Source organism: Burkholderia sp. MR1-5-21, assembly GCF_053427715.1.
The window spans coordinates 345,212-401,152 of record NZ_JBSAXD010000003.1 but is presented as its reverse complement, the minus strand read 5'-3'; the positions used below and the strand labels follow the sequence as shown (position 1 = coordinate 401,152).

Genomic DNA, 55,941 nt, shown 5'->3' with positions numbered 1-55,941 from the left:
CCATGGGCGCCGGGCACGTCGAGATCCAGCAGAATCCGGTACCAGGCCGGAGCGCGACGAAACGTGTCGATGGCGCTGCCTGCACTGTGGCAAATCGTTACCGCAAGACTGTCGTCGATGTCGGCAAGCGCGCCTTCTATCGCATTCGCGACAATCGGATGTTCGTCGATGATCAGCACCGGCCCGCCATTCCGCCCTCGTTCCACCGCTCCGCTCCTGTGTGCGCCTTCCAGCAGAACTTGGACCGTGACACGACGACCATCTCGAAACAATAGCGCGCGATCCAACTTGCTCGAGCACGCTCGCTCGCGCGGCAGACCGCTGCGGCGACAATGGCGATTCGTGAGGAACAACGGCGATTTTCTGCTGCACGCAGGCGCCGGATATCGCGGCGGACAAAAAGATCGGAGCACACGATGCGCCCCAAAACAAAAAAGCGCCCATAAGGCGCTTTGCTGTTGGCTGAACAGGCCACTGCGGCCGACCGTCAACGTCGAAGCCGTCTGACGACGGCGACCGGAATGCCATGCTCCGGATCAAAAAACGTCCGCCGCCGCCCGCTACTGCTTCCCCCGGCCGGAACGACGGAACGTCGCTCTTATCCGCAAGTCGGCCCGCATGCGATTGGTATCGGACGATGGTTGGCCCCGCCGTGCATGCAGACACTTCCGCGGCCGGCACGCAATGCACGTGCCGGCAACGCTAACCCCGCGCTTTGTTTCTGCTACCCCGTAGAACTTACCGCTTTTAGATTCTTTTCAATTTTTCAACTTATGGGATGAAGAATAGATATTGCCGGATCGGGATGTCAATCGTTTTAAACGCCATTTTCTGACGATTCGAGGGTTTTCCTTACGGATGCGCACCGCCGCGCGGACCGCCGTCGCCGCGCCCGGATCGTCAGTCAAACGGGGGAGGATCGAGGGAACGATCAGCGCCCGATCAGTTCGCGTCGACCCGGTATCCTTGCTGGCGCAACAGTTCGAGCACGCCGCGCGGGCCGCCCAGATGCAGCGCGCCGATCGCGACGAACAGCGGCCGGTTCGGTGCGGCCATTGCCGTCATCCGTGCAACGAAGCGCCGGTTGCGCTCGTACAGGATCTTGCTGTCGATCGACGCCGACAGCACCTTCGAACGCGCGAGCCGCTCGCTCTTCGCGACCGCCCACGCGGCCAGCGCATCGGCGTCGCCGATCCGCCACAGCCGGTGCAGCGCCTTGATGTCGTCGGCGTTCTGCTCGGGCGTCTGCACCATGTCCTGCGCAAGCATCTCGCGCTGCTCGGCGAGCGTGAGCCCCGTGAACGCGCGCATCTGCTCGGCGAGCGTCTCGAGCCCGACGACCTTGCCGCCCTGCTTCCTCAGGTACACGTTCTGCAATTGCGCCTCGGTGCCGTACTCGGTCTGCAGGCCGGCCGCCAGCGAATCGTAGGTCTCGACGACGAGCGCGGCGAGCCACGGCCGCATCTTGCGGATCTCCGACAGTGCGGCCGGATTGCCGCGCAGCCGGCCCGCGAGCCGCTGCCACAGCGGCTCGGGCAACAAACGCGGCAGGCATGCGTAATTGCAGACGCCGTATTTCGACACGTCGTCCTGCGATTCGAGCAGGTCGTCCGGCGACAGTTCGAGCGCGAGCGTCGGCGAGGCGGCGAGCGCCGCGAGGATGCGCGGCCGGAACGGCTGCGCACTCGGATAGTCGGCCGGGTCGCCGGTGTGCAACGTGCCCAGCAGGTAGATCGTCGCCCGGCCCTTGGTCGCGACATAGAACGGCATGCGCGCGGACTGCGCGCGCACCACGCCGCTCGCGACCGTGCCGTTCGACGCGGCAGGCGGCGTATGGAAGCCCGGCAGGCTCATGCCGGGCGGTGGCACCTGCGACGGGTGGAGCGGCGCCGTCGCCGGCGCGCGCCCCTCGGCCCGCGCGAGGTCGACGGAGACGGACAGGCTGGCCGCCGCGCACGCCCCGGCCAGCGCGGCGCCGGTCACGGTGCGCACGCTCCAGCGGCGTGCGTTGCGGTACGCGCGACGCACGCGCGTACCGCCGATGCGCACACGGCGCGCAGTCGCATCGCGCGCCGCCAGGCCTTCAGGCATTCGCCTCCCCTACCTCCTCGGCGCGATGGCAGGCCACGTATCGTCCGTCGACGTCGCGGAGCTTCGGCTCCTCGGCGCGGCAGCGCTCGACCGCATACGGGCAGCGCTGATGGAACGCGCAGCCCGACGGCGGATTGAGCGGCGACGGCAGTTCGCCCTGCAGCTTGATCTGCACGCGGCGGTCTTCCTCGAAGATCGCCGGCGTCGCGGACATCAGCGCACGCGTGTACGGATGGCGCGGACGCGCGTAGATCGTCGCCTTGTCGCCGAGCTCGGCGACGCTGCCGAAGTACATCACCATCACGTCGTCGGCGACGTGCTCGACCACGGCAAGGTTGTGCGAGATGAACACGTAGCTCGTCTTGAACTGCTCCTGCAGGTCCATGAACAGGTTCAGGATCTGCGCCTGGATCGACACGTCGAGCGCGGACACGGGCTCGTCGGCGACGACGATCCGCGGATCGAGGATCATCGCGCGCGCGATCGCGACGCGCTGCCGCTGGCCGCCCGAGAACATGTGCGGATAGCGCTTCGCATGCTCGGGCCGCAGGCCGACCGTGCGCATGATCTGCGCGATGCGCTGCGCGCGCTCCTGCGCGGTGAGGTTCGTGTTGATCTCGAGCGGCTCGGCGAGCGTCTGCTCGACGGTCTTGCGCGGATTGAGCGACGCGAACGGGTTCTGGAACACCATCTGCACGCGGCGGCGCAGCTCGGCGACCGTCTGGCGGTCCGCGCCCGCGACGTCCTTGCCGTCGATCGTCAGGTGGCCGGACGTCGGCGTCTCGATCATCGTCAGCTGCCGCGCGAGCGTCGACTTCCCGCAGCCCGATTCGCCGACGACGGCCAGCGTCTTGCCGCGCTTCAGCGTGAACGACACGCCGTTGAGCGCCTTCACCGTGCCTTGGCCGAACATGCCGCGCTTCACCGTGTAGTGCTTCGCGAGCCCGTCGGCGACCAGCACCGCGTCCTCGTCGTGCGGCGCGCGAGGCGTTTCGTGGACAGCATTCATCGTGCGCCTCCCGTCAGGTCAGGTTTCGAAAGATTGAGCGGCTTGATGCAGCGCACGCGCATCGCGTCGTTGCCCGGCACCAGCGTGTCGAGCGCCGGGCGCGCCTTGCGGCAGTCGTCGACGACGTACTTGCAGCGCGGCGCGAACAGGCACCCGGACGGGCGATCATCGCGGCCCGGCACCATGCCCGGCAATGCGGCAAGCCGCCGCGCCCCCTTATTGTGCTCGGGAATCGCCGCGAGCAATGCTTCGGTGTACGGATGATGCGGCTGCGCGAAGATGTCCGGCACGCGGTTGGTCTCGATGATCTCGCCCGCGTACATCACGGCAACGCGCTGCGCGACTTCCGACACCACGGCGAGATCGTGCGAGATCAGCACGAGCGCCATCCCGCGCTCCTTCTGCAGCTTCACGAGCAGGTCCATGATCTGCGCCTGGATCGTCACGTCGAGCGCGGTGGTCGGCTCGTCGGCGATCAGCAGCTTCGGGTTGCACGCGACGGCCATCGCGATCATCACGCGCTGGTTCATCCCGCCCGACATCTGGTGCGGGAACGAATCGATGCGGCTCTTCGGGTCGGGGATGCCGACCTGGTCGAGCAGCTCGAGCGCGCGGCGGTTGAGTGCGTCGCCGCGCAGCCCTTCGTGCAGCTTCAGCACTTCCTTGATCTGGTAGCCGACCGTGTAGCTCGGGTTCAGGCTCGTCAGCGCGTCCTGGAACACCATCGCGATGTCCTTGCCGACGATCTTGCGGCGTTCCTTCGGCGACGCCTTCAGCAGGTCCACGCCGTTGAACGTCACTTCGTCGGCCGTCACCTTGCCCGGCGCGTCGATCAGGCCCATCAGCGCCATCATCGTCACGCTCTTGCCCGAGCCCGATTCGCCGACCACGCCGACCACCTCGCCCGGCGCGATCGACAGGTTGATCCGGTCGACGGCGGGCAGGCCGTTGAAGTTCACCGCGAGATTGCGGATGGTCAATAAGTCTTTCATGTCACGCCATCCGTTTCAGTTTGGGATCGAGCGCATCGCGCAGCCCGTCGCCGAGCAGGTTGATCGCGAGCACCGAGATCAGGATCGACAGGCCCGGCATCGTCACGATCCACCATGCGTTGTCGATGTAGTCGCGCGCCGACGCGAGCATCGCGCCCCACTCGGCGGTCGGCGGCTGCACGCCGAGGCCGAGGAAGCCGAGCGCGGCCGCGTCGAGAATCGCCGACGAGAAGCCGAGCGTCGCCTGCACGATCAGCGGCGCCGTGCAGTTCGGCAGCACCTGCGAGAACATCAGGCGCAGCGTGCCGGCGCCCGCGACGCGCGACGCCGTCACGTACTCCTTCTGCAGCTCGCCGAGCGCGGACGCACGCGTGAGGCGCACGTAGGCCGGCAGCGCGACGATCGCGATCGCGAACATCGTGTTGGTGAGGCCCGGGCCGATGATCGCGACGACGGCGACCGCGAGCAGCAGCGACGGCAGCGCGAGCAGCACGTCCATCACGCGCATCACCGGCGTGTCGGCCCATTTCTGGAAGAACGCGGCGACGAGGCCGAGGACGATGCCCGGGATCAGCGCGAGCACGACCGACACGAAGCCGATCCAGAACGACATCCGCGCGCCGTACATCAGTCGCGAAAGAATGTCGCGGCCCGCTTCGTCGGTGCCGAGGATGAACTTCCAGTTGCCGCCGTCGAGCCATGCGGGCGGGATCTTCACGTAGTCGCGGTATTGCTCGATCGGGCTGTGCGGCGCGAGCAGCGGCGCGAACACGGCGACGACGATCAGCACGAGCACGACGATGCCCGCGCCGACCGCGCCGCGGTTGCGCGAGAAGTTGCTCCAGAATTCGCGCAGCGCGAGCGCGCGTCCGCTTACCGGCGCGGTTTCGCGCGGCAGGGTGTTTTGAACGTTGCTCATGGTTACCTCGTGTGGCGGATGCGCGGGTTCAGCACGCCGTACATCAGGTCGACGACCAGGTTCACGACGATCACGAGCGTCGCGATCAGCAGGATGCCGCCCTGGACGACCGGGTAGTCGCGACGGCTGATCGCATCGATCAGCCACTTGCCGACGCCAGGCCACGAAAACAGCGTCTCGGTCAGCACCGCGCCGGCGAGCAGCGTGCCGACCTGCAGGCCGATCACGGTGACGACCGGGATCAGCGCGTTGCGCAGCGCATGCACGACGACGACGCGCACCGGCGACAGTCCCTTCGCGCGCGCGGTGCGGATGTAGTCCTCGCGCAGCACTTCGAGCATCGACGAGCGGGTCATCCGCGCGATCACCGCGAGCGGGATCGTGCCGAGCACGATCGCGGGCAGGATCAGGTGGCTGACCGCCGACCTGAACGAGCCTTCGTCGGGCGCGAGCAGCGCGTCGATCAGCATGAAGCCCGTCGGGTGCGGGAAGTCGTATTCGACCGCGATGCGCCCCGACACGGGCGTCCAGCCGAGGGTCGACGAGAACACCATGATGAGGATCAGGCCCCACCAGAAGATCGGCATCGAGTAGCCGGTGAGCGCGGTGCCCATCACGCCGTGGTCGACGATCGAGCCGCGCCGCAGCGCCGCGACGACGCCGGCCGGCAAGCCGACGGCGAGCGCGAAGACGAGCGCGCACAGCGACAGTTCGACGGTCGCCGGGAAGCGCGCGAAGAATTCGCCCGCGACGCTCGTGTTGGTCACGATCGACGTGCCGAGGTCGCCATGAAGCGCGCGGCCGATGTAGTGGAAATATTGCACGGGCAGCGGCTGGTCGAGCCCGAGGCGTTTCATCGCCTCAGCGTGCATGACGGGATCGACGCCGCGCTCGCCCATCATCACTTCGATGGGGTCGCCCGGTATCAGGTGAATCAGCGCGAATGCGAGGATGGTGATGCCGATAAAGGTCGGGATCACCATGCCCACGCGGCGCAACACGAATCGGAGCATGATGCGTCTCGTATTTTCTCGTGGGAAATATGCGACCGGCGACGCGGAGCTCGTGGCCCCGCGCCGCCGGATGGGTTCAGGCTGGTCATGTGGGGTCTGTCCAGACCCTGACAGCTTACGCCTGCCGTGTTACTTCACGCCAACTCCGTCGAAGCGCGCATAGCCGAGCGGCTCGATGCGCATGTCGACGACGTTCTTCCGCACCGGCTGGTAGACCGTCGAGTTCGCGATCGGCGAGAACGGCAGCTGCTGCGCGAAGATCTGCTGCGCCTGCAGGTAGACCTTCGTGCGCGCGTCCTGGCCCGTCGTCGTGCGGCCCTTCTGGACCAGCTCGTCGAACGGCTTGTAGCACCACTTCGAGAAGTTGTTGCCCTTCACCGCGTCGCAGCCGAGCAGCGTGCCGAGCCAGTTGTCGGGGTCGCCGTTGTCGCCCGTCCAGCCGATCAGCATCGAGTCCTGCTCGCCGGCGTGCGCGCGCTTCATGTACTCGCCCCACTCGTACGTGACGATCTTCGCCTTCACGCCGATCTTCGCCCAGTCGGCCTGGATCATCTCGGCCATCAGGCGTGCGTTCGGGTTGTACGCACGCTGCACGGGCATCGCCCACAGCGTGATCTCGAAGCCGTTCGCGAGGCCCGCCTTCGCGAGCAGCGCCTTCGCCTTGGCCGTGTCGTAGGCCGGCATCTTCAGGTTCTTGTCGTACGACCATTGCGACGGCGGCATCGGTGCGGACGCGGCCTGGCCGGCGCCCTGGTACACGGACTCGAGGATCGCCTTCTTGTTGATCGCCATGTCGAGCGCCTGACGCACCTCGAGCTTCTCGAGCGGCTTGTGCTCGACGTTGTACGCGAGGTAGCCGAGGTTGAAGCCCGGCTGCGACGGCATCGCGATGTCGGCTTCCGCCTTGAGCGTCGCGATGTCCGCCGGACGCGGATAGCTCATCACCTGGCACTCGTTGCGCTTGATCTTCTGCACGCGCACGCCAGGGTCGGGCGTGATCGAGAAGATCAGCTTCGAGATCTTCACTTCGCCCTTCTTCCAGTAGTCAGGATTCCCGTCGAAACGGATCGTCGCGTCCTTCGTGTAGCTGCGGAAGATGAACGGACCCGTGCCGATCGGCTTCTGGTTGATGTCGGCGGCCTTGCCGGCCTTCATCAGCTGGTCCGCGTATTCGCCCGACAGGATCGACGCGTATTCCATCGCCATGTTCTGGATGAACGGCGCGTTCGGCTCCGACAGCGTGAATTTCACGGTGTACGGATCGACCTTCTCGACCTTCGTGATCAGCTTGTCGAGGCCCATGTCGGTGAAGTACGGGAACGACACCGGGTAGGCCTTGCGGAACGGCTGGTTCGGATCCAGCATGCGCTGGAACGTGAACACGACGTCGTCCGCGTTGAATTCGCGCGTCGGCTTGAAGAAGTCGGTCGTGTGGAACTTGACGCCGTGGCGCAGGTGGAACGTGTAGACCTTGCCGTCGGGCGAGACGTCCCACGATTCGGCGAGCCCCGGCTCGACCTTCGTGCCGCCGCGCTCGAATTCGACGAGACGGTTATAGACAGTGAACGTGGCGGCGGTGAAATCGACGCCAGTCGTGTATTGCGCGGAATCGAAACCCGCCGGGCTGCCTTCTGAGCAGTAGACGAGCGTTTTGTTCGGGACCTGTGCGAATGCAGATCCCGCGATGCCGAACGATGCCGCTGCCACGCCTGCCATGGCGGTAACACGCAGGGTGTGCAACAGACGGTTGTATTCCATGTTTCCTCCAGTCTCCAGATCGGAACCGGTCCCCGCTGGGGCCCGGCGTACGCGGATATTACTTGAGCCGGTGATTCTGCAACAAGCTGGAGAAAAAACTCTTCTAGACGCGCAGGCGCGGGTTTTTGCGGATGTTTTTCGCGCGCAAAAAGTGCCGTGGCACGCAGCGGCGACGGTTCCGCCGATCCGGCGAATGTTTCGGACGGCAACTAAACGGTTACTCCGCTGCGGCGAACGGACGCGCGCGTCAGCCACATCAGCCGCTTCAGCCGCGCGCGTCGAGGTCCGCGCTGCGCGCCGGCACGAACGCGACCGCGACGATCGACATCGCGAGCCCCGCCATCACGTAGTACGTCGGCGCGAGCGGCGAGCCGGTCTCCTTGATCAGCCACGTGACGATGAACTGCCCGAAACCGCCGAACAGCATCACCGCGACGTTGTATGCGATCGACAGTCCGGTCGAGCGCACGTTGGCCGGAAACAGTTCGGCGATCATCGCGCCGAACGGCCCGTAGTAGCCCGCGAGCGTCACCGACAGCACGGCCTGCACGGTGATCAGGCGCGCGATGCTCGGCGCCGCGTCGAGCCACGCGAACAGCGGATACATCAGCGCGAGCGTCAGCACGAGCGACCACAGCGACAGCCCCTTGCGGCCGATGCGGTCCGACCACGCGCCCGTGACCGGCGACAGCACGGTGAGCAGCAGGTTGCCGACAATCACCGCGTAGAACGACTGCGCGTATGGCAGCTTCAGCTGCTTCACCGCGAAGGTCGGCAGGTAGCCGAGCAGCACATAGATCGTCACCGTGAGCGCGATCACCGAGCCGAGCCCGCACAGCACCTCGCGCGAATGGCGCGTGAACACCTCGCCGAGCGTCGCGCGGCGCGCGCTCTGCTGCGCATGCAGGAATGCTTCGGAATCGGCGAGATGGCGGCGGATGTAGAAACCGATCGGGCCGATCACCAGCCCGATGATGAACGGCACGCGCCAACCCCACGCGCGCAGCGCTTCCGGCGTGAGGCCGCGCGTGACGGCCGCGCCGACGAGCGCGCCGATCAGCAGCGCCGCGGCCTGGCTCGCCATCTGCCAGCTGCCGTAGAAGCCGCGCTTCGAGAACGGCGCGGCTTCGATCAGCAACGCGGTCGCGCTGCCGAATTCGCCGCCCGCGGAGAAGCCCTGCAGCAGCCGGCCGAACACGATCATCAGTGGGCCGCCGATGCCGATCGCCGCATACGGCGGCGCGGCCGCGAGCAGGAAGATGCCGGCCGTCATCAGCAGGATCACGAGCGACAGCGCGGCCTTGCGGCCCGCGCGATCCGCGTACAGCCCGAGCACGATGCCGCCGATCGGCCGCATGAAGAACGCGACGCCGAACGTCGCGGTGGTGAGCAGCAGCGACGCGTATTCGCTCCCCGTCGGGAAGAACAGCTCGGCGATCACGACGACCATGAAGCTGAAGACCGTGAAGTCGTACCATTCGAGCGCGTTGCCGATGACCGCCGCCACCACGGCGCGCCGGTTCAGCGCGCGATCCGGCCTGACCGTCTTCGTTGAACCCGCAATCGTCGCCATGCGTGTCTCGTCCTCGTGAAGTCGCCGTATCGGTGTGCGCGGCGGGGCTGCAACCGTGCGCCCGGTTTGGAGCGAGTGTAGAAAGGTGCGGAACCGTTTTCAAGCATTAAAAAACGCCCGCCATTGTCCGATGGCGGGCGTTGCTCGATTTTCGCGGAATTGCGGCACCGCACGATGCCGCGCGGGCGTCACGCCTTCTTCGTGAATGCGCTGCACCAGCCCTTCGCCGATACCTGCTTGCCGGGGAACGCGCCGCACGGGCCCGATGCCGAGCCTGCCTTGCCCTGGTACAGCATGCAGGCGGCGCAATCCTGGCCCGCTGCATACTTCGCATACTTCGCCTTGTCGACCTTCGTCGCGTCCGCCTTGTAGCCGAGCGCCTGCGCAGTCGGGTCGGTCTCGGACAGCATCGGCAGATCGGCGGCGAGCGCTTCGCGCGACAGCGCCATTGCGGATACGACGCCGACGCTCGTGATCAGGAAACTCCGACGGGATGTTTTCATAGGGACTCGCTCCAGTGTTATAGGTCTGAAAGCTGCTCTAGCGACAGCCGACTGACAGCATAACGCTCATGCACGCAAATGTGCGCCCCGAAATCCCGGAGATAAGGGATTTCGCACGGCTGCCGCCATCGTCCGTCAACCGCGCCGCCATCTCCGCTCCATAACCGCCAACGTTCACCCGGCCGACGCGCTCCACGGGCGCGAACCCGGGTTGCGCCGGCGCTTGTCGCGCCCCCAATGCCGGCGATAACGCATGTCACATGACCGGTTCACACGGCTGCCACACTGCGGTCACCCGCGCGCCGTTACCCGAGTGCCGTCACCCGTACGCCGTCATCTCGCCGACGCGCTGCGCGAGCGCGAGCGCCGCGGTGAGCCCCGGCGACTCGATGCCGAACAGGTTCACGAGCCCGCGCACGCCATGCTGCGCCGCCCCCTGCACGATGAAATCGGCGGGCGGCTCGCCGGGCCCCGCGATCTTCGGACGGATGCCCGCATACGCCGGCTGCAGCGCATCGTCCGGCATGGCCGGCCAGTACGCGCGGATCGACGTGCAGAACGCGTCCGCGCGGGCGGGATCGACGTCGTAGCGCAGTGCGTCGACCCATTCGACGTCCGGGCCGAAGCGCGCCTGCCCGGCGAGGTCCAGCGTCAGGTGGATACCGAGGCCGGCCCGGTCGGGCATCGGGTAGATCAGGTGCGAGAACGGCGAGCGGCCGGACAGGCTGAAATAATGGCCGCGCGCGAGATAGAGCGGCGGCACCCAGCGCGGATCGAGGCCGCGCGTGCGACGTGCGAGCGCCTGCGCGCCGAGGCCCGCGCTGTTGATCACGCAGCCCGCCTCGAACTCGGTCGGCGCTTCGCCGCCCGTGCGCACGACGAAGCGCGCGCCGCGCAGCACGTCGATCGATTCGACCGGCGATTTCAGTGCGCAGACGGCGCCGTTGCGCTCCGCGTCGCCGAGCAGCGCGAGCATCAGCTGATGGCTGTCGACGATCCCCGTGCTCGGCGAGAACAGCGCCTCGACGCACTCGAGCTCGGGCTCGAGCGTCTGCGCCTCGCCGCGCGTGAGCGGCATCAGGTCGAGCACGCCGTTTTCCTCGGCGCGCGCGGCGATCGCCTTCAACTGTTTCACCTGCGCCGCCGACGTCGCGACGAGCAGCTTGCCGATGCGCCGATGCGGCACATGATGCGTCTCGCAGAATTCGTACAGCATGTCGCGGCCGTGCACGCACGACGTCGCCTTCAGCGAGCCGCGCGGATAGTAGAGCCCCGCGTGGATCACCTCGCTGTTGCGCGAGCTCGTGCCGGTGCCGATCGCGTCGGCCGCCTCGAGCACGAGCGTCTCGCGGCCGCGTGCGGCGAGTTCGCGGGCGATCGCGAGGCCGACGACACCCGCGCCGATCACCACACAATCCATCTGCTCCATGGCTTTTCGCGTCGTTAGCGCGTCGAGGGAGAGAAGACGATTGTACGTCCCGGTTCGCCCGCATGCCGGACACATGTGTAGCCGGATGTTTCACACGGGTCCCGCCTCAGCGCCACACGACTCTCCCTCGTATCCCGCAGTGTCAGAACCCGATCGGCCGGCGCTTCGTCGACCCTTCGTCCGCCCGGATGTCGCGCGGCTCGATCGCATCGCGCCCGTCGAGGCGCGCGGCGCCGAACGCGTGCAGCAGCGCACGCCGCATCGTGCGCGGCGGCGTCGCGGCGAGCACGTCGAGCGCGTCGTCGCCGAGCGTGTCCGGAAAGCGCCGGCCCCACGCGTGCGACGTGCGGATCTCGTCGTAGATCGTCTGCGCAATGCGGCGCGCGCCGGCCGCGTCGGGCGGCGCGATCTCGTAGACGTTCATCCGGTTCAGCAGCGGCTCCGGAATCGCCTGCGCGTCGTTCGCGGTCGCGACCCAGATCACGTTGCCCGCATCGATCGGCACCTCGGCGAATTCGTCGACGAACGCGCGCGCGGTGTCGTGCTCGAGCAGCGCATACAGCGCGCCGAGCGGATCGTATTGCGCGTCGCTGCCGGCCTTGTCGATCTCGTCGACCGTGATCACCGGGTTCGCATAGCTGCCGTTCACGAGCGCGTCGAACACCTTGCCGGGCTTCGCGTTCTTCCACTGCGACGACGCGCCCGACAGGATCCAGCCCGCGGTCAGCGAGCTCATCGGCACGTAGTGATACGACGTGCCCAGCAACTGCGCGAGCGCCTTCGCGAAATGCGTCTTGCCGATGCCCGGCGGCCCGAGCAGCAGGATCGGCATCAGCTCGAGCCGGTCGTCGGTCTCGAGGCACAGCGCGACCTGCTTGCGCACGTCGTCGAGCGGCTCGGTGAAATTCGGCAGCGCCGCGCCGAGCGCGTCGAACGACGGCATCCGGTTCGGCTTCACGCAAAAGCGCAGATTGCCGGCCTTGAGCATCCTCTCGTAAGTGGCGCGCAGTGCGTCGCTCGCGCCTTCGTTCAGGTCGCTCAGCGCGGTCTCGACCTGTTCGAGGTCGTACACCGTGCTGAAGGACGCCACCGCCAGTTCCTGCTTCACCATCGCCGTCGTCATACCAACCTCGCTACCGCTTGCGTGCCGCACCATCAGACCCTTTCGATTTCAGTGTAGCGGGACGCCACTCGAGTGCAAGCAAGCAGCCGCACGCGTGTGCTGCTGACAGTGCACGCTCGCTGCAGGCTCGCACGGTCGCGCGTATCGAGAAGGCGCGCATGCGCGCGCAGCACGCGCGCCATTTCCGCTTCTTCGATGCGCCCGTCGCGCTGTTCTTCACGCTCAGGCGGACCCGGACGCGATCGAGAACCGCCTCGTCACCGAGCGTGCGAGCGTCGCGGAGTTCGCGCGTTTTTTTGCTTGAAAACGCGCGACCCGCACTTACCTTTCTAGCAGGACCGCGTCGCGCAGCGAACCTGTCGTGCCGCATCCGGTCACATCGATGACGATGTGGATCGACGCCAAGCGGGCGTAAGATGTGCGTCCGTTCCCCCGCTACCCGCGATTCCGGAGAGGCTTCATGCTGAAACACGGCCTGGCCGTCATGCTGGCGAGCGTCATGCTTGCCGCCCATGCGCAGAGCCCCGCGCCGGCTGTCGTCGCATGGGAAATCCAGGTGGTGCGCGACGGTCAGACGATCGACACGTTCCAGCAGAACACCACCGTGGGTCAGACCCGCACCGACACCCATCGCTACCCGTCCGACGTCTCCGTCGGCTGCGGCGACAAGGCGCGCGTCGTGCCGACCGAGCGCTCGCGCGCGGTGACCGTCGCGCCCCTCGCCGTCGACGCGAATGCGATCTCGCTCGCGCTCGACGTGCAGGAAACGCTCGACGATCCGAACGCGAAGCCGAGCGATCCGTGCGTGCCCGCATCGCCGCGACAGGTCGTCGCGAGCCATCCGGGGCTGTCGGTCGGCAGCGAAGCATGGACCGACTGGACGCTCATCGACCAGCATCCGCACCTCGTCTACCGGGTGCGCGCGCACGTCGCGAAGGACTGACCGACATGCAAGCGTCAGACGCCCTGTCACTCCCGTTCGCCGAGCCGCATGCCGCGCCCGACGAACTCACAGCGGTGAGCTGGAACCTGCACAAGGGCCGCTCGCCGCTCGGCTTCACCGCATGGAACGCGATGCGCAACTGGATGCAGTCGACGCACGCGGACGTGTATTTCCTGCAGGAAGCGATGGCGCGGCGGATGCCGCGGCCCGTGCTCGCGCCCGGCTTCGGCGCGCAGATGGACGACGCGTACGACGACGTCTGGCATTGCCAGGCGACCGAGATCGCGCATGCGCTCGACTGGCAGATCGCGCTCGGCCCGAACGTGTTCAAGCCGTCGTGGCGGCACGGCAACGCGATCCTGTCGCCGCACCCGCTCGACCTCGGCGGCCGCTGGGACATCTCCGCGCACCGCTTCGAGCGGCGCGGCCTGCTCGTCGCGCGCGCGACGCTCGCCGGGTCGCGCCCCGTCACGCTGCTGTGCGCGCACCTCGCGCTCACGCGCGCGGCGCGGCTGCGCCAGATGCACTGGATCGCGCACTGGATCGTGCGCAACGCGAAGGACGGCCCGCTCGTGCTGGCCGGCGACTTCAACGACTGGCGCAACGACTCCGTCGCGCTGTTCGCCGAGATCGGCCTGTCCGAGGTCGCGACGCTGCTCGGCGAATCGGGGCGCACGTTCCCCGCGTTCTCGCCGGCGCTCGCGCTCGACAAGATGTTCGTGCGCGGGATGACGCCGCTCGAATGGAGCGCGCCGTCCGGCGAGACCGCATGGCTGTCGGATCACCTGCCGTACATCGCGCGCCTGCGTCTCGATCCGCAATGACGGCGGGCAGCGGCGCGGCCGATCGCTGAAAGCCATTCGAAAGAGAATGTTGCGCCAAATCCGCGCATCTGCCGGGGTCAAGGGCGCGATTGGCGCAGGCAAGGTAAAATAGCGAGTTCCTCAATCGTCTGTCATCGAGAAGGCGCGTGTTCGGCGCGCCGGCCGGCCGATCCCCGGATCGGGCCGACGCCCTCGTTTTTCGCCCGTTCGTGGGCCCGTTACACGCGTCGCTATGCGCGTCCGTTTTCAAAGCCATGAGCAAATACGACACCGCCACCGTCCAATCCGTCCACCACTGGACCGATACGCTTTTCAGCTTCACCTGCACCCGTGAGCCGAGCCTGCGCTTCAACAACGGCGAATTCACGATGGTCGGCCTCGAGGTCGACGGCAAGCCGCTCGCGCGCGCATACAGCATCGTCAGCCCGAATTACGAAGAGCATCTCGAGTTCTTCAGCATCAAGGTGCAGAACGGCCCGCTGACGTCGCGCCTGCAGCACCTGAAGGTCGGCGATACCGTGCTGATCGGCAAGAAGCCGACCGGCACGCTCGTCGCCGACAACCTGCTGCCCGGCAAGACGCTGTGGATGCTGTCGACGGGCACGGGCCTCGCGCCGTTCATGTCGATCATCCGCGATCCGGACATCTACGAACGCTTCGACAAGGTCATCCTGACGCACACGTGCCGCCTGAAGGGCGAGCTCGCGTACATGGACTACATCAAGCACGACCTGCCGGGCCACGAATACCTCGGTGACATCATCAAGGAAAAGCTCGTGTACTACCCGACGGTCACGCGCGAGGAGTTCGAGAACGAAGGCCGGATCACCGACCTGATCGCGACGGGCAAGCTGTTCAGCGATCTCGACGTCCCGCCGTTCTCGCCGGAACACGACCGCGTGATGCTGTGCGGCAGCACCGCGATGCTGAAGGACACGACCGACCTGCTGAAGCAGGCCGGCCTCGTCGAAGGCAAGAACAGCGCACCGGGCCACTACGTGATCGAGCGCGCGTTCGTCGACTGATCAGTCCCCAGAAGTTGCGCAGCGTCAAAAGCCGGAGCGAAAGCTCCGGTTTTTTTTTGTGCGGGCTTGGCGAGTTCGTAACAATCTACGATTCTGTCATCTCAATTCGTTACATTTCGATACGTCGCTTCCGGCGGCTCCCGTGTAGGTGTTTTTCCTACAACGGATTCAATCCGATTATTCACATTTACCCTTAAATGTCCGCCCGACATGACCTTTTGCGATTTTTTGAGATATGATTCGCGGCGCGCGGCTGCATTTCGGGAGCGCGTGAAGGGTCGGAATCAGTTGTTACAAGATGTAAATTTTGTTACCTCGGCACATCGCGATTCTCTTGCGGCAACCCTCGCCGGAGCGGTATCCGGCATGCGCCGCCGATCGGTGTCTGAATCGCTTTCTGACAGCAGGGAGAGTCATGGATACGTCGCTTAGCGCGCCCGCGTGCGCCCACGCCCCGTTCCCGTCGCAGCCGCGCACGCCGGCCGCCACCGCGCCCCTTGTCACGACCACCGCGAGCCGCGACGCGCTCGCCAAGCGCATCGCCACGCTGTCCGCCGAGCTGTTCGCCGCCGACGAAGCGGCACGCCGCCATCTGGCCAGCGAACTGCACGACGGCCTCGGCGCCGAACTCACCGCCGCGCGCTTCGCGCTCGCGAATATCGAAACCTGGCTGCCGGCCGACGCGCCCGAAGGCTGCCGGCGCGCACTCGACCTCGCGCAGCGCGCGCTCGACACCGCGACGGACGCGAACCGGCGCCTGATCGCCGAACGCGACACGCCGGCGCTCGACGGCGGTCTCGTGCACGCGCTGTCGGCGTGGATCGACAGCTATGCGGAACGCACGGGCCTGTACACGAGCTTCGTCTGCGCGGCCGACGCACGGCTGCCGCAGCTCGCGGGCCCGGGCGCGCTCGCGATCTTCCGCGTCGCGCAGGAAGCGCTGTCGAACGTCGCGAAGCACGCGCGTGCGTCATCGGCCGACGTGCGGATCGAAGCCGACGCGATGCATCTGTCCCTGATCGTCACGGACAACGGCACCGGTTTGTCGCGCACCCGCCATCACGGCTACGGGCTCGCCGGCATGCGCACCCGCTGCGAGGCGTTCAACGGCAGCTTCGAGCTGTCCGCGCCGGCGGCCGGCAGCGGCACCCGGATCGCCGCGCGCTTCGCGTGGGACGCGCTGTTCGCGGCGCCCGCGGCCGCGCGCCGCGCGTCGCTTTCGTGAGGGCGCCATGAGTCTCGACATCCTGCTCGTCGACGATCACGCGATCGTCCGGCAAGGCATCCGGCACCTGCTGATCGATCGCGGGATCGCGCGCGACGTCGCCGAGGCGGAAACCGGCGGCGAAGCGATGGCCGCGGTCGACAAGCGCGAGTTCGACGTGATCCTGCTCGACATCTCGCTGCCCGACATGAACGGCATCGAGGTGCTGAAGCGCCTCAAGCGCAGGCTGCCGCGCACGCCGGTGCTGATGTTCTCGATGTACCGCGAGGATCAGTACGCAGTGCGCGCGCTGAAGGCCGGCGCGGCCGGCTACCTGTCGAAGACGGTCAACGCCGCGCAGATGATCTCCGCGATCCAGCAGGTCGCCGCGGGCCGCAAGTACGTGAGCCCGGCGATGGCCGAGGCGCTCGCCGAATACGTGTCGTTCGAGAACGAACCGATGCCGCACGAGAAGCTGTCGGACCGCGAATACCAGACGCTGTGCATGCTCGCGTCCGGCAAGCGGCTCACCGACATCGCGCTCACGCTGTCGCTGTCGGTGAAGACGGTGAGCGTCTACCGCTCGCGGCTGCTCGAGAAGATGCGGCTGTCGAACAACGCGGAGCTGACCTTCTACGTGATGAGCAACCGGCTCGTCGACATGGCGTCCGCAGTCGGCGCTTAGAAGGGCCTGTTCACGCTGACAACAGGCTTGCACCAGCCACCAGAAGGAAATCTTTGGGTTGCGGGAACGTATCTTGCCGACCGCATTGCGGCGTCGTGCGTCGCGCGCGTCCCGGCGGCGCGCCAAGCACTTGTTTTATCGGACAATTTGCTGCATGGCCGTTGCGTCGCAGCGGGTCATTCGCGTCAAATCGGCTAAAATTGCTGGTTTTTCACTCACTCACCGCCCCCGCGCGAGCGCGCGTGCCGGCCATCCATCCGCAATGTCTCTCTTCCGCAAGAAAAACGTCGATCACATGATCGCCGGCGCACACGCCGCCGGGCTCAAGAAAGCGCTCGGCGCGATCGACCTCACGTTCCTCGGCATCGGCGCCATCATCGGCACCGGCATCTTCGTGCTGACCGGCACCGGCGCGGTCCAGGCCGGCCCGGCGCTGATGCTGTCGTTCGTGATCGCCGCGATCGCGTGCGGCCTCGCGGCGCTGTCGTACGCCGAATTCGCATCGACGATTCCGGTCGCCGGCTCGATCTACACATATTCGTACGCAACGCTCGGCGAACTCGTCGCGTGGATCATCGGCTGGGACCTGATGCTCGAATACGGGCTCGCCGCGTCCGCCGTGTCGGTCGGCTGGTCCGGCTACCTGCAGTCGCTGCTGCAGGGCTTCGGCCTCACGCTGCCGACCGTGCTGACGGCCGCACCGGGCGCGGTGCCCGGCGTCGTCACGTGGTTCAACCTGCCGGCCTTCCTCGTGATGGTCGTGATTACGACGCTGCTGTCGATCGGCATCCGCGAATCGACGCGCATCAACAACATCATGGTGTTCATCAAGGTGTCGGTGGTGCTGCTCGTGATCGCGGTCGGCGTGTTCCACGTCACGCCGGCGAACTGGAAGCCGTTCATGCCGCACGGCTGGAATGGCGTGTTCGGCGCGGCGGCCGTGATGTTCTTCGCGTTCATCGGCTTCGACGCGGTGTCGTCCGCGGCCGAGGAAGTGAAGAACCCGAAGCGCGACCTGCCGATCGGCATCATCGCGTCGCTCGCCGTCTGCGCGTTCCTGTACGTCGCGGTCGCGGCAGTCGCAACCGGCATCGTCCCGTCGGCGCAGTACGCGAGCGTCTCGCACCCGATCTCGTACGCGCTGCAGATCGCCGGCGAGAAATGGGTCGCGGGCTTCATCGACCTCGGCGCCGTGCTCGGCATGCTGACCGTGATCCTCGTGATGAGCTACGGCCAGACCCGCATCATCTTCGCGATGTCGCGCGACGGCCTGCTGCCGGCGACGCTGTCGCGCGTGCATCCGCGCTACTCGACGCCGTTCCTGACGACCTGGCTCGTCGGCCTGTTCTTCGGCCTGATCGCCGCGCTCGTGCCGCTCAACGTGCTCGCCGAGCTGATCAACATCGGCACGCTCGCCGCGTTCTCGATGGTGTCGATCGCGGTGCTCGTGCTGCGCCGCACGCACCCGGAACTGCCGCGCGCGTTCCGCTGCCCCGGCGTGCCGGTCGTACCGATCCTCGCGGTCGCGTCGTGCCTGTTCCTGATGCTGAACCTGCAGCCCGTCACGTGGATCGCATTCGTCGTGTGGCTCGTGATCGGCCTCGTGATCTACTTCGCGTATTCGCGCAGCCGCTCGAAGCTCGCGCACGGCCAGCAGGCGCACTGAACGCCACCGTGCCGCGCGCGGCACGGTGCACCCCCACGGGGCCGGATGCCGGCCCCGCGCCGCCCCCTCCTTCCTCCTTTCCCCGATTCCCCTCCTTCGCCCGATCGCGCCGCCGCATTGCTGCGAAACCCGCAACGATCCGCGCGGCGGTTTCGATTCTTTCCGGCCGATTTCCCGAATACCGGCACATTCGATGCATCGCATTGAATTAATCGACGCATCATGCAATTTCACTGAATTAAAATGAATGGCGAAAAATAATTATCCGGCCGACGTTGATCTCTTTAAGCGGCCAACCTAGTATTCAGTTCGACCACACGCACACACCCGCCTGGCCTGGCGCGGCCGGGCATGGCACCGCCCGCGTCGCGCGGCACCATGCGGCTGATTTCATTGAAATTCATTTCCAATAATTGGAATTCCCGGCATCGCCGAGAAACGAATTATTCAGCCCATTTTCATCCGACCCGATTCAAATCGGATAATCCGGCCGTTTGCATTGAATTGCCTCCATGCGGAGGCATGTTGCAGCACCTGTCCGAAGTTCAACAAGAACCTGAGAGGTCTGTCATGAGCAATACATTGGTTAACGTCACGGCGAAGGTCGAAATCAACGCCGCCAATAAGACAATCGCCGAGCTCAAGGATTATCAGAGCAGGAACTGGGCGATCGGGCTGAACGGGGATACGCTGGCGCCGGATGGTTTCCTGTCCTTCTTCACCGAACGCAACCTGCCGTTCAGCTACTACGTGCGCGCACGAGGCGTTTCGGTCGGCGAGCCGAGCGCATACCAGGCGAACATCGAGACGCTGACGCAACACATCGCCGCGATTCGCGCATCGGAGACGAACGCGGTCAACGCGACGATCCGCGAGCTCGAGGTGTACAAGTCGAAGAACTGGGCAATCGGCCTGAACGGCACGACGCTGCAGCCGGACAATTTCCTGCCGTTCTTCGGCACCCGCTCCGTGCCGTTCGAGTACTACGTGCGTAGCGGCGGCGTCGAGCTCGGCTCGCCGAGCGCGTACGACAACGACATTCGCAACCTGACGCAGTACCTGGGTTCGCTCTGACGGATCGCACCGCCGGGCGGATGCACCCGCCCGGCAACACAGCGGCGCACCTCGCCCGGACCGGCCGGGGCGGCGCGCCGACCGGCTCCGCCGCCGGTCTCGCCTTCGGATGGCGCGCCCGCCATCTCCTCCTCCCCTCTTTCCCGCGTCGCGGCATCCCTGCTCGCCCCCTCCTGCACGCTTGCGCCGGGCGGTTCATAATCCCGCCATCGAACGACGGACCGCCAGGCCCGTCCTGCAACAGGAAACCGACGATGGAAAGTGTGGATCTCGACGTGCTGAAGACGAGCGCGCGCTGGATCGAAGAAGGCCGCCGCGTGCTGCTCGTGACAGTCGTGAAGACGTGGGGCTCGTCGCCGCGTCCCGAAGGCGCGATGCTCGCGGTGCGCGACGACGGGCTCGTCGTCGGCTCGGTGTCGGGTGGCTGCATCGAGGACGACCTGATCGCCCGCGTACATGCGAGCGGGATCGCCGCCGACGCGCGCCCGGAAGCCGTCAAATACGGCGTGACGGCCGAGGAAGCGCACCGCTTCGGGTTGCCGTGCGGCGGCACGATCCAGCTCGTGCTGGAGCCGCTGACGCGCGACAGCGGCATCGCCGCGCTGTGCGCGGAGGTCGAGGCCGGACGCCTCGTCACGCGCACGATGACGCTCGCGACCGGCCGCGCGTCGCTGTCGCCCGCGCTGGCGACCGACGGCGTCGCGTTCGACGGCGAGCGCCTCGTGACGATCCACGGCCCGCGCTACCGGATGCTCGTGATCGGCGCGGGGCAGCTGTCGCGCTACCTGTGCCAGATCGCGGTCGGGCTCGACTACCAGGTAACGGTGTGCGATCCGCGCGAGGAATACACGGATGCGTGGGACGTGCCGGGCACGCGTGTCGTGCACACGATGCCCGACGACACGGTGCTCGAGATGAAGCTCGACGCGCGCTCGGCGGTGATCGCGCTCACGCACGATCCGAAGCTCGACGATCTCGCGCTGATGGAAGCGCTGAAGACGTCCGCGTTCTATGTCGGCGCGCTCGGCTCGCGGCGCAACAACGCGGCGCGACGCGAGCGGCTGCGCGAATTCGACCTGAACGAAACCGAACTGGCGCGGCTGCACGGGCCGGCCGGCATCTACATCGGCAGCCGCACGCCGCCGGAAATCGCGATCTCGATCCTCGCCGAAGTCACGGCCGCGAAGAACAACGTGTCGCTGCCGACGATCCTGCAGGTCGAAGGCGCGAAGGCCGCGCGCGAAATCGCGGCGCGCGGCGGCGAGGCCTGCGGCATCTGACGTGCGGCACTGCGCCGGCCGGCGCAGCCGGCAACGCACGTGCGCAAGCCAGTCATCAGCGTGAACAGGCCCTAGGCGAGGCCCGCCACGAGCGCCGCGGCGACCGAGCCGGCCACCAGCACGACGCCGACCGTGCGGCGCTTGTTCAGCTCGGTCCACAGCAGCATGCCCGTCAGCGACAGCAGGATCAGCGAGCCGGCGATCGTATCCATCAGCAGCACCCAGCCGAGGTTCATGCCGACGCCGCGGTGCAGGCTGTTCAGCGTCGCGAGGAACGAGTTGCTGGTGCGCTTCACCGACACGTAGCCGTTGCCGACCCAGTATTCGGCCTGCAGGTTCTGGTGCGGCCCGAACAGGCCGAACTGCCAGTGCTCGGGCTGCATCACGCGCTTGTCGCCCCACGCGACGGGCTGGGCCGGCTCCTTGCGCATGCGGCCCGGACGGCCGTCGAAGCGCAGCTCGCGCGCGAGCCACTTCGTCATCGCAGCCGGTGTCGCGGGCACGGGATCCGGCAGCGCAAGCTGCAGCTGCTCGACCTGAGGCTCGCCGGTGCGGATCGCGAGCGGCGGCGCGCGATGGTTGAGCAGCACCCCCGTCACGCCGAACAGCAGCCCGAGCACCGCGCCCCACAGCCCCACCCAGCCGTGCACCTTGCGCAGCCACTTGATGAAGGTCGCGCGGCGCGAGCGCTGCCGGCGCGCGGCCAGTTCGTCGTCGTTCAACGAACGTGCCGCCGGACGCAGCACGGTAACGCCGGCGCGCGGCGTGTCGATTGTTTCGGGCGCGTTCACGCGAAGGTTTCCATTCGTTCAAAACAACGGGCGGCACGCTCGGATCGCGTGCCGCCCGCAGGGGATGAAAATGAGAATGGATATCATTACACAAATTGCCGCCGTACTCAATCCGCACGGGGTGCATGACGGGATCGGCGCGGGCGCCGACGTCGGCCCGTTCGCCCACCAGCCAGTCCACCAGCCAGTCAGCTAACCAGCCCGCCCGAACGGTCGAACTCCTGTCGGTGCGCGGGATCCGGGGCATGCAGCCACGCGCGGCCCGGCCAGCCCGCGCTCAGCGCAGCGGCGGCAGGGGAAAGCGCGGCCCGGCGCCGGCCGCGTTGCCGGTGTCGCCGGTCCCGCCGTCGGCGCGCTCGAGCGCGTACAGCCACGCGAGCAGTTCGGCGACCGCATGATAGAGCTGCGGCGGAATCCGGTCGTCGAGATCGACCTGCATCAGCAGCGACACCATCTCCGGCGCGGTATGCACGTAGAGCCCCGCATCGCGGGCCCGGGCGACGATCATCTCGGCGACCGCGCCGTAGCCCTTCGCGATCACGCGCGGCGCGGTGTCGCCGCCCTTCGCGTCGTAGACGAGCGCGGCCGCGCGCTTGCGGGACGGCGCGCTCATTGCGGAATGCCGTCGTCAGGCCCGGCGCCGCGGGGCGCGCCGGCCGCCGCATCGCGGGCGCCGCGCGCGTACGCACTGGCGGCGGCCTGCGCGGCGAATGCGTCGAACCCGTCCGGCGCGCCGTCGACCGCGCGGATCGACAGCCCGCCGAGCTGCAGCCCCGATGCTTCGAGGCGCTGCCGGAACGCGGCTTCGTGCCGCGTCAGACGCTCGGCGCCCGCCTGGTTCGCGCGCAGCCGCGCGACGAGCTGCGCGCCGTTCAGCACGAGCTCGGCATCGACGGTGCCGAGCGACGGCAGCGTCAGCGTCAGGCGCGTGCGCCACGCGATGCCGTCGCCCGCGTCGTCACCGCGCGCCGCCTGCCCGCCCGAACCGTCGGGCTCGATCGTCCAGTCGAGCCGCGCGCCCGGCCATGCTTCGCCGATCCAGCGGAACTGGTCGGTCGCGAGCACGTCGAGCTGCTGGCGCACGAGCGGCACCGCGGCGGGATGCACGCTCGCCTGCGCCGCAGCCGGCGTGTCCGGCGCCGCGCCCGCCAGCGCGGCGCGCGCGGGCGTCCAGCGGGAATCGGCCGCGTCCTGGAGCGGGTTCGTCGCAGCGGACAGCCGCGACGCCAGCGCATTGGCGGACAGCAAGTCATGAGCCGCCGCGGCGGCCGGCGTGCCGGCCGATGACACGGGCATCGCGGGCATGGCGGGCGCAGCGGTCCGGGCCGCCGCCGAAGGCAGCGGCAAGCGCGCGGCGAGCAGCACGTCGAGCGCATCGTCGGCCGCCTCGGCCGCGCCGGCGGGCGCCGGCGCGGTCAGGCGCGCCTGCGGCTCGCGCAGCAGCGCGGCGAGCGGCCGCTGCCCGGCCAGCCATTGAGCGAGATGGGATTCGTAGAACAGACCGCTTTCGCCGACCGCCTGCGCGAGCGACGCGCGCAGCGTCGCGACGGACGCATCGCGTGCGGTCTGGGTCGCGGGAATGGCCTGATCGGGCTGCAACGCCGGCGCGCGCGGTGCGTCCTGCGGTGCGGACGCCGCCGTGCCGGCCGGCGGCGCGGGATCGGTGAGCAGGATGGACGGATCGGCGAGCAGCGGCAGCCGTCCGACGACGGCCGGCGTCGCGTCGCCGCCGAAGCGCGAGATCGCATCGAGCGCGAGCGCGACGTCGGACAGCGCCGTCTGCACGGACGCCTGCGGCGCGCTGGCGCCGGTTGCGGTCGGCACCGGCGCGGGCGACGCGCCGGCTGCCGGCGTGCCGACCTGCGCCGCCGCGCCGCCGCCGGAGGGCGGCACCACGACGTCGGCCAGCAGGCTGTCGATACGGCTTGCCAGCAACGCGGCGGCTACGGTGTCGATACCGGTCATGATCGGGGCCTGCTCACCTCTGCGACATCGATGCAAATACCTCGAACGGCGCCCGGCGCGACGCGCCGGGCGATGCCGGACAACCTCCGGGGGCGCGCCGCGCGGTCAGCTGCGCGCGCGGTACAGATCCGTCAGCACCTTCGTCGAGCGCCGCGTCTCGAACAGCGCGGACAGCCGCGCGATTTCCGGGCACGCGAGGTCGCGGATCGCCGCGTCGTCGGCGAGGATGCGGCGGATCAGGTCGAGCTTGTGGCCGAGTTCGGACTCGTCGAGCACGACGCCCGGCCCGGCGTCCTTCAACCCGTCGACGAGCTGCTGGTATTCCTGCTGCAGCGCCGACAGCGCGGCCCAGTCGGCGCTGCGCGCGGCGCGCAACATGCGGCCGGACACGGCCGCGATCGCCTCGTAGCGTGCGAGGTACTCCGCCTTGCAGTTCATCGCGACGTTTCCGAGGCCTGTTGTGCGGCCATCCGCGCGACTTCCGGTCCGATGCCGGTCCATGCTTCCTCGAGCGTCGCGAGCAGCCCGTCGACTTCGACCAGCATCGCGTCGCTCGCCTGCGCGTTCGCCTCCAGCAGACGCCTGCCGATGTAGTCGTACAGCGCATCGAGGCGCTCGGCGATCTCGACGCCCGCGTCCCGGTTCAGCGACGTCTGCAGGCCGCTCGTGACGATGCGGATCGCCTTGCCGATCGCTTCGCCCCGCTCGGACACGTTGCCCTGCTGCAGGTGCATGCGTGCGAGCGCGACGGCCTGCCGCGCGCCCTGGTACAGCATCGCGATCAGGCGATGCGGGGAGGCGCCCATCACCCCCGTCTCGACGCCGACACGCGCGTACGCACTGGCTCCAGCGTGTCCTGGGGAAAACATGCGCTTCTCCTTGTTGATGCTTTGAATACGGGGCGTCCGCCCGTGCGGTGCACGGCGCGGCCATCTCCCGGAGTTATCGGAATGGAAACGAAAAGCTTTAGACGGGGCGGGGATTTCCCGGTCGCCCGTCGCCGGACGGCCGCCCGGCCGGATGGCCGGCTGCGGGATGACCCGGCACCGGATGGACCGCCCCGGGATCGCTCTCCGCGGGATGGCCCGCCCCCGGATGGCAGGCCGCGGGATCGCCCGCCGCGGGATGGCCCGCCCCGGGATCGCCCGCCGGTCACACCGACATCTGCATGATGTCGTTGTACGCGCTCACGAGCTTGTTGCGGACCTGCAGCCCGAACTGGAAGCCGATGTTGGCCTTCTGCATGTCGACCATCACGTCGTTCAGCGAGATGTTCGACGCGCCGACCTCGAACGCCTGCGCCTCGCCGGCCGCCCGCTGCTGGTCGCCGCTGATCTTGTCGAGCGATGCCTTCATCGCGCTCGCGAACGTGCCGGCCGTCGCCGCGCCCGAGCCCGCGAGCGCCGCCGCCGGGCTCGCCGCGCCGCCCGACGCCTGCGCAGCCATCGCCTGCATCTGTTGCAACACCGAACCGATTCCGCTCACGTTCGCCGTCATGCCGTCTCCAGAGATAAAGGGCCTTTATGGGCCAAGGCGGGGGCCGTGGCCGGCTGCCCGCGCGCGCCACGCTGCGCAGGTCGCCATGCCGGATCGCAACAAAGCTTAGCAGCGCACGGTCCGGCAAAGCCCCGAAAGTACGGGGGAAACCCCGCTCTTTTCGGGCGATCGGATCACGGGCGGCGTCCCGATAATCGCACCGTGTCATTGTCCGCCCGCTCGTCCGAGCGGGTCAGTCGCCCCGCTCCGGAGAACCTCGACGCATGGATTCGCAGGCCAATTCGCTGATCAATCCCGACGCCCGCACGGGCCTCGCCAGCCCCGCGCCCGGCGCCGCTGCGGCCGCGGCGCTGCCGGGCGCAGGCGGCGCGGGCGCGGACTTCGGGATCGGCGGCTTCGCGGAACGGATTCCCGGCATCGCACGGATGAAGGGCAACCCGAAGCTGCCGCTCGTGATCGCCGCCGCGTTCGCGATCGCGGTGATCGTCGCGCTCGTGCTGTGGAGCCGCGCACCCGACTACCGCGTGCTGTACAGCAACCTGTCGGACCGCGACGGCGGTGCGATCATTGCCGCGCTCCAGCAGGCAAACGTTCCCTACAAGTTCGCGGACGCCGGCGGCGCGATCCTCGTGCCGGCGAACCAGGTCCACGAGACGCGCCTGAAGCTCGCGGCGATGGGGCTGCCCAAAGGCGGCTCGGTCGGCTTCGAGCTGATGGACAACCAGAAATTCGGCATCAGCCAGTTCGCCGAGCAGGTCAACTACCAGCGCGCGCTCGAAGGCGAGCTGCAGCGCACGATCGAATCGATCAACGCGGTGCGCGGCGCGCGCGTGCATCTCGCGATCCCGAAGCCGTCGGTGTTCGTGCGCGACCGCGAGGCGCCGACCGCGTCCGTGTTCGTCGACCTCTACCCGGGCCGCGTGCTCGACGAAGGCCAGGTGCAGGCCATCACGCGGATGGTCTCGTCCGGCGTGCCCGACATGCCCGCGAAGAACGTGACGATCGTCGACCAGGACGGCAACCTGCTGACCCAGCCGGCGTCCGCGACCGGCCTCGACGCGAGCCAGCTCAAGTACGTGCAGCAGGTCGAGCGCAACACGCAGAAGCGCATCGACGCGATCCTCGCGCCGATCTTCGGCGCCGGCAACGCGCGCTCGCAGGTGAGCGCCGACGTCGATTTCTCGAAGATCGAGCAGACCTCGGAAAGCTACGGCCCGAACGGCGTGCCGCAGCAGGCCGCGATCCGCAGCCAGCAGACCAGCACCGCGACCGAGCTGTCGCAAGGCGGCGCATCGGGCGTGCCGGGTGCGCTGTCGAACACGCCGCCGCAGCCGGCGTCCGCGCCGATCGTCGCGGGCAACGGCCCGAACGCGCCGCAGGCGACGCCCGTCAGCGACCGCAAGGACCAGACGACCAACTACGAGCTCGACAAGACGATCCGCCACCTCGAGCAGCCGATGGGCAGCGTGAAGCGGCTGTCGGTCGCGGTCGTCGTCAACTACCAGCCGGTCGCCGATGCGAAGGGCCACGTGACGATGCAGCCGCTGCCCCCCGCGAAGCTCGCGCAGGTCGAGCAGCTCGTGAAGGACGCGATGGGCTACGACGCGAAGCGCGGCGATTCGGTGAACGTCGTCAACAGCACGTTCTCGACCGCGACCGATCCGTACGCCGACCTGCCGTGGTGGCGCCAGCCCGACGTGATCGAAATGGCGAAGGAAGCCGCGAAATGGCTCGGCATCGCGGCGGCCGCGGCGGCGCTCTACTTCATGTTCGTGCGCCCGGCGATGCGCCGCGCGTTCCCGCCGCCGGAGCCGGTCGCGCCGTCGCTGCCGGCGCCCGACGATCCGGTCATGCTCGACGGCCTGCCCGCGCCGGAGAAGGAAGCCGACGAAACCGACGCGCTGCTGCTCGGCTTCGAAAGCGAGAAGAACCGCTACGAACGCAACCTCGAATACGCGCGCACGATCGCGCGCCAGGATCCGAAGATCGTCGCAACCGTCGTGAAAAACTGGGTGTCCGATGAACGCTGAAGGCTTGACCAAGAGCGCGCTGCTGCTGATGTCGATCGGCGAGGAAGAGGCCGCGCAGGTATTCAGGTTCCTCGCGCCGCGCGAGGTGCAGAAGATCGGCGCGGCGATGGCCGCGCTGCGCAACGTCACGCGCGAGCAGGTCGAGGACGTGCTGCAGGAGTTCGCGAAGGAAGCCGAGCAGCACACCGCGCTGTCGCTCGATTCGAACGAGTACATCCGCTCGGTGCTGACGAAGGCGCTCGGCGAGGACAAGGCCAGCGTGCTGATCGACCGGATCCTGCAGGGCAGCGACACGAGCGGCATCGAAGGCCTGAAGTGGATGGATTCGGGCGCGGTCGCCGAGCTGATCAAGAACGAGCACCCGCAGATCATCGCGACGATCCTCGTGCACCTCGACCGCGACCAGGCGTCCGAGATCGCGTCGTGCTTCACCGAGCGGCTGCGCAACGACGTGCTGCTGCGGATCGCGACGCTCGACGGCATCCAGCCGGCCGCGCTGCGCGAGCTCGACGACGTGCTGACGGGCCTGCTATCCGGCAGCGACAACCTGAAGCGCGCGCCGATGGGCGGCATCCGCACCGCGGCCGAGATCCTGAACTTCATGACGAGCATCCACGAGGAAGGCGTGCTCGAGAGCGTCCGCCAGTACGATCCGGAGCTCGCGCAGAAGATCGTCGACCAGATGTTCGTGTTCGAGAACCTGCTCGACCTCGAGGACCGCGCGATCCAGATGGTGCTCAAGGAAGTCGAGTCGGAGACGCTGATCATCGCGCTGAAGGGCGCGCCGCCCGCGCTGCGCCAGAAGTTCCTCGCGAACATGTCGCAGCGCGCGGCCGAACTGCTCGCCGAGGATCTCGACGCGCGCGGCCCGGTGCGCGTGTCCGAAGTCGAGACGCAGCAGCGCCGCATCCTGCAGATCGTGCGCAACCTCGCCGAGAACGGCCAGATCGTGCTCGGCGGCAAGGCGGAAGACGCGTATGTCTGATCCGGCGAGCGACCGCGCGGGCGGCATGACCGCGTACCAGCGCTGGGAGATGGCGTCGTTCGACCCGCCGCCTCCCCCGCCGCCGCCCGACGACGCGGCCGCGGCCGCCGCCGCGCTCGCCGCGGAGCTGCAGCGCGTGCGCGACGCCGCGCATGCGGAGGGCCTGTCGACCGGCCATGTCGAAGGCCAGGCGCACGGCTACCAGGCCGGCCACGAGCAAGGCTATCAACAGGGATTCGAGGCCGGCCAGGCCGAAGCGCGCGCGCAGGCCGCGCAACTCGCGGCGCTCGCCGCGTCGTTTCGCGAAGCGATTGCCACCGCCGAGCACGACCTCGCATCGGACGTCACGCAGCTCGCGCTCGACATCGCGCAGCAGGTCGTGTGCCAGCACGTGAAGCACGATCCCGCCGCGCTCGTCGCCGCGGTGCGCGACGTGCTCGCGGCCGAACCCGCGCTGTCCGGCGCGCCGACCCTCGCGGTGCATCCGGCCGACCTGCCGGTCATCGAGGCGTACCTGCAGGAAGAACTCGACGCGCTCGGCTGGAGCGTGCGCACCGACGCGGCGATCGAGCGCGGCGGCTGCCGCGCGCACGCGGCCACCGGCGAAGTCGACGCGACGCTGCCGACCCGCTGGCAGCGCGTCGCCGCCGCAATCGGCAAGGTGAGCGCATGGTGACGCGCACGCCCGAATCGTTCGCGCACGACGGGATGACGCCGCTCGAGCGCGAACTCGCGCTTGCGTCGTACGGCCCCGAAGCCCTGCAAGCCGCACAAGCCACACAAGCCGCTCACCACGCGCACGACGCGCGGCCGGCCGCCGCAGCCGACGCGCTGCGCGCGCCGCACAATCCGCATCTCGCGCACTGGCGTTCGCACCTGAACGCGCTTTCCGCGCGCAGCCATCGCGCGCTGCCGCTGCGGCCGTGCGGCCGCCTGACGCGCGCGGCGGGCCTCGTGCTCGAAACGATCGGGCTGCGCCTGTCGGTCGGCGCCGAATGCACGATCGAACTGCCGCCCGGCAGCACGCTGCCGCATGCGGAGGCGGAAGTCGTCGGCTTCTCCGGCGACCGCCTGTTCCTGATGCCGACCACCGATGTCGCGGGCGTGCTGCCCGGCGCACGCGTATGGCCGCGCGAAAGCGCGCCGGTCGCGGATCCGCTCGCGGGCGCGAAGCGGCTGCCGGTCGGCTGGGACATGCTCGGGCGCGTCGTCGACGCATCGGGCCGGCCGCTCGACGGCCTGGGCCCGCTGACGTCGAAGGTCGACGCGCCGCTCACCGCACCGTCGATCAACCCGCTCGACCGCGAGCCGATCCATCACGTGCTCGACGTCGGCGTGCGCGCGATCAACGCGCTCCTCACCGTCGGCCGCGGCCAGCGGATGGGGCTGTTCGCAGGCTCCGGCGTCGGCAAGTCGGTGCTGCTCGGCACGATGGCGCGCTACACGAGCGCCGAGGTGATCGTGATCGGGCTGATCGGCGAGCGCGGCCGCGAAGTGAAGGAATTCATCGAGCAGATTCTCGGCGAGGACGGCCTCGCGCGCTCGGTCGTCGTCGCGGCGCCGGCCGACGTGTCGCCGCTGCTGCGGATGCAGGGCGCCGCATACGCGACGTCGCTCGCCGAATATTTCCGCGACCAGGGCAAGCACGTGCTGCTGCTGATGGATTCGCTGACCCGCTACGCGATGGCGCAGCGCGAGATCGCACTCGCGATCGGCGAGCCGCCCGCGACCAAGGGCTATCCGCCGTCGGTGTTCGCGAAGCTGCCCGCGCTCGTCGAGCGCACCGGCAACGGGCCGGAAGGCGGCGGCTCGATCACCGCGTTCTACACGGTGCTGACCGAAGGCGACGACCAGCAGGACCCGATCGCCGATTCGGCGCGCGCGATCCTCGACGGCCACATCGTGCTGTCGCGCGCGCTCGCGGAAGCCGGCCACTATCCGGCGATCGACATCGAGGCGTCGATCAGCCGCGCGATGACCGCGCTGATCGACGAGCCGCATCTCGACCGCGTGCGCCAGTTCAAGCAGATGCTGTCGCGCTACCAGCGCAACCGAGACCTGATCGCGGTGGGCGCCTACGCGCCGGGCCGCGACGCGCAGCTCGATCGCGCGATCGCGCTCTATCCGCGCATCGAGTCGTTCCTGCAGCAGGGCTTTCGCGAATGCGCACCGTTCGCGTCGAGCCTCGCCGGGCTCGATGCGCTGTTCGACATTCACGGAGGCTGACACCGATGGCCCAAGGCTTTCCGCTGCAGATCCTGCTCGACCGCGCGCAGGAAAACCTCGACGACGCGACCCGGCAGCTCGGCGTCGCGCAGCGCGACCGCACCGCGGCCGCGGACCAGCTCGACGCGCTGCTGCGCTACCGCGACGAGTATCACGCGCGCTTCGCGCAATCCGCGCAGCAGGGGATGCCCGCCGGCAACTGGCGGAATTTCCAGGCGTTCCTCGACACGCTCGACGCGGCGATCGCGCAGCAGCGCCGCGTGCTGGCCGCCGCCGAAGCGCGCATCGACGAGGCACGCCCGCACTGGCAGCAGCAGAAGCGTACCGTCGGCTCGTACGAGATCCTGCAGGCGCGCGGCGTCGCACAGCAAGCGCAGCGCGACGCGAAGCGCGAACAGCGCGACGCCGACGAGCATGCCGCGAAGGTGCTGCGGATGCGGGCCGACGCGGCCAAATCTGCTTGATTGCTCAGCGCCGCTCACTGAACACGCACGAGAGAACGCCATGCCTTCCCTGTCCCTGCTCGGCTCGCTGATCGATACGGCCGCTTCCGCGCTCAAGGGCGCCCGCAAGACCGACGCGTCCGACACGTCCGCGTCGAACGGCGCGACCGCCGCGCCGCTGCCGTTCGCGCGCACGCTCAAGCAGACCGTCGCGACGCAGCGCGCGTCGGCCGCGGCGAATGCATCCGATCCGTCCTCCGTTGCACCGTCGCGGCACGCGGTGGCTGCCGCCGCGATGTCGAAAGCCGCCGACGACACGAAGTCATCCGACCCGTCCGACGACAAGACCGCGACCGTCAACCCGGACGCGGCTGCGCTCGCCGCCGCGGCGGCCGTGCAGGCGCAGTTGCAGGCACGCCCCGACGGCACGGCTGCGACGACGGACGCGGCGAACGCGGCGATCGCGATGGCCACCACCAGCACCACGGCCACGACGGGCACCACCGCCACGACGGCCACAACGGACACGCCGTCCGCCGATACGCTCACGCACGCCGGCGACGCGGCGTCGGCCGCCGGCACGAACGCAACGGGATCGCCTCGCGACGCGCTGCACGCGGCGCTCGAAAAACTCACCGGCGGCACGAACGCCGTCGCGCTGCCGGCCAGTGGCGCGGCAACGCCGCAGCAGACTGCGGCGACCACCGCAGCGCCGCTGGCGCCGAAGGTGCCGACCTTCGACAAGACGCTCGCGGACGCGAAGGGCACGCTCGCGGCGAACCCGGCGCAAGCGCAGACACCGACGCCGGCCGCACCATCGCTGCAGGCCGAAGCCGCCGCGAAAGCCGATCCGGCAGCCGGCGCGACGCACGCGCTCGCGGCGACGCAGGATGTCGCCGATCCGGCCCACGCCGCGCTCGCCGCCGCGACGGCCGCCGCCCAGCCCACGCTGCAGACGACGCCGGCGGCCGCCAACGTCGCCGCCGCGAACGCGAACGTGCTCGCCCCGCACGTCGGCACCGCGGACTGGACGGACGCGTTGAGCCAGAAGGTCGTGTTCCTGTCGAACGCGCACCAGCAGAGCGCCGAGCTGACGCTCAATCCGCCGGACCTCGGCCCGCTGCAGGTCGTGCTGCGGGTCGCCGACAATCATGCGCATGCGCTGTTCGTGTCGCAGCACGCGCAGGTGCGCGATGCAGTCGAAGCCGCGCTGCCGAAGCTGCGCGACGCGATGGAAGCGGGCGGTCTCGGTCTCGGCAGCGCGACCGTCAGCGACGGCGGCTTCGCGTCGCAACAGCAGAACCCGCAGCAGACGTTCGCCGGCGGACAAGCGCCGCGGCGCGGGAACGCCGCACCGTCAGGCGGCGACGCACCGCTCGACGCCGCGCCATCCGCTGCGGCCGGCGCGACCGTGACCCGCGCCGGCCTCGTCGATACGTTTGCCTGAGCATTGGCAGCTCACCGGCCGTGCACTGCGGCCGCCTGCCCGCGCGGCGCACCGGCCTTGCGCGCCGCGACGATGAACTCCGCCGCGCGCTCGCCGATCATCACGGACGGCGCATTCGTGTTGCCGCCGATCAGCGTCGGCATCACCGACGCATCCACGACGCGCAAGCCTTCGACACCGCGCACGCGCAGTTGCGGATCGACGACCGCGCGCGCGTCCGTACCCATCCGGCAGGTGCCGACCGGGTGATAGATCGTGTCGGCATGCGCGACGATCGTCGCGCGCAGTTCGGCGTCCGTCTGGTCCGGCCGCGTGTACAGCTCGCGACCGCCTTGCGACGCGAGCGGCGCCTGCGACAGGATGCGGCGCATCGCGTGCGCGCCGCGCACGAGCAGGTCGAGATCGCGCGTGTCGCTGAAGAAGCGCGGATCGATCAGCGGCGCGTCGCGCGCATCGCCGCTCGCGAGGGCCACCGTGCCGCGGCTGAACGGCCGCAGCGCGCACACGTGCAGCGAATAGCCGAATCCCCAGTGCATCTTGCGGTTGTGATCGTCGACGAGCGCCGTGCAGAAATGCAGCTGCAGATCCGGCCGGTCGAGTGACGGATCGCTCTTGATGAAGCCGCCCGCCTCCGCGACGTTGCTCGTCATCATCCCCGTGCGGCTCGAGAAGTAGCGCGCGATCGCGGGCGTCATCTTCGCGACCCCGCGCAAGCAGACGCCGACCAGTTCCGACGAATTCACGCGCGTGTTGATGATGAAGTCGATGTGGTCGATCAGGTTCGCGCCGACGTCCGGCGCGTCCTGCACGACCGCGATGCCATGCCGGCGCAGCTGGTCGGCCGGGCCGATGCCCGAGCACATCAGCAGTTGCGGCGAGTTGAACGCGCCGGCCGACACGATCACTTCGGCACGCGCGCCGAGCGTCTCGACCCGCCCGTTGCGCGACACCGCGACACCGACCGCGCGCTTGCCGTCGAAGCCGACGCGCAGCACCGTCGCATCCGTGATCACGTGCAGGTTCGGCCGGTTGCGGCCGTACAGGTAGGCGCGCGCGACGCTGCAGCGCGCGCCGTCGCGATGCGTGACCTGGTAGAAGCCGACGCCTTCCTGCGTCGCGCCGTTGAAATCGTCGTTCAGCGGATAGCCGGCCGCGTGCGCGGCCTGGATGAATCGTTCGGAGAACGGATTGCGAAAGCGCAGATCGGACACCGTGAGCGGGCCGTCCGCGCCGTGCCATTCGTCCGCGCCGCGCTGGTTGCCTTCCGCGCGCCGGAAGTACGGCAGCACGTCCTGCCAGCCCCAGCCCGTCGCGCCGAGTTCGGCCCATTCGTCGTAGTCGCGCGGATGGCCGCGCGTGTAGATCATCGCGTTGATCGCGCTCGAGCCGCCCATCCCGCGCCCGCGCGGCTGGTAGCCGCGGCGGCCGCCGAGGCCCGGCTGCGGCACGGTCTCGTAGCCGTAGTTGGTGCCGAGCTTGAGCGGCACGAGCGCCGCGATGCCGACCGGCATGTTGACGAGCAGGTTGCGCTCCGTGTGCGAGCCCGCCTCGATCAGCGCGATCGTCGCGTCGGGACACGCGTCGGCGAGCCGGCCCGCGAGGCTCGCGCCGCCGGACCCCGCGCCGACGATGATGTAGTCGTATTGCATGCATGTCTCCTTCATGTCATGAATGGCGCCCGGCGCGGCCGTGCGGCCCGAATTTTGATCTTCTAGTGTTCGCGCATTGTAGGAATGGCCGCCGCGCACGCGGCGCGCCGATTCAAGAGCGATTCCTCTAAACGCGCGCGTGAACTAAATTTAAGATGCGTGGATTCGCTTGGCGCGACGCACCCGGCCGCCAGAAGCCGATCTGTCGCGAAATGGGAGAGACACTGATGCAGCGACACGTTCTGCAGGCCGCGTGCCGACCGGGTCTTCCGGCCGCGCCACCCCTGCCCCGCATTTCGTTTCAAACGGCGACCGTCGCGCGCGCATGCGCGGCGATGCGCGCCGTGCACGGGATTCGAACGGCACCGGCGTCGTCCCCGCGTTTGGAACGCGCGCCGGCGGCGGCATCCGACCGGCCGGGCATCGCGGCCGCGCTCGTGCCACGATGCAGCGCGCCGGTGCACGCAGCGACGCTTGCCGCACCGTTTCGCCACGCCGTCTTGCGCGATACAACGCAGCGCGAACGCGCGTTGGGCGCCGCGTCATGCGCTGCTTCCGCCGATGCAAAGCGTCGCGCGGATGCGACGCTCGAACGCCATCGGCGCGCTATCGGACACACGATCCGACGCAGCGAAGCGGCCGCTCACGGATCGACACCTCGGGCCGACACCCTGGCCTGCGCCGTACGGAATTCCGCTTCGATCGGCGGTACGCCGCCCCACCCGATCCGCCACGCCGCGCTCGTCGAGCGGGCGCCTGCGGCCTGACTGCTGGCCGATGCGCCACGCTCAACTGGAGAGGACGCCATGAAGAACGACCTGCCCGAATTCGCCGCGTTGACGTCGCTGCTGCACGACCAGCGCGCCGCGTACCTGCGCGCACCGTATCCCGACTGGGACACGCGCGCGAAACATCTGCGCGCGCTGCGCACGATGCTGATCGACAACGCCGACGCGCTTGCCGACGCGATCAGCGCGGACTTCGGCCATCGCGCGAAGCAGGAGGTGCTGCTGTCGGAAATCTGGATGGCGAAGGAAGAGATCGACGACGCGCTGAAGCACGGCAAGCGCTGGATGAAGCCGATCCGCAAGCCGATGAACAAGTGGCTGCGCCCCGCGCGCGCGAAGGTGATTCCGCAGCCGCTCGGCGTGGTCGGGATCGTCGTGCCGTGGAACTACCCGGTGCTGCTCGCGGCCGGCCCGCTGATCTGCGCGCTCGCGGCCGGCAACCGCGCAATCGTCAAGATGTCCGAACTGACGCCGCGCACGTCCGCGCTGTTCGAGCAGCTGATCGCGAAGACCTTCTCACGCGATCACGTGGCAGTCGTGAACGGCGACGCGGAAATCGGCGCCGCGTTCAGCTCGCTGCCGTTCGACCACCTGCTGTTCACCGGTTCGACGCAAGTGGGGCGGCACGTGATGCGCGCAGCCGCCGACAACCTCACCCCCGTCACGCTCGAACTCGGCGGCAAGTCGCCCGCGATCGTCGGGCCGAACGCGCGCTTCGATGCGGCTGTCGACGCGATCGTCGCGGGCAAGACGCTGAACGCCGGCCAGACCTGCATCGCACCCGACTACGTGCTGCTGCCGCGCGGGATGGAAGCGGCCTTCATCGAGCGCGCGCGGGCGCGGCTCGCGAAGATGTACCCGGATTTCGCGCGCAACGCCGATTACACGACGATCGTGTCCGATCGCCATTTTGCGCGGCTGCAGCAACTCGCGAGCGACGCGCAGGCGGCCGGCGCAGAGGTGCATCCGCTTGCCGACGCAACGTCCGATCCCGCGTCGCGCCGCTTCGTGCCGTGCGCGCTCACGCACGTGAATGCCGGATCGCAGCTGATGCAGGAAGAAATCTTCGGACCGCTGCTGCCGCTCGTGCCGTACGAACGGCTCGACGAAGCGATCGCCTACGTGAATGCGCGGCCGCGCCCGCTCGCGCTGTACCTGTTCGACGAAGACGGCGGCACCGTCGATCGCGTGATGCGCGAAACGGTGTCGGGCGGCGTGTCGGTCAACGAGACGCTGATGCACATCGCGTGCGGCAGCCTGCCGTTCGGCGGCGTCGGTTCGAGCGGGATGGGCGCGTATCACGGCTACGACGGCTTCGTGACGTTCTCGAAGATGAAGCCGGTGCTCACGCAGGCGCGCCTGAATGCGCGCAACCTGCTCGCGCCGCCGTACGGCAAGCGCTTCGCCGCGCTGATCAAGCTGATGCTGAAGTTCTGAGCGACGCGGGCCGCGCGCCCGCATCGCGAAGGTCTCACGGTGCCGTGCGGCACCGGGCGCGCGTCGTCACGTGCCGGCGCGCATCTGTCACACGGGCCAGAGCGGCCCTTCCTGCATCGCGCCGATCTGCTCGCGCAACTCGAGCACGCGCTCTTCCCAGTAACGATGCGTGTTGAACCACGGGAACGCGGCCGGAAACGCGGGGTCGTCCCAGCGCCGCGCGAGCCACGCCGCGTAGTGGATCAGCCGCAGCGTGCGCAGCGCTTCGACCAGATGCAGTTCGCGCGGCTCGAATTCGCAGAAATCCTCGTAGCCGGCGAGCAGATCCGCGAGCGCGCGCGACGCGCCGGCGCGATCGCCGGGCAGCAGCAGCCACAGATCCTGGATCGCGGGCGCCATCCGGCTGTCGTCGAAGTCGACGAAGTGCGGCCCCGCATCGGTCCATAGCACGTTGCTCGGATGGCAGTCGCCATGCGTGCGCAACAGGCGGAGCTCGCCCGCGCGCTCGAACGCGGCCTCGACGCCTTCGAGCGCGAGTGCGACCGCCGCTTCATAGGCAGGCCGCACGTCGTGCGGAATGAAATCGTGCGCGAGCAGGTAGTCGCGCGGCTCGTAGCCGAACGTGCGGATGTCGAGCACGGGCCGGGCCGCATAGGGTTCGGTCGCGCCGACCGCATGAATGCGGCCGATGAAGCGGCCGAGCCATTCGAGCGTGTCGCGATTGTCGAGCTCGGGCGCGCGGCCGCCGCGCCGCTCGAAAATCGAGAATCGGAAGCCGTCGAACGCATGCAGCGTGCGGCCGTCGAATGCGCGCGCCGGCACCGCCGGAATCTCGCGCGCGGCGAGTTCGGCGACGAACGCATGTTCTTCGAGGATCGCGTCGTCCGACCAGCGCGCGGGGCGATAGAACTTCGCGACGATCGGCGGACCGTCTTCGATGCCGGCCTGATAGACGCGGTTTTCGTAGCTGTTGAGGGCGAGCAGGCGCCCGTCGGTGCGCAGGCCGGCCGGCATCAGCACGCTGTCGAGCGCGTCGAGCACGCATTCGGGCGTGAGGCCGGCAAACGGCGGCCCGGCAGGAGAAGCGGGAGCGGTGGTGACTTCGTTCATGCCGCGCATTGTGCCGCCAGCCGGGCCGAAAGACGAGCGTTGGGTGCGGCGGGCCCGCTCAATGCAGCGCCGCGCCGGCCGGCAGCACGGATTCGCCGGTGTCGATCAGGTCCTCGAGAAAGAACGGCTCGGTGTTGAGTTCCTTCGACTCGCCCGGTACGCCCGCGTACCAGGTCACCATCGCCATGTCGCCCAGGATGCGCTGGACGATGCCGCGTGCGCCCTTCGGCACGGCGATATGGGTAGTGCAGACAATCGACCCGACATGCATGATGTTTCCCCACTCTTGATTCTTGAAACCCGGCCACACCGCACGGCCGGCAAATGCACGACACGCACGCCGCTTGCATGGCGGTCGCGCGTATCTCATTGTTCCCGGTTTATCGAAGCGCGAAAAGAAGAAGAAGCGGGCAAAGTGCCGCGATTTCGTCGAATGTCTCCAATCAACCACTGCGCCGCCCGCGCGCTTGCCCGGTCGACACCCCCATCATACCCTGTCGAATGTGACCGGCCGCCGAACCGGGCCGGCCGGCTCCGGCGCACGCGAATCCCGCAACCGGCGTATCGTTGGTCCTTCGCCGTGTTGTCTGGAGATTCTGCGTGACCGCTCGTCCAGGAACGACGCCCTCCGTGTCGTCCACGCCCTTGCCTTCGCCCTCGTCCACACCCTTGTCCGCACCCGTTTCCGGCACGTATCTCGAACGCGGCTCGCGCAGTTACTGGCGTGCAAGCCTCGCGCTGCTGTTCGCGGGCTTTGCGACGTTCTCGCTGCTCTACTACGTGCAGCCGTTGTTGCCCGAATTCTCGAACACGTTCGGCGTGAGCCCTGCGCAGAGCAGCCTCGCGCTGTCGTTCACGACCGCCGCGCTCGCGCTCGCCGTGTTCGTCGCGGGCTTCGTCTCCGAAGGCCTGAGCCGCCACCGGCTGATGACTGCATCGCTGACGCTCGCGTCGCTGCTGACGCTCGTCGCCGCGTGTGCGCCGCACTGGCACCAGATGCTCGTGCTGCGCACGCTCACCGGGCTCGCGCTCGGCGGCGTGCCCGCGGTCGGGATGGCGTATCTCGCCGAGGAAGTGCATCCGGACGGGCTCGGCCTCGCGATGGGCCTGTACGTCGGCGGCAACGCGATCGGCGGAATGTCCGGACGCGTGATCGCAGGCGTGCTCGCCGACCTGTTCACGTGGCACATCGCGGTCGGCACGATCGGCGTGCTCGGGCTCGCGTCGGCGCTCGCGTTCCGCGCGCTGCTGCCGCCGTCGCGCCACTTCACGCCGAGCCGCGGCCTCGGGTTCGCGCAGCATCGCGCGGCGCTCGCGCGGCACCTCACCGGCCGCCGCGAACTGCCGGTGCTGTTCGCGCTCGCCTTCATCCTGATGGGCGGCTTCGTCACGCTGTACAACTACATCGGCTACCGGCTGCTTGCGCCGCCCTATTCGATGAACCAGGCGACGATCGGCGCCATCTTCGTCGTCTACCTCGCCGGCGTCGTCGCGTCGCCGTGGTCCGGCCGCACCGCGGATGCGCTCGGCCGCGGCCGCGTGCTGATCGCGAGCGTCTGCATCATGCTGGCGGGCGTCGCGCTGACGCTGCTGCATCCGGTCGCCGCGATCGCGCTCGGCATCGCATGCGTGACGTTCGGCTTCTTCGCCGGCCATTCGACCGCGAGCGGCTGGGTCGGCCGCCTCGCGACGCAAGGCAAGGGCCAGGCCGCCGCGCTTTACCTGCTGTCGTACTACCTCGGCTCCAGCGTCGTCGGATCGCTCGGCGGCCGATTCTGGAGCACGAGCGGCTGGCCAGGTGTCGCCGGCCTCGTCGCCGCGCTGCTCGGCGCCGGCCTGATCGCGACGCTGTGGCTGCGCGCGCGCGAACGCGCGGGTGATGCATGACACGAGCGGCATGACACAGGCGGCATGACCCAGGTTGCATGACACAACACGCAAGGCACTCGACGTCGGCCCGACGGTTGCCATGCCCGCCGTTCATGCGTTACCTTTGACGCTCGTTCGCTTTCAACCGCATTCCGCCGCGATGCCTCCGTTCACGCACACCGTTTCGATATCCCGGCCGCCGCTCGACGCGCGGCCCGCGGCGTGCGCGCATCCTGCGGCGCCTCCTCCCCCTGTCGCACCGCCGCTCGTCGGCGCGGCGCCGCCGCCTCCGGCGGCTCGCGTCGGCTGACTGCCGGCTCCGGTTTCCGCTTCCATTCGCCTGCCTGCCATTCGTGCGTCGTCACGCACGGCGCGGCACGCGCGCGCATGGAACGTTCTCATCCGTTCGACAGGTGGACTCACATGGTTTCGTTCAAACGCGCGCTCGCCGCGCATGGGGCGACGTCGCTTTTCGTGCTGCTCTGGAGCAGCGGGGCGATCTTCGCCGAACTCGGTCTGCGGCATGCATCCGCGTTCGTCTTCCTCACCGCGCGCTTCGCGCTCGCGTCGCTCGTGCTGCTGGCGCTGGCCGCCGCACGCGGACGCTGGCTGCCCGCGCGCGGTGAGCGGCGCATCGCGGCCGTCACCGGGCTGCTGCTGATGGGAGGCTATTCGATCTTCTATCTGCTCGCGCTCGAACGCGGGATCGCGCCCGGCATCCTCGCGACGATCCTCGGCGTACAGCCGATCCTCACGCTCGCGATCGTCGAGCGGCGCTGGCAGCCTGCGCGCATCGCGGGGCTCGGGCTCGCGCTCGCCGGGCTCGCGCTGATCGTCTGCCGCGGCACCGGCGGCACGGCGATGCCGGTTGCGGGAATCGCCTGCGCGCTCACTGCCCTCGTCGCGCTGACGGCCGGTGCGCTGCTGCAGAAGCGCGTGCGCTCGGCGCCGGCCGATGTGCTGCCGTTGCAGAACGCGATCGGGCTCGCGCTGTGCGCGGCGATCGTGCCGTTCCGGCCGATCGCGTTCGATACGACGTGGGCGTTCGTGGTGCCGTTGCTGTGGCTCGGCATCGTGATCTCGGTCATCGCACAGCTGCTGTTCTATCGCCTGATGCAGCGCGGCGATCTCGTCAACGTGACGAGCCTGTTCTATCTCGTGCCCGTCGTCACCGCGCTGATGGATGCTGCCTGGCTCGGCAACCGTCCCGAACCGCTCGCGCTGGCCGGCATGGGCGCGATCGTCGCGGGGCTCGCGCTCGTGTTTCGCGCACCCGCCGGTCGTACGTGACTGCACGTGACCGCACGTGACGACAGGTGACCGGGCGCGCCGCCGGCCGGCGACGGCGGGCGGCCCGCCGGCCAAGCCTGCGAACAGGTCGCGGCACAAGCGTCATCGAAAGCAGCGGGAAAGCAACGCGCAAGGCGATCGTCGCGATTGCACCTGAAATCGGCATTTCCTTGCGTTTTCCGCTGCTTTTTTAATGGTTCGGATAGCGAAAAACGCGTGGCCGTTACCTATACTCGAATTGACCGCCCTTCCTTCAATCGGGTCGGATCAAGACGAGTGCGCGTTGGCATGGGACCCGAGTACGAAGCATGGGATCGGAGCAACTGCCAGGCGCCACCTCGAATCGACATGGGAGACACGCATGACCACCTATTTCACGATCGGTGACTTCATCCTGCTGATTCCGATGGCGCTCGCCGGTGCGCTGTTCCTCGGTGCCGTGCCGTGTGCGACCAATTTCCGCCACAACGTGCTGCGCGTGCTCGGCGCGATGCTCGGCGTCGGCGTCGCGTTGCTGCTGGTCGAAGGACTGCCCGCGCTGATCTAGCGACGCATCCGACAACGCCGTTGCTCAGCAGCGGCGGACAGTCACTCGGCGTGATGCGGCGGCGCCATCGCACACCGCATCGCACGGCGCATCCCGCTCCGGTCAGATCGCCTGATCGGTGGACGGCCTTTCCCAAAGATTGATGCCGCCTTCCGTCGCGTATCGATCGATCTCCGCGAGTTCCTCTGCCGAGAATTCGAGGTTCTTCAGCGCCCCGACGTTTTCGCACACCTGTTCCGCGCGGCTCGCGCCGATCAGCGCGGACGTCACGCGACCGTTGCGCAGCACCCACGCGAGCGCCATCTGCGCAAGGCTTTGCCCGCGCCGCTGTGCAATCGCGTCGAGCCTGCGCACTTGCTCGAGGTTCTCCGCGCTCAGATGCCCTTCCTTCAGCGAGCCGCCGCCCGGCTTGTTCACGCGCGCGTCGGCCGGCACGCCGTTCAGGTACTTCGACGTCAGCAGCCCTTGCGCGAGCGGCGTAAACGCGATGCTGCCGGTGCCGATATCGTCGAGCGTGTCGAGCAGTTCGGATTCGACCCAGCGGTTCAGCAGGTTGTACGACGGCTGGTGGATCAGCAGCGGCACCTTGTATTCGGCCAGCAACGCGGCCATTTCACGCGTCTTCGCCGCCGAATATGACGAAATGCCGATGTACAGTGCCTTGCCCTGCTGCACGGCGGAAGCGAGCGCGCCGGCCGTTTCCTCGAGCGGCGTATGCGCGTCGAAGCGGTGCGAATAGAAGATGTCGACGTAGTCGAGCCCCATCCGCCGAAGGCTCTGGTCGAGGCTCGCGAGCACGTACTTGCGCGAACCGCCGCCGCTGCCATACGGCCCCGGCCACATGTCCCAGCCGGCCTTCGTCGAGATCAGCAGTTCGTCGCGATACGGCCTGAAGTCCTCTTTCAGCAGCCGGCCGAAGTTGATTTCGGCGCTGCCGTACGGCGGCCCGTAGTTGTTCGCGAGGTCGAAATGGTTGATGCCGAGATCGAACGCGGTACGCAGGATCTCGCGCTGCGTCGCGATCGGCGTCGTATCGCCGAAGTTGTGCCACAGGCCGAGCGACAGGGCGGGCAGTTTGAGCCCGGATTTGCCGCAGGTGCGGTATTGCATGCCGGCGTAACGTTCGGAAGCTGCTTCGTAAGCCATGAGTATTCCCGTCAGGACGTCGATGGAGCGCGCCGGCCGCACATGGGGTGCGGCGGCGGCGAAGGAGGCGCAGGACGGATATGGTAGCGAACGCGGCGCACCGGCGCACGACGATGGACGCGGCCGCGCCGCTCGCCTACACTGCGGCGTCTCGAATCACCGTTTCAGCGAGGTTGGTATGTCCCGGGTCATCTCGGTTGCGCTGCTCGTCGGCGGCGTCGTGCTGCTGTATTTCGGCGGGCAGTCGTTCCATTCGATCAACGACAACGTGTCGCGCTTCTTCACCGGTTCGCCGGCCACGAAGACGATCCTGCTGATCGCGGGCGGCGTCGTCGCGTCGCTGATCGGCCTGATCGGCCTGTCGATGCCGGGCGGCAAGCGCTGACGCATCGATCCGGCGCGGTGCGATCGGTCCGCGCAACAAGCAAAACGGGCGGCCGAGCCGCCCGTTTCCGGATTCATCTGATCTGTCCAGGCAATCCTAGAACCGCACTTCCGGTTTCGCCGCCGAACGCGTGCCCGCAATGGGCCGGTTGCTTTCGCCGTGATACGTGTACACGAGCGAGAACTTCACCTGATCCGAACGGTTCTGGCCCGCCGAATGCAACGTGTTGCAATGGAAGAACACGACGTCGCCGGCATTGAGCGGCGGGCACGTCGCCGCGTCGATCATCCTCCGGTTCTCCGGCAGGTCGCTGCGGAAGAACTTCGCGTCGTCGAACGCTTCCGGCCCGAATTCGGCGGTATGCGAGCCCGGCACCAGCCACAACGCGCCGTTCTCGTTCGTTTCCGGCCCCAGTGCGAGCCACGCCGACACCATGTCCGACCGATCGAACGCCCAGTAGCGAAAATCCCGGTGCCAGCCCGTGAGGCTGCCGTACGCGGGATGCTTCGTCATCATGCAGTTGTGATGCGCGCGCGACAGCACGGGCTGCTCGCCGAAGTATTCGCGCATCCACGCCGCGATTTCCGGCGCGATCGCGCGCTCGGCGAACGCCGGATCGCGCGCATACGCGTCGAGCAGGCGCCGCACCGTGTGACCGCCGGGCGCATGCTTCGACTCGGGCGCCCCCGGATAGCGCAGGTCGGCCTCGAACTCGACCGGCTGCGCCGCTTCCTGCAACTGGCGCTCGGCGATGCGCTTCAGCGTCGCGCACTGCTCCGCGCCGACAAGGCCGCGCGCGACGACGAAGCCGCGTTCGCGCAGTTCTGCAACCTGCGCGCGAATCGATTCCGACTGCAAAGAAGACATGGGACGCTCGGTGTATTTTTTGTGAACGTCTGGATTGTAAAACGGCGCCGGATGGCACGCGAAGCACCAACGTCGTGCGCAGGGAATTGCAGGCCGGCGATTTGATCCTGCTCAAGGGAACTGTGCGCCGCCGCGCGTGCCTCAGCGACAGGCGGTATGCAGCGATTGCCTTGCGGCACGAGGGTTATCCGCGACTTTTGCCCGTCACGAAAGCCCGGTAGCCTGTTGCGGCCTGTCAGTTTTGGCGGGCGCGGCGCGCAGCGACATTGGGTACCATGCGTTGCGTCATCCGAGGCCGTTACATACCAGTGCGTTCGACAAGGGCGCCATCATTTCAAGCGAAGCATCGTTCACATGCCATTCCGTCTGTCTTCCCGTCTCAGCCGCGCTGCCAAGCGCGTCGTGCCGTCCGCTCCCCTTCGCCCGCTGCGCCATCACCGCGCGCGTGCGCAGGCGCTCGCCGAGCAGACGCAGCCGCACGCCCGGCTCGACGGCATCCGCGCGTGGTTCCACGCGTTCTTCTCGATGGTGAGCACGCAGGCGTTCGTGCGCCGCGCCGGCCTGCGCTCGCTGCTGCAGAAGCCGTCGTCGCTGCGCGCGCTCGCGCTGCGTCGCGCGAGCGGCCCGCAGCGCCGGATCAACCGCCCGCGGCGGCTGGCGGCCAGCGACGGCTGGTTCGCGTTCGCCGCGCGCTGATCGCGCAGCGGGCCGCGCCCGCGCTGCCCGCGTGACCCCGCGTTACCATTTGCGGCCGTAAAAAAACCCCGGCATTGCCGGGGTTTTTTGTTTCGAGCGGCGAACGCTTACGCGACGCGCACTGCCGGCTCCACGCCGGCCGCTTCGGCCAGCGCGAGCGCCTTGTCGGTCGCTTCCCACGAGAATTCCGGCTCTTCGCGGCCGAAGTGGCCGTAGGCCGCCGTCTTCTCGTAGATCGGGCGCAGCAGGTCGAGCATCTTGATGATGCCCTTCGGACGCAGGTCGAAGTGTTCGCGGACGAGCTTCGTGATCGTCGCGTCCGACACGCGGCCCGTGCCGAAAGTGTTGACCATCACCGAGGTCGGCTCGGCGACGCCGATCGCGTACGACACCTGGATCAGCGCGCGCGACGCGAGGCCGGCCGCGACGATGTTCTTCGCAACGTAACGGCCTGCGTACGCGGCCGAACGGTCGACCTTCGACGGATCCTTGCCCGAGAACGCGCCGCCGCCGTGCGGCGCCGCGCCGCCGTACGTATCGACGATGATCTTGCGCCCCGTCAGGCCGCAGTCGCCCTGCGGGCCGCCGATCACGAACCGGCCGGTCGGGTTCACGAGGAACTTGATGTCGCCCTTGATCAGGTCGGCCGGCAGCGTCGGCTTGATGATTTCCTCGATCACGGCCTCGCGCAGCGCGGACAGTTCGATGTCCGGCGCGTGCTGGGTCGACAGCACGACGGTGTCGATCGAATCCGGCTTGCCGTCGACGTAGCGGACCGTCACCTGCGACTTCGCGTCCGGGCGCAGCCAGGGCAGGCGGCCGTCGCGGCGCAGGCTGGCCTGGCGCTCGACGAGGCGGTGCGACAGGTAGATCGGCAGCGGCATCAGTTCCGGCGTTTCGTCGCACGCGTAACCGAACATCAGGCCCTGGTCGCCCGCGCCCTGGTCGAGGTTGTCGTCATGCGCGCGATCGACGCCCTGCGCGATGTCCGGCGACTGCTTGTCGTATGCGACGAGCACCGCGCAGCCCTTGTAGTCGATGCCGTAGTCGGTGTTGTCGTAGCCGATGCGCTTGATCGTGTCGCGCGCGATCTGGATGTAATCGATGTTGGCCGTCGTGGTGATTTCACCGGCCAGAACGACGAGACCCGTGTTGCACAGCGTTTCGGCGGCAACGCGGGAGTATTTGTCCTGCTCGAGGATGGCGTCGAGAATCGCGTCCGAGATTTGGTCCGCGACCTTGTCCGGATGGCCTTCGGAGACGGATTCGGACGTGAAGAGATAATCGTTTGCCACTTGTTCAGGCTCCTTTGTGGTTACGGGTGGTATCACGTAGCCAGCTTCTATCAGCCTGAAGCGGCGACGCTTTAGCGGATTACCAGTACCGGGCAGCGCGCATCGCGCCAGCCGGCTTCGCCCCGCAAGTTGTCAGTTAACTCGGCGAAGCCCGTATTATAGCGGCTTTCCAGAATTGTCACAGAGCGCCGCCCGTGCCGCACTTTCCGCTGTCTTTCAACCCCATTTGCAACGTGCCGGCTGACCGGATTCACGGAGGCCGCGCATGCTAGGCCGCCTCGGCACGCTTCTCGCCATCGGCTTCCTGAAGCTGCTCGCGCGCTTGCCGTACGGCCTGACCGCGCGCCTCGGCGACGGCCTCGGCTGGCTGCTCTACCAGATCCCCAGCGGGCGAAAGCGCATCGTACACACCAACCTGAAACTCTGCTTCCCGGACTGGAGCGACGAACGCCGCGAGGAAGTCGCCGGCCAGCACTTCCGGCATGCGATCCGCAGCTATGTCGAGCGCAGCTACCAATGGTTCGCGTCGGAGGAGACCTATCGCAAGCTGTTCACGGTCGACAGCGAGATCGATCTCACCGATCCCGACATGCCGCCGACCCTGCTGCTCGGTTTCCACTTCGTCGGCATCGAGGCCGGCTCGATGGCGATCAATCTCGCGCTCGAGCGCATGTGCGGCTCGCTCTACACGCCGATGAAGAACCCCGAGATCGAGGCTGCGGCCAAGGCCGGCCGCAGCCGCTTCGGCGCGGAGCTGGCGAGCCGGGCCGACAGTGCGCGCGTCGTGCTGCGCTGGCTGCGCGATCGCAAGCCGGTGATGCTCGGCGCCGACATGGACTACGGGATGCGCAATTCGACGTTCGTGCCGTTCTTCGGCGTGCCGGCCTGCACGCTGACGGCCGTCGGCCGCTTCGCGCAGGTCGGGCACGCGCAGGTCGTGCCGTTCATCGGCGAGGTGCTGCCGAACTACAAGGGCTATCGGCTGAAGGTATTCAAGCCGTGGGACAACTACCCGACCGGCGACGACGATCTCGACGCGCGCCGGATGAACGAATTCCTCGAAGAGCAGATTCCGCTGATGCCCGAGCAGTATTACTGGGTCCACAAGCGATTCAAGACCCGCCCGCCGGGCGAGCCGAGCCTTTACTGAGCCGCGGCGCACCGCCGGCCGCGCGCGTTGCAACGAAGGCGCGACGGCACGACGCAGGCACGGCCGTCAGACGGCGCGCGCCAGCGCGCGCTTCACGTTTGGCGCGCCCTTCGCGCGCGCCTGCCACAGATCGTACGCGGCCTGCTGCGCGAGCCAGAGATCCGCGCGCCCGCCGTTCTCCTCGCCGAGCCACGCTTCGAGGCGCAGCGCCATTTCCGGCGAGATTCCGGCATGGCCGTGCAGGATGCGCGACAGCGCCGCGCGCGTCACGCCGAGCTGGGCCGCGGCTTCGGTCACGGTCAGGCCGAGCGCGGGCAGCACGTCGTCGCGCAGCGTTTCGCCCGGATGGGGCGGATTGGACATGCGAGTCATGGCGTTGAATCACCTCAGTGGTAGTCCTGGTAGTCGACCAGAACGGCATCGGGCCCTTCGAACCTGAACGTCAGGCGCCAGTTGCCGTTGACGCTCACCGCGTAGTGGCCCTCCAGCCCGCCGGCCAGCTCGTGGAAGCGCCAGCCGGGCACGTTCATGTCGAGCGGCTGGCTCGCCACGTCGAGACCGGCAAGCTGGCGCCGCAGCCTTGGAGCATGATCGGGCCGAATGCCCGCCTTGCTCCCGTTCATGAAAAACGCTTCCAGCCCCTTGTGCTGCCATGACTTGATCATGGGCCTCCCACACTCGAGTCGCGATGTCGACGGCATGGTCTGCTGAGCGTATAGCCACACTATACGAATCGCCTGATTGAGTTGTCAATTTGACCGGTACGAAAACGCGCGTCCGGTTCATCCCGTGCGTTCACTGCGCTCGAACCCGCGTCGCAGGATTCGTCCGCCGCGACGACGCCCGCCACGCCGAACCATCTCAATCTGCCCGTCTGCCGCTCACGCAACCAGTCGACCGATCGACAGATGCCGCCCCCGTTCACCTGCGCAAGCGGGCGCGAAACGCCTGCCCGCACGGGACGCCCATGACGGCTGCATGTATCATTCGCGATTGAGATCAGCACGACGAAACGGCCGTCCGGCATGACGCCGCCCCGACCGCGCCGCGCTGACCCCTTGTTCGCCATGGAATTCCGGTACCAGTGAAACTCTCGTTCACCAAGATGCACGGCGCGGGCAACGACTTCGTCGTGCTCGACGGCTACTCCCGCGCGCTGCCGCCGCTCACCGAAGCGCAGGTGCGCGCGCTCGCCAACCGCCACTTCGGGATCGGCGCCGACCAGTTGCTGGTCGTCGAGAAGCCGACCGTCGACGGCGCGGACTTCAAGTACCGGATCTTCAATTGCGACGGCGGCGAGGTCGAACACTGCGGCAACGGCGCGCGCTGCTTCGTCAAGTTCGTGCGCGACCGGCGCCTCACCGACAAGCGCAGCGTGCGCGTCGAAGTGATGAAGGGCCTGATCACGCTGACGATGCAGGACAACGGCGAGGTCGTCGTCGACATGGGCGCGCCCGTGTTCGCGCCGGTGCTCGTGCCGTTCGACGCGACGGGCCTCGACGGCCGCGCGGACGGCCGCGACACGCTGTGGCCGCTCGACGTGAACGGCGCAACGCGCTGGATCTCGACCGTGTCGATGGGCAACCCGCACGCGGTGCAGGTGGTCGACGACACCGAAGCGTACCCGGTGCTCGCCGAAGGCCCGCTGATCGAACGTCACGCGCGCTTTCCGCAGCGGGTCAACGCCGGCTTCATGCAGATCGTGTCGCGCCACGAAGTGAAGCTGCGCGTCTACGAACGCGGCGCAGGCGAGACGCTCGCATGCGGCACCGGCGCGTGCGCGGCGGTCGCGGCCGGCATCCGGCGCGGCCTGCTCGACACGCCGGTGACCGTGCACACCCACGGCGGCACGCTGACGATCGGCTGGGACGGCGCGCGCGACGAGGCCGCCCCGCTGCTGATGGCGGGGCCCGCCACGACCGTGTTCGAAGGCGAGATCGACCTGGCCGCCTGACCCATTCATTGTCCTGATTGAACGCTCCCGTCCCATGAACGATCGCGAAGTCGCCGACTACCTGCTCGCCAACCCCGAATTCTTCGCACGGCACGCCGAACTGCTGGCCACGATCCGCCTCGCGAACCCGCACGGCAAGGCGGCGATCTCGCTGCAGGAGCGGCAGATGGAGATGCTGCGCGACAAGAACAAGCATCTCGAGCGCCGGCTCGCCGAGCTCGTGCGCTACGGCCACGAGAACGACAGCCTGTCCGCGAAGTTCAGCCGCTGGACCGCGCGCGTGATCGCCGAGCGCGATCCGTACGCACTGCCGCGCACGATCGCGGACGGCCTCGCCGACGTGTTCGACGTGCCGCAGACCGCGCTGCGCGTATGGGACGTCGCCGACACGTACTCGCAGGCCGACTTCGCGCGCCAGGTCGGTGAAGAGGTGCGCCTCTTCACGAACGGGCTCTCGACGCCATACTGCGGCGCGAACACGGGCTTCGAGGCCGCCCAGTGGCTCGCGCCCGCGATCGCCGCGTCCGCGAACGCGACGGACGGCGGCGACGCGGCCCCGGCCGGCGACGGCTCGGCCGCATCGGTCGCGCTGCTCGCGCTGCGCGCGCCGCAGGCCGGCGCCGACACGCCCGCGTTCGGGCTGCTCGTGCTCGGCTCGCCGGACCCGCGCCGTTTCCACGACGGGATGGCGACCGACTTCCTCGCGCAGATCGCGACGCTCGCCAGCGCCGCGCTGACGCGCCTGCTGCCGCACTGATCCGCACGCCGCATCCCATGACCGACGATCCGATCGCCGCGTACCTGTCGAACCTGAAGCACGTCAGGAAGCTGTCGGATCACACGCTGCGCGCGTACACGCACGAACTCGACGAACTGAAGAAGCTCGCCGCGGGCCGCGCGCTCGAAGCGCTGACCGCGACCGACATGCGCGGCGCGGTCGCCCGCGCGCACGCGGGCGGCCTGTCCGCTCGCTCGATTTCGCACCGGCTGTCCGCGTGGCGCGCGTTCTATCGCTGGCTCGCGCAGCGCATCGAGCTTCCCGCGAACCCGGTCGCCGCGGTGCGTGCGCCGAAGCGCGCGAAGACGCTGCCGAAGGCGCTGTCCGTCGACCATGCGGCGGCGCTGATGGACGCGCCGCTGCCCGCCACGACCGAAGGCATCCGCGACCACGCGATCCTCGAGCTGTTCTACTCGTCCGGCCTGCGCCTTGCCGAGCTGATCGGGCTCGACGTGACGTACGCACAGGCAGACGGCTACCGCTCGACCGGCTGGCTCGACCTCGCGGAAGCCGAAGTCACCGTGCGCGGCAAGGGCAACAAGGAGCGCAAGGTGCCGGTCGGCCGCAAGGCGATCGACGCGCTGAACGCGTGGCTCGCGGTGCGCGACGCGTTCGTGAAGCACGACCCGCATCCGCTGTTCCTGTCGGTGCGCGGCAACCGGATGTCGCCGGGTGTCGTGCGCGAACGCGTGAAGCGCGCGGCGCTCACCGCGGGCATTCCGGCGCACGTCCACCCGCACGTGCTGCGCCACTCGTTCGCGACGCACGTGCTGCAATCGAGCGGCGACCTGCGCGCGGTGCAGGAGCTGCTCGGCCATGCGAGCGTCGCCGCAACGCAGGTGTATACGTCGCTCGACTTCCAGCACCTCGCGAAGATTTACGACAGCGCGCACCCGCGCGCGAAGAAGCGCGACTGACGCGCGCTTTCCGTTCTGACCTGCCGCGCCCGATGACCGGACGAAGTCCCCGCGGGACGCGGCCCATTTCGATCAAGCCATGCAAACCGTCACACTCAAACCGTCGAAGGACAAATCGCTGCTGCGCCGTCATCCGTGGATCTATGCCAACGCGATCGACCGCGTCGACGGCAAGCCCGCACCCGGCGCGACCGTCGTCGTGCGCGCGCACGACGGCCGCTTCCTCGCGCGCGGCGCGTACAGCCCGCAGTCGCAGATCCGCGTGCGCGTGTGGAGCTTCGACGAGAACGAGCCGATCGACCACGCGTTCTTCAAGCGGCGCGTGCAGCGCGCGGTCGCGCACCGTCAGACGATGGTCGCCGGCACCGGCGCGGTGCGGCTCGTGTTCGGCGAGGCCGACGGGCTGCCGGGGCTGATCGTCGATCACTACGTCGAGGACTCGGGCGCCGCATCGCCGCGCGGCCAGCTCGTCTGCCAGTTCATGGCCGCGGGCGTCGAAGCGTGGAAGGACGCGATCGTCGCCGCGCTCGTCGGCGCGACCGGCTGCCCGAACGTCTACGAGCGCTCGGACGTGTCGATCCGCGACAAGGAAGGCCTCGAGCAGACGACCGGCGTGCTTGCCGGCGACGCGCCGCCCGCGACGCTGATCTCGAACGAGAACGGCGTGCGCTACCACGTCGACGTACCGAACGGCCACAAGACCGGCTTCTACATCGACCAGCGCGACAACCGTGCGCTCGTCGCGCAGTATGCGCACGAGCGCGACGTGCTGAACTGCTTCTGCTACACGGGCGGCTTCTCGCTCGCGGCGCTGAAGGGCGGCGCGAAACGCGTCGTGTCGATCGATTCGTCGGGCGATGCGCTCGCGCTCGCGCAGCAGAACGTCACCGCGAACGGCTTCGACCCGGCGCGCGCGACCTGGCTCGACGCCGACGCGTTCAAGACGCTGCGCCGCCTCGTCGACGAAGGCGAGCGCTTCGACCTGATCGTGCTCGATCCGCCGAAGTTCGCGCCGACGCGCGACAGCGTCGATCGCGCCGCGCGCGCGTACAAGGACATCAACCTGAGCGGCTTCAGGCTGCTGCGTCCGGGCGGCCTGCTGTTCACCTATTCGTGCTCGGGCGCGATCGACATGGACCTGTTCCAGAAGATCGTTGCGGGCGCGGCCGCCGACGCGAAGGTCGACGCGCGGATCCTGAAGCGGCTCGGCGCGGGCGTCGATCACCCGCTGCTCGCCGCATTCCCGGAAGGCGAATATTTGAAGGGCCTGCTGTTGCAAATCGTCTGATCGCCCCGATATGGGCGGGCAACCGCAGCTCGCCCGCTCGTCGCTTGGACGAGGGGCGGGGGCTTGACAGATATGTTTCAATGGATGGTTGTGCGCCCGGCTCGCCGGGTGCGACGCACATCCCGGCTTTGACCCCGATTCACGAACCACAGGCGACCGACATGGCCACTCCCGTCACCATCCTCACCGGCTTCCTCGGCAGCGGCAAGACGACGCTGCTCAAGCGCATCCTGAACGAACAGCACGGCATGAAGATCGCCGTGATCGAGAACGAATTCGGCGAGGAGAACATCGACAACGAGATCCTCGTGCAGGATACGAACGAGCAGATCATCCAGATGAGCAACGGCTGCATCTGCTGCACGATCCGCGGCGACCTGGCCCGCGCGCTCGGCGACCTGGCCGCGAAAAAGCGCGAAGGCAAGCTCGACTTCGACCGCATCGTGATCGAGACGACCGGCCTCGCGAACCCGGGCCCGGTCGCGCAGACCTTCTTCATCGACAGCGAGATCGCCGACGACTTCCTGCTCGACGCGGTCATCACGCTCGTCGACGCGAAGCACGCCGACGCGCAGCTCGACGAGCACGAGGTCGTGCAGCGCCAGGTCGGCTTCGCCGACCGCCTGTTCGTCACGAAGTCGGACCTCGTCGACGACCAGACGGTTGCCGACCTCAAGCACCGCCTGATGCACATGAACCCGAGGGCGGCGATCAAGCTCGTCAACTTCGGCGACGCGGACATCAAGGAAATCTTCGACCTGCGCGGCTTCAACCTGAATGCGAAGCTCGAGATCGATCCGGACTTCCTCGCCGAGGACGACCACGCGCATCACGCCCATGACCATGACCACGATCACGACCACGCGCACTGCGATCACGATCACGGCCATTGCGACCACGATCACGCGCACGGTCATCACCATCACGCGCACCACGACGACAAGATCAAGTCGTTCGTGTACCGCAACGACCGCCCGTTCGATCCGAACAAGCTCGAGGACTTCCTCGGCGGGATCCTGCAGATCTACGGCGAGCGGATGCTGCGCTACAAGGGCGTGCTGTACATGAAGGGCGTCGACCGCAAGGTCGTGTTCCAGGGCGTGCACCAGATGATGGGCAGCGATCTCGCCGCGAAGTGGCTGCCGGTCGAGAAGAAGACCAACAAGATGGTGTTCATCGGCGTCGATCTGCCGCAGGACCTGATCACCGACGGCCTCGACGCCTGCCTCGCCTGACAGCGCGGCGCGACGCGATTCGCCGCCGGTTCCCCCCGGGTGCCGGCGGCCGTGTCGGGCCGTAAACGGCGAGGGTTTTGGCGTCATCGCTTTTTCGCGGTTTGCGCGTTATATTTTCTAGATATTGGCGCAGCCGACGGGGATCGACCCGATACGGCGCAGGCTTGCGATTCAGTTACAATACGTGCCCGCTGGAATACGGCCACAAAACGTCCGGACAACAGGCCCGGACGACAGGCCCGGTTCTTGCGGAACGACCATCAGGGAATCGCAAACGTGCCGGATCGCGTGTTCGCCACCCGGCCGCGACCGATACGATCTGCCGCGCAGTACACCGGTTCGCCGCGCGCACATCGACGCCAGGCCTATCCTGGTATTTGAGAACCGGTTTTCCAGAGGCTTTCGGCCCCGCAGCGGCAAAACGCAAATGATTGCAAGCGCGGTTGCGGGTAATCCCAAAGTGCAGGCAATATCTCGTGATTTGCCGCACATTGAAGAAGCAAGCAGATGACGAAGAAACTCTTGACCGAAGCCGAAATCCTGAAGATGAGCGACAAGGATTACATGAATGAGGATCAGCTCGCCTTCTTCAAAGCTCGGCTCGAACAATTGCAGGCGGAAATTCTCCACAACGCCGGCCAGACGACCGAGAACCTCCGCGAGACGGTGATCGTGCCCGATCCCGCCGACCGCGCGACGATCGAAGAAGAGCACGCGCTCGAACTGCGCACGCGCGACCGCGAACGCAAGCTCCTCAAGAAAGTCCAGCAGTCGCTCGCCCGCATCGATTCCGGCGACTACGGCTGGTGCGAGGAAACCGGCGAGCCGATCGGCATTCCGCGCCTGCTCGCGCGTCCGACCGCCACGCTGTCGCTCGAGGCGCAGGAGCGCCGCGAGCTGCGCCAGAAGCTGTTCGGCGACTGAGCAGCCGGCGTTCCGCCCAGACACGCTGCTTCCCGAAAGCGCGCGGCCTTCCGCGCGCTTTTTGTTTTTCCCGGCCCGGTTTCCGGGTTTTTCCGGCCGGCTTCCCGGCCCCCTCTTGATATCCCGGCGCGCGCCCTAAAATGAATCCAATGCGCGCCGGGCCGCTCCCCGGCACACCGCGATTCACGCGGCGGCGCAGCGCGCCGCCGCCTCTTCCCCGTTTTTCTCAAGGAACGCAGATGGAGCAATTTCACGGCACGACCATCGTTTCGGTCCGGCGCGGCGACAAGGTCGCGCTCGGCGGCGACGGCCAGGTGACGCTCGGCAACATCGTCATGAAGGGTGGCGCGCGGAAAGTGCGGCGGATCTACAACAACCAGGTGCTGGTCGGCTTCGCGGGCGGCACCGCCGACGCGTTCTCGCTGCTCGACCGCTTCGAAGCGAAGCTCGAGAAGCACCAGGGCAACCTGACCCGCGCGGCCGTCGAGCTCGCGAAGGACTGGCGCACCGACCGGATGCTGCGCCGCCTCGAGGCGATGCTGATCGCTGCCGACGCGACGACCACGCTCGTCATCACCGGCAACGGCGACGTGCTCGATCCGGAAGAAGGCATCTGCGCGATCGGCTCGGGCGGCGCATACGCGCAGGCCGCGGCCCGCGCGCTCGCCGAGAACACGGAGCTGTCGCCGCGCGAAATCGTCGAGAAATCGCTCGAGATCGCCGGCGACATGTGCATCTACACGAACCACAACCGCGTCATCGAAACGATCGAGTAAGGACCGAAACATGAGCACCATGACCCCTGCCGAGATCGTCTCGGAACTCGACAAGCACATCATCGGCCAGGACAAGGCGAAGAAGGCGGTCGCCGTCGCGCTGCGCAACCGCTGGCGCCGCCAGCAGGTCGCCGACCCGCTGCGCACGGAAATCACGCCGAAGAACATCCTGATGATCGGGCCGACGGGCGTCGGCAAGACCGAAATCGCGCGCCGCCTCGCGAAGCTCGCCGACGCGCCGTTCATCAAGATCGAAGCGACCAAGTTCACCGAAGTCGGCTACGTCGGTCGCGACGTCGACAGCATCGTGCGCGACCTGATCGATATCTCGGTCAAGCAGACGCGCGAAGCCGAGATGCGCAAGGTACGGAGCAAGGCGACCGACCAGGCCGAGGACCGCATCCTCGACATCCTGCTGCCGCAGCCGCGCGCGGTGGGCTTCGGCGCGAACGCCGACCACGCGAACGACGACAACAACGCGACGCGCCAGACGTTCCGCAAGCGCCTGCGCGAAGGCCAGCTCGACGACAAGGAAATCGAGCTCGACCTCGAGCAGCCGACAGTCGGCATGGACATCATGGCGCCGCCCGGGATGGAAGAGATGACCGAGCAGATCCGCTCGATGTTCTCGAACCTCGGCGGCGGCAAGAAGCAGCGCCGCAAGGTGAAGATCAAGGAAGCGCTGAAGCTGCTGACCGACGAGGAAGCGGCGAAGATGCTGAACGAAGAGGAAGTGAAGACGAAGGCCGTGCAGAACGTCGAGCAGAACGGCATCGTGTTCCTCGACGAGATCGACAAGATCACGTCGCGCAACAACGAAGGCAGCGGCGGCGAAGTGTCGCGCCAGGGCGTGCAGCGCGACCTGCTGCCGCTCGTCGAAGGCACGACGATCAACACGAAGTACGGGATGGTGAAGACCGATCACATCCTGTTCATCGCGAGCGGCGCGTTCCACCTCGCGAAGCCGAGCGACCTGATTCCCGAGCTGCAGGGGCGCTTCCCGATCCGCGTCGAGCTCGATTCGCTGTCGGTGAAGGATTTCGAGGCGATCCTCGTCGCGACCGACGCGAGCCTCGTCAAGCAGTACCAGGCGCTCCTCGCGACCGAGGACGTGCAGCTCGAGTTCGCAGACGACGGCATTCGCCGCCTCGCGGAGATCGCATATGCGGTCAACGAGAAGACCGAGAACATCGGTGCGCGGCGTCTCTATACGGTGATCGAGAAGCTGCTCGAGGAAGTGTCGTTCGCGGCCGGCAACCACGCCGGCGAGCGCGTGTCGATCGACGCGAAGTACGTCGACCGTGCGCTCGGCGAGGTGGCGCAGGACGAGGACCTGTCGCGCTAC

At 68.1% G+C, this 55,941-nt stretch carries 54 protein-coding genes and 1 pseudogene (2 of these 55 only partly in view); 30 read left to right on the top strand and 25 right to left on the bottom strand.

Annotated elements, in window-relative coordinates; genetic code table 11:
* From ACV229_RS06410 to ACV229_RS06360, 11 genes are all read right to left on the bottom strand, one after another.
* Positions 1–179, bottom strand: the 5' portion of a protein-coding gene (locus ACV229_RS06410; RefSeq protein WP_448082269.1) for a LuxR C-terminal-related transcriptional regulator. 466 nt of this gene lie to the left of the window's left edge; only the first 179 of its 645 coding nucleotides appear in the window; its start codon is at positions 177–179; its stop codon lies off the left edge, out of view.
* Positions 180–942: 763 nt separating this feature from the next.
* Positions 943–2,091, bottom strand: a complete 1,149-nt coding sequence (locus tag ACV229_RS06405; protein WP_448082268.1) for a TraB/GumN family protein — start codon at positions 2,089–2,091, stop codon at positions 943–945.
* Positions 2,084–3,100 (bottom strand): peptide ABC transporter ATP-binding protein, encoded by a 1,017-nt coding sequence (locus ACV229_RS06400; RefSeq protein WP_448082267.1) that lies wholly within the window; start codon positions 3,098–3,100, stop codon positions 2,084–2,086. The genes ACV229_RS06405 and ACV229_RS06400 overlap by 8 nt, the downstream gene beginning before the upstream one ends.
* Complete coding sequence (locus ACV229_RS06395) at positions 3,097–4,092, bottom strand: ABC transporter ATP-binding protein (protein ID WP_448082266.1); 996 nt, start codon at positions 4,090–4,092, stop codon at positions 3,097–3,099. Before ACV229_RS06395 ends, ACV229_RS06400 begins: the two co-directional genes overlap by 4 nt.
* A gap of 1 nt (position 4,093) precedes the next feature.
* Positions 4,094–5,011, bottom strand: coding sequence for an ABC transporter permease subunit (locus ACV229_RS06390; RefSeq protein ID WP_448082265.1), 918 nt, complete (start codon positions 5,009–5,011; stop codon positions 4,094–4,096).
* 2 nt (positions 5,012–5,013) lie between these two features.
* On the bottom strand, positions 5,014–6,024 hold the full coding sequence (locus tag ACV229_RS06385; protein ID WP_448082264.1) for an ABC transporter permease subunit: 1,011 nt from the start codon (positions 6,022–6,024) through the stop codon (positions 5,014–5,016).
* Positions 6,025–6,153: 129 nt separating this feature from the next.
* Positions 6,154–7,782 (bottom strand): ABC transporter substrate-binding protein, encoded by a 1,629-nt coding sequence (locus ACV229_RS06380; protein ID WP_448082263.1) that lies wholly within the window; start codon positions 7,780–7,782, stop codon positions 6,154–6,156.
* A gap of 265 nt (positions 7,783–8,047) precedes the next feature.
* Positions 8,048–9,355 carry an MFS transporter gene (locus ACV229_RS06375; protein ID WP_448082262.1) on the bottom strand — a complete coding sequence of 436 codons (1,308 nt, stop codon included), beginning with the start codon at positions 9,353–9,355 and terminating at the stop codon, positions 8,048–8,050.
* Between the two features lie 188 nt (positions 9,356–9,543).
* Positions 9,544–9,858: a high-potential iron-sulfur protein gene (locus ACV229_RS06370; protein ID WP_448079058.1), complete on the bottom strand. Its 315-nt coding sequence runs from the start codon at positions 9,856–9,858 to the stop codon at positions 9,544–9,546.
* Between the two features lie 319 nt (positions 9,859–10,177).
* Complete coding sequence (locus ACV229_RS06365; protein ID WP_448082261.1) at positions 10,178–11,287, bottom strand: NAD(P)/FAD-dependent oxidoreductase; 1,110 nt, start codon at positions 11,285–11,287, stop codon at positions 10,178–10,180.
* 142 nt (positions 11,288–11,429) lie between these two features.
* Positions 11,430–12,410: an AAA family ATPase gene (locus ACV229_RS06360; RefSeq protein ID WP_448082260.1), complete on the bottom strand. Its 981-nt coding sequence runs from the start codon at positions 12,408–12,410 to the stop codon at positions 11,430–11,432.
* 134 nt (positions 12,411–12,544) lie between these two features.
* Here ACV229_RS06360 and ACV229_RS06355 point away from each other — a divergent pair.
* The 9 genes and pseudogenes from ACV229_RS06355 to ACV229_RS06315 form a co-directional block, all read left to right on the top strand.
* Positions 12,545–12,714 (top strand): annotated as a pseudogene (locus ACV229_RS06355) (nitroreductase); the annotation flags it as partial.
* A 156-nt stretch (positions 12,715–12,870) separates the two neighbouring features.
* Positions 12,871–13,353 carry a hypothetical protein gene (locus tag ACV229_RS06350; protein WP_448082259.1) on the top strand — a complete coding sequence of 161 codons (483 nt, stop codon included), beginning with the start codon at positions 12,871–12,873 and terminating at the stop codon, positions 13,351–13,353.
* 5 nt (positions 13,354–13,358) lie between these two features.
* Entirely contained in the window at positions 13,359–14,177 is an 819-nt protein-coding gene (locus ACV229_RS06345) for an endonuclease/exonuclease/phosphatase family protein (protein ID WP_448082258.1), read from the top strand.
* A 254-nt stretch (positions 14,178–14,431) separates the two neighbouring features.
* The gene (locus ACV229_RS06340) at positions 14,432–15,202 is read left to right on the top strand and encodes a ferredoxin--NADP reductase (protein WP_448082257.1); all 771 of its coding nucleotides are present in this window, start codon (positions 14,432–14,434) and stop codon (positions 15,200–15,202) included.
* A gap of 415 nt (positions 15,203–15,617) precedes the next feature.
* The gene (rqpS, locus tag ACV229_RS06335) at positions 15,618–16,427 is read left to right on the top strand and encodes a quorum system sensor histidine kinase RqpS (RefSeq protein WP_448082256.1); all 810 of its coding nucleotides are present in this window, start codon (positions 15,618–15,620) and stop codon (positions 16,425–16,427) included.
* A gap of 7 nt (positions 16,428–16,434) precedes the next feature.
* A complete protein-coding gene (rqpR, locus tag ACV229_RS06330; RefSeq protein ID WP_448082255.1) occupies positions 16,435–17,091 on the top strand; it encodes a response regulator transcription factor RqpR in 657 nt (218 codons plus the stop codon).
* A 262-nt stretch (positions 17,092–17,353) separates the two neighbouring features.
* Complete coding sequence (locus tag ACV229_RS06325) at positions 17,354–18,757, top strand: amino acid permease (protein WP_448082254.1); 1,404 nt, start codon at positions 17,354–17,356, stop codon at positions 18,755–18,757.
* A 570-nt stretch (positions 18,758–19,327) separates the two neighbouring features.
* Positions 19,328–19,831 (top strand): hypothetical protein, encoded by a 504-nt coding sequence (locus ACV229_RS06320; RefSeq protein WP_448082253.1) that lies wholly within the window; start codon positions 19,328–19,330, stop codon positions 19,829–19,831.
* Positions 19,832–20,085: 254 nt separating this feature from the next.
* Positions 20,086–21,111 carry an XdhC family protein gene (locus ACV229_RS06315; RefSeq protein WP_448082252.1) on the top strand — a complete coding sequence of 342 codons (1,026 nt, stop codon included), beginning with the start codon at positions 20,086–20,088 and terminating at the stop codon, positions 21,109–21,111.
* 71 nt (positions 21,112–21,182) lie between these two features.
* Here ACV229_RS06315 and ACV229_RS06310 read toward each other — a convergent pair whose 3' ends face one another.
* The 6 genes from ACV229_RS06310 to fliE all read right to left on the bottom strand — a co-directional run bounded on the left by ACV229_RS06310 (position 21,183) and on the right by fliE (position 25,364).
* Positions 21,183–21,902 (bottom strand): PepSY-associated TM helix domain-containing protein, encoded by a 720-nt coding sequence (locus ACV229_RS06310; protein WP_448082251.1) that lies wholly within the window; start codon positions 21,900–21,902, stop codon positions 21,183–21,185.
* 277 nt (positions 21,903–22,179) lie between these two features.
* A complete protein-coding gene (locus ACV229_RS06305) occupies positions 22,180–22,515 on the bottom strand; it encodes an EscU/YscU/HrcU family type III secretion system export apparatus switch protein (protein ID WP_448082250.1) in 336 nt (111 codons plus the stop codon).
* Entirely contained in the window at positions 22,512–23,867 is a 1,356-nt protein-coding gene (gene fliK / locus ACV229_RS06300; RefSeq protein ID WP_448082249.1) for a flagellar hook-length control protein FliK, read from the bottom strand. Before fliK ends, ACV229_RS06305 begins: the two co-directional genes overlap by 4 nt.
* Positions 23,868–23,972: 105 nt before the next feature.
* The gene (locus tag ACV229_RS06295) at positions 23,973–24,305 is read right to left on the bottom strand and encodes a flagellar protein FliT (RefSeq protein ID WP_448082248.1); all 333 of its coding nucleotides are present in this window, start codon (positions 24,303–24,305) and stop codon (positions 23,973–23,975) included.
* Positions 24,302–24,736, bottom strand: coding sequence for a flagellar export chaperone FliS (gene fliS, locus ACV229_RS06290; protein ID WP_448082247.1), 435 nt, complete (start codon positions 24,734–24,736; stop codon positions 24,302–24,304). Before fliS ends, ACV229_RS06295 begins: the two co-directional genes overlap by 4 nt.
* A gap of 283 nt (positions 24,737–25,019) precedes the next feature.
* Positions 25,020–25,364 carry a flagellar hook-basal body complex protein FliE gene (fliE, locus tag ACV229_RS06285; protein ID WP_448082246.1) on the bottom strand — a complete coding sequence of 115 codons (345 nt, stop codon included), beginning with the start codon at positions 25,362–25,364 and terminating at the stop codon, positions 25,020–25,022.
* A 263-nt stretch (positions 25,365–25,627) separates the two neighbouring features.
* Between fliE and fliF the strand changes: the two genes are divergently transcribed.
* Genes fliF through ACV229_RS06255 form a run of 6 tightly spaced genes read left to right on the top strand, consistent with a single transcriptional unit; the run spans position 25,628 to position 32,495 of the window.
* Positions 25,628–27,394 (top strand): flagellar basal-body MS-ring/collar protein FliF, encoded by a 1,767-nt coding sequence (gene fliF / locus ACV229_RS06280; protein WP_448082245.1) that lies wholly within the window; start codon positions 25,628–25,630, stop codon positions 27,392–27,394.
* Complete coding sequence (gene fliG, locus ACV229_RS06275) at positions 27,384–28,379, top strand: flagellar motor switch protein FliG (RefSeq protein WP_448082244.1); 996 nt, start codon at positions 27,384–27,386, stop codon at positions 28,377–28,379. Before fliF ends, fliG begins: the two co-directional genes overlap by 11 nt.
* Positions 28,372–29,055 (top strand): flagellar assembly protein FliH, encoded by a 684-nt coding sequence (fliH, locus tag ACV229_RS06270; protein WP_448082243.1) that lies wholly within the window; start codon positions 28,372–28,374, stop codon positions 29,053–29,055. Before fliG ends, fliH begins: the two co-directional genes overlap by 8 nt.
* Positions 29,049–30,605, top strand: coding sequence for a flagellar protein export ATPase FliI (gene fliI / locus ACV229_RS06265; protein WP_448082242.1), 1,557 nt, complete (start codon positions 29,049–29,051; stop codon positions 30,603–30,605). The genes fliH and fliI overlap by 7 nt, the downstream gene beginning before the upstream one ends.
* Before the next feature lie 5 nt (positions 30,606–30,610).
* The gene (gene fliJ / locus ACV229_RS06260) at positions 30,611–31,069 is read left to right on the top strand and encodes a flagellar export protein FliJ (protein WP_448082241.1); all 459 of its coding nucleotides are present in this window, start codon (positions 30,611–30,613) and stop codon (positions 31,067–31,069) included.
* A 40-nt stretch (positions 31,070–31,109) separates the two neighbouring features.
* A complete protein-coding gene (locus ACV229_RS06255; RefSeq protein ID WP_448082240.1) occupies positions 31,110–32,495 on the top strand; it encodes a flagellar hook-length control protein FliK in 1,386 nt (461 codons plus the stop codon).
* A gap of 11 nt (positions 32,496–32,506) precedes the next feature.
* Here ACV229_RS06255 and ACV229_RS06250 read toward each other — a convergent pair whose 3' ends face one another.
* Positions 32,507–34,144: a GMC family oxidoreductase gene (locus ACV229_RS06250; RefSeq protein WP_448082239.1), complete on the bottom strand. Its 1,638-nt coding sequence runs from the start codon at positions 34,142–34,144 to the stop codon at positions 32,507–32,509.
* Positions 34,145–34,950: 806 nt separating this feature from the next.
* Between ACV229_RS06250 and ACV229_RS06245 the strand changes: the two genes are divergently transcribed.
* On the top strand, positions 34,951–36,369 hold the full coding sequence (locus ACV229_RS06245) for a coniferyl aldehyde dehydrogenase (RefSeq protein WP_448082238.1): 1,419 nt from the start codon (positions 34,951–34,953) through the stop codon (positions 36,367–36,369).
* Positions 36,370–36,456: 87 nt separating this feature from the next.
* On the opposite strand, the gene ACV229_RS06240 is transcribed toward ACV229_RS06245, so the two are convergent.
* Complete coding sequence (locus ACV229_RS06240) at positions 36,457–37,488, bottom strand: serine/threonine protein kinase (protein WP_448082237.1); 1,032 nt, start codon at positions 37,486–37,488, stop codon at positions 36,457–36,459.
* 49 nt (positions 37,489–37,537) lie between these two features.
* A complete protein-coding gene (locus tag ACV229_RS06235) occupies positions 37,538–37,750 on the bottom strand; it encodes a hypothetical protein (protein ID WP_004198969.1) in 213 nt (70 codons plus the stop codon).
* A 359-nt stretch (positions 37,751–38,109) separates the two neighbouring features.
* Between ACV229_RS06235 and ACV229_RS06230 the strand changes: the two genes are divergently transcribed.
* The 3 genes from ACV229_RS06230 to ACV229_RS06220 all read left to right on the top strand — a co-directional run bounded on the left by ACV229_RS06230 (position 38,110) and on the right by ACV229_RS06220 (position 41,185).
* Entirely contained in the window at positions 38,110–39,366 is a 1,257-nt protein-coding gene (locus tag ACV229_RS06230) for an MFS transporter (protein ID WP_448082236.1), read from the top strand.
* 405 nt (positions 39,367–39,771) lie between these two features.
* Complete coding sequence (locus tag ACV229_RS06225) at positions 39,772–40,638, top strand: DMT family transporter (protein ID WP_448082235.1); 867 nt, start codon at positions 39,772–39,774, stop codon at positions 40,636–40,638.
* A gap of 361 nt (positions 40,639–40,999) precedes the next feature.
* Positions 41,000–41,185, top strand: a complete 186-nt coding sequence (locus ACV229_RS06220) for a hypothetical protein (RefSeq protein WP_448082234.1) — start codon at positions 41,000–41,002, stop codon at positions 41,183–41,185.
* Positions 41,186–41,287: 102 nt separating this feature from the next.
* On the opposite strand, the gene mgrA is transcribed toward ACV229_RS06220, so the two are convergent.
* Positions 41,288–42,331, bottom strand: a complete 1,044-nt coding sequence (gene mgrA / locus ACV229_RS06215) for an L-glyceraldehyde 3-phosphate reductase (protein ID WP_448082233.1) — start codon at positions 42,329–42,331, stop codon at positions 41,288–41,290.
* A gap of 178 nt (positions 42,332–42,509) precedes the next feature.
* Here mgrA and ACV229_RS06210 point away from each other — a divergent pair, with 178 nt between their 5' ends.
* Positions 42,510–42,716 carry a DUF3185 family protein gene (locus ACV229_RS06210; RefSeq protein ID WP_205799320.1) on the top strand — a complete coding sequence of 69 codons (207 nt, stop codon included), beginning with the start codon at positions 42,510–42,512 and terminating at the stop codon, positions 42,714–42,716.
* A 96-nt stretch (positions 42,717–42,812) separates the two neighbouring features.
* Here ACV229_RS06210 and ACV229_RS06205 read toward each other — a convergent pair whose 3' ends face one another.
* On the bottom strand, positions 42,813–43,583 hold the full coding sequence (locus ACV229_RS06205; protein ID WP_448082232.1) for a phytanoyl-CoA dioxygenase family protein: 771 nt from the start codon (positions 43,581–43,583) through the stop codon (positions 42,813–42,815).
* A gap of 354 nt (positions 43,584–43,937) precedes the next feature.
* Between ACV229_RS06205 and ACV229_RS06200 the strand changes: the two genes are divergently transcribed.
* On the top strand, positions 43,938–44,279 hold the full coding sequence (locus ACV229_RS06200; RefSeq protein ID WP_448082231.1) for a hypothetical protein: 342 nt from the start codon (positions 43,938–43,940) through the stop codon (positions 44,277–44,279).
* Positions 44,280–44,386: 107 nt separating this feature from the next.
* Here the strand turns inward: ACV229_RS06200 and metK are convergent, their stop codons facing one another.
* On the bottom strand, positions 44,387–45,574 hold the full coding sequence (gene metK, locus ACV229_RS06195) for a methionine adenosyltransferase (protein ID WP_448082230.1): 1,188 nt from the start codon (positions 45,572–45,574) through the stop codon (positions 44,387–44,389).
* Positions 45,575–45,839: 265 nt separating this feature from the next.
* Here metK and ACV229_RS06190 point away from each other — a divergent pair, with 265 nt between their 5' ends.
* Positions 45,840–46,724, top strand: coding sequence for a lipid A biosynthesis lauroyl acyltransferase (locus tag ACV229_RS06190; RefSeq protein ID WP_448082229.1), 885 nt, complete (start codon positions 45,840–45,842; stop codon positions 46,722–46,724).
* Positions 46,725–46,790: 66 nt separating this feature from the next.
* Here the strand turns inward: ACV229_RS06190 and ACV229_RS06185 are convergent, their stop codons facing one another.
* Together ACV229_RS06185 and ACV229_RS06180 are read right to left on the bottom strand one after the other, a co-directional pair.
* A complete protein-coding gene (locus ACV229_RS06185) occupies positions 46,791–47,096 on the bottom strand; it encodes a HigA family addiction module antitoxin (protein ID WP_448082228.1) in 306 nt (101 codons plus the stop codon).
* A 14-nt stretch (positions 47,097–47,110) separates the two neighbouring features.
* Positions 47,111–47,389 (bottom strand): type II toxin-antitoxin system RelE/ParE family toxin, encoded by a 279-nt coding sequence (locus ACV229_RS06180; protein WP_448082227.1) that lies wholly within the window; start codon positions 47,387–47,389, stop codon positions 47,111–47,113.
* A gap of 419 nt (positions 47,390–47,808) precedes the next feature.
* Here ACV229_RS06180 and dapF point away from each other — a divergent pair, with 419 nt between their 5' ends.
* The 8 genes from dapF to hslU form a co-directional block, all read left to right on the top strand.
* Complete coding sequence (dapF, locus tag ACV229_RS06175) at positions 47,809–48,678, top strand: diaminopimelate epimerase (RefSeq protein ID WP_448082226.1); 870 nt, start codon at positions 47,809–47,811, stop codon at positions 48,676–48,678.
* Between the two features lie 34 nt (positions 48,679–48,712).
* Positions 48,713–49,435: a DUF484 family protein gene (locus ACV229_RS06170; protein ID WP_448082225.1), complete on the top strand. Its 723-nt coding sequence runs from the start codon at positions 48,713–48,715 to the stop codon at positions 49,433–49,435.
* 17 nt (positions 49,436–49,452) lie between these two features.
* The gene (xerC, locus tag ACV229_RS06165; RefSeq protein ID WP_448082224.1) at positions 49,453–50,373 is read left to right on the top strand and encodes a tyrosine recombinase XerC; all 921 of its coding nucleotides are present in this window, start codon (positions 49,453–49,455) and stop codon (positions 50,371–50,373) included.
* A 79-nt stretch (positions 50,374–50,452) separates the two neighbouring features.
* Positions 50,453–51,661 (top strand): class I SAM-dependent rRNA methyltransferase, encoded by a 1,209-nt coding sequence (locus ACV229_RS06160; RefSeq protein ID WP_448082223.1) that lies wholly within the window; start codon positions 50,453–50,455, stop codon positions 51,659–51,661.
* 80 nt (positions 51,662–51,741) lie between these two features.
* Positions 51,742–52,896 (top strand): CobW family GTP-binding protein, encoded by a 1,155-nt coding sequence (locus tag ACV229_RS06155; RefSeq protein WP_448082222.1) that lies wholly within the window; start codon positions 51,742–51,744, stop codon positions 52,894–52,896.
* 507 nt (positions 52,897–53,403) lie between these two features.
* Entirely contained in the window at positions 53,404–53,820 is a 417-nt protein-coding gene (gene dksA / locus ACV229_RS06150) for an RNA polymerase-binding protein DksA (RefSeq protein WP_059611863.1), read from the top strand.
* A 239-nt stretch (positions 53,821–54,059) separates the two neighbouring features.
* The gene (gene hslV, locus ACV229_RS06145; protein WP_448082221.1) at positions 54,060–54,596 is read left to right on the top strand and encodes an ATP-dependent protease subunit HslV; all 537 of its coding nucleotides are present in this window, start codon (positions 54,060–54,062) and stop codon (positions 54,594–54,596) included.
* A 10-nt stretch (positions 54,597–54,606) separates the two neighbouring features.
* A protein-coding gene (gene hslU, locus ACV229_RS06140; RefSeq protein WP_448082220.1) for an ATP-dependent protease ATPase subunit HslU crosses the window boundary here: on the top strand, positions 54,607–55,941 show its 5' portion. The gene runs 9 nt beyond the window's last position; only the first 1,335 of its 1,344 coding nucleotides appear in the window; it begins with the start codon at positions 54,607–54,609; the stop codon falls past the right edge of the window.

Excerpts from the sequence above, each read along its gene's own strand:
- ACV229_RS06405 (WP_448082268.1), bottom strand. The coding sequence starts at position 2,091 with ATGCCTGAAGGCCTGGCGGCGCGCGATGCGACTGCGCGCCGTGTGCGC.
- ACV229_RS06400 (WP_448082267.1), bottom strand. The coding sequence starts at position 3,100 with ATGAATGCTGTCCACGAAACGCCTCGCGCGCCGCACGACGAGGACGCG.
- ACV229_RS06395 (WP_448082266.1), bottom strand. The coding sequence starts at position 4,092 with ATGAAAGACTTATTGACCATCCGCAATCTCGCGGTGAACTTCAACGGC.
- ACV229_RS06390 (WP_448082265.1), bottom strand. The coding sequence starts at position 5,011 with ATGAGCAACGTTCAAAACACCCTGCCGCGCGAAACCGCGCCGGTAAGC.
- ACV229_RS06385 (WP_448082264.1), bottom strand. The coding sequence starts at position 6,024 with ATGCTCCGATTCGTGTTGCGCCGCGTGGGCATGGTGATCCCGACCTTT.
- ACV229_RS06380 (WP_448082263.1), bottom strand. The coding sequence starts at position 7,782 with ATGGAATACAACCGTCTGTTGCACACCCTGCGTGTTACCGCCATGGCA.
- ACV229_RS06375 (WP_448082262.1), bottom strand. The coding sequence starts at position 9,355 with ATGGCGACGATTGCGGGTTCAACGAAGACGGTCAGGCCGGATCGCGCG.
- ACV229_RS06370 (WP_448079058.1), bottom strand. The coding sequence starts at position 9,858 with ATGAAAACATCCCGTCGGAGTTTCCTGATCACGAGCGTCGGCGTCGTA.
- ACV229_RS06365 (WP_448082261.1), bottom strand. The coding sequence starts at position 11,287 with ATGGAGCAGATGGATTGTGTGGTGATCGGCGCGGGTGTCGTCGGCCTC.
- ACV229_RS06360 (WP_448082260.1), bottom strand. The coding sequence starts at position 12,410 with ATGACGACGGCGATGGTGAAGCAGGAACTGGCGGTGGCGTCCTTCAGC.
- ACV229_RS06350 (WP_448082259.1), top strand. The coding sequence starts at position 12,871 with ATGCTGAAACACGGCCTGGCCGTCATGCTGGCGAGCGTCATGCTTGCC.
- ACV229_RS06345 (WP_448082258.1), top strand. The coding sequence starts at position 13,359 with ATGCAAGCGTCAGACGCCCTGTCACTCCCGTTCGCCGAGCCGCATGCC.
- ACV229_RS06340 (WP_448082257.1), top strand. The coding sequence starts at position 14,432 with ATGAGCAAATACGACACCGCCACCGTCCAATCCGTCCACCACTGGACC.
- rqpS (WP_448082256.1), top strand. The coding sequence starts at position 15,618 with ATGGATACGTCGCTTAGCGCGCCCGCGTGCGCCCACGCCCCGTTCCCG.
- rqpR (WP_448082255.1), top strand. The coding sequence starts at position 16,435 with ATGAGTCTCGACATCCTGCTCGTCGACGATCACGCGATCGTCCGGCAA.
- ACV229_RS06325 (WP_448082254.1), top strand. The coding sequence starts at position 17,354 with ATGTCTCTCTTCCGCAAGAAAAACGTCGATCACATGATCGCCGGCGCA.
- ACV229_RS06320 (WP_448082253.1), top strand. The coding sequence starts at position 19,328 with ATGAGCAATACATTGGTTAACGTCACGGCGAAGGTCGAAATCAACGCC.
- ACV229_RS06315 (WP_448082252.1), top strand. The coding sequence starts at position 20,086 with ATGGAAAGTGTGGATCTCGACGTGCTGAAGACGAGCGCGCGCTGGATC.
- ACV229_RS06305 (WP_448082250.1), bottom strand. The coding sequence starts at position 22,515 with ATGAGCGCGCCGTCCCGCAAGCGCGCGGCCGCGCTCGTCTACGACGCG.
- fliK (WP_448082249.1), bottom strand. The coding sequence starts at position 23,867 with ATGACCGGTATCGACACCGTAGCCGCCGCGTTGCTGGCAAGCCGTATC.
- ACV229_RS06295 (WP_448082248.1), bottom strand. The coding sequence starts at position 24,305 with ATGAACTGCAAGGCGGAGTACCTCGCACGCTACGAGGCGATCGCGGCC.
- fliS (WP_448082247.1), bottom strand. The coding sequence starts at position 24,736 with ATGTTTTCCCCAGGACACGCTGGAGCCAGTGCGTACGCGCGTGTCGGC.
- fliE (WP_448082246.1), bottom strand. The coding sequence starts at position 25,364 with ATGACGGCGAACGTGAGCGGAATCGGTTCGGTGTTGCAACAGATGCAG.
- fliF (WP_448082245.1), top strand. The coding sequence starts at position 25,628 with ATGGATTCGCAGGCCAATTCGCTGATCAATCCCGACGCCCGCACGGGC.
- fliG (WP_448082244.1), top strand. The coding sequence starts at position 27,384 with ATGAACGCTGAAGGCTTGACCAAGAGCGCGCTGCTGCTGATGTCGATC.
- fliH (WP_448082243.1), top strand. The coding sequence starts at position 28,372 with ATGTCTGATCCGGCGAGCGACCGCGCGGGCGGCATGACCGCGTACCAG.
- fliI (WP_448082242.1), top strand. The coding sequence starts at position 29,049 with ATGGTGACGCGCACGCCCGAATCGTTCGCGCACGACGGGATGACGCCG.
- fliJ (WP_448082241.1), top strand. The coding sequence starts at position 30,611 with ATGGCCCAAGGCTTTCCGCTGCAGATCCTGCTCGACCGCGCGCAGGAA.
- ACV229_RS06255 (WP_448082240.1), top strand. The coding sequence starts at position 31,110 with ATGCCTTCCCTGTCCCTGCTCGGCTCGCTGATCGATACGGCCGCTTCC.
- ACV229_RS06250 (WP_448082239.1), bottom strand. The coding sequence starts at position 34,144 with ATGCAATACGACTACATCATCGTCGGCGCGGGGTCCGGCGGCGCGAGC.
- ACV229_RS06245 (WP_448082238.1), top strand. The coding sequence starts at position 34,951 with ATGAAGAACGACCTGCCCGAATTCGCCGCGTTGACGTCGCTGCTGCAC.
- ACV229_RS06240 (WP_448082237.1), bottom strand. The coding sequence starts at position 37,488 with ATGCGCGGCATGAACGAAGTCACCACCGCTCCCGCTTCTCCTGCCGGG.
- ACV229_RS06235 (WP_004198969.1), bottom strand. The coding sequence starts at position 37,750 with ATGCATGTCGGGTCGATTGTCTGCACTACCCATATCGCCGTGCCGAAG.
- ACV229_RS06225 (WP_448082235.1), top strand. The coding sequence starts at position 39,772 with ATGGTTTCGTTCAAACGCGCGCTCGCCGCGCATGGGGCGACGTCGCTT.
- ACV229_RS06220 (WP_448082234.1), top strand. The coding sequence starts at position 41,000 with ATGACCACCTATTTCACGATCGGTGACTTCATCCTGCTGATTCCGATG.
- mgrA (WP_448082233.1), bottom strand. The coding sequence starts at position 42,331 with ATGGCTTACGAAGCAGCTTCCGAACGTTACGCCGGCATGCAATACCGC.
- ACV229_RS06210 (WP_205799320.1), top strand. The coding sequence starts at position 42,510 with ATGTCCCGGGTCATCTCGGTTGCGCTGCTCGTCGGCGGCGTCGTGCTG.
- ACV229_RS06205 (WP_448082232.1), bottom strand. The coding sequence starts at position 43,583 with ATGTCTTCTTTGCAGTCGGAATCGATTCGCGCGCAGGTTGCAGAACTG.
- ACV229_RS06200 (WP_448082231.1), top strand. The coding sequence starts at position 43,938 with ATGCCATTCCGTCTGTCTTCCCGTCTCAGCCGCGCTGCCAAGCGCGTC.
- ACV229_RS06190 (WP_448082229.1), top strand. The coding sequence starts at position 45,840 with ATGCTAGGCCGCCTCGGCACGCTTCTCGCCATCGGCTTCCTGAAGCTG.
- ACV229_RS06185 (WP_448082228.1), bottom strand. The coding sequence starts at position 47,096 with ATGACTCGCATGTCCAATCCGCCCCATCCGGGCGAAACGCTGCGCGAC.
- ACV229_RS06180 (WP_448082227.1), bottom strand. The coding sequence starts at position 47,389 with ATGATCAAGTCATGGCAGCACAAGGGGCTGGAAGCGTTTTTCATGAAC.
- ACV229_RS06170 (WP_448082225.1), top strand. The coding sequence starts at position 48,713 with ATGAACGATCGCGAAGTCGCCGACTACCTGCTCGCCAACCCCGAATTC.
- xerC (WP_448082224.1), top strand. The coding sequence starts at position 49,453 with ATGACCGACGATCCGATCGCCGCGTACCTGTCGAACCTGAAGCACGTC.
- ACV229_RS06160 (WP_448082223.1), top strand. The coding sequence starts at position 50,453 with ATGCAAACCGTCACACTCAAACCGTCGAAGGACAAATCGCTGCTGCGC.
- ACV229_RS06155 (WP_448082222.1), top strand. The coding sequence starts at position 51,742 with ATGGATGGTTGTGCGCCCGGCTCGCCGGGTGCGACGCACATCCCGGCT.
- dksA (WP_059611863.1), top strand. The coding sequence starts at position 53,404 with ATGACGAAGAAACTCTTGACCGAAGCCGAAATCCTGAAGATGAGCGAC.
- hslV (WP_448082221.1), top strand. The coding sequence starts at position 54,060 with ATGGAGCAATTTCACGGCACGACCATCGTTTCGGTCCGGCGCGGCGAC.